At 58.2% G+C, this 57,671-nt stretch carries 41 protein-coding genes and 3 pseudogenes (2 of these 44 running past the window's edge); 21 read left to right on the forward strand and 23 right to left on the reverse strand.

Annotated features, from left to right (window positions below; genetic code table 11):
* The 7 genes from TU86_RS14460 to TU86_RS14490 all read right to left on the reverse strand — a co-directional run.
* A protein-coding gene (locus TU86_RS14460) for a dermonecrotic toxin domain-containing protein (RefSeq protein WP_048364992.1) crosses the window boundary here: on the reverse strand, window positions 1–4,639 show its 5' portion. Its footprint begins 65 nt before the window's first position; 4,639 of the gene's 4,704 nt are visible here — the first part of the coding sequence; the start codon lies at window positions 4,637–4,639; its stop codon lies beyond the left edge, outside the window.
* A gap of 189 nt (window positions 4,640–4,828) precedes the next feature.
* Window positions 4,829–7,486, reverse strand: coding sequence for an aminopeptidase N (pepN, locus tag TU86_RS14465; protein ID WP_048364993.1), 2,658 nt, complete (start codon window positions 7,484–7,486; stop codon window positions 4,829–4,831).
* Window positions 7,487–7,498: 12 nt separating this feature from the next.
* Window positions 7,499–8,329, reverse strand: a complete 831-nt coding sequence (locus tag TU86_RS14470) for a DUF2797 domain-containing protein (RefSeq protein ID WP_048364994.1) — start codon at window positions 8,327–8,329, stop codon at window positions 7,499–7,501.
* Complete coding sequence (locus tag TU86_RS14475; protein WP_048365111.1) at window positions 8,326–8,586, reverse strand: YeaC family protein; 261 nt, start codon at window positions 8,584–8,586, stop codon at window positions 8,326–8,328. The genes TU86_RS14470 and TU86_RS14475 overlap by 4 nt, the downstream gene beginning before the upstream one ends.
* 126 nt (window positions 8,587–8,712) lie before the next feature.
* Window positions 8,713–9,591, reverse strand: coding sequence for a rhomboid family intramembrane serine protease (locus TU86_RS14480; RefSeq protein WP_048364995.1), 879 nt, complete (start codon window positions 9,589–9,591; stop codon window positions 8,713–8,715).
* Window positions 9,588–10,559, reverse strand: a complete 972-nt coding sequence (locus TU86_RS14485; RefSeq protein WP_048364996.1) for a metallophosphoesterase — start codon at window positions 10,557–10,559, stop codon at window positions 9,588–9,590. Before TU86_RS14485 ends, TU86_RS14480 begins: the two co-directional genes overlap by 4 nt.
* The gene (locus TU86_RS14490) at window positions 10,559–11,449 is read right to left on the reverse strand and encodes an NAD(+) kinase (protein ID WP_048364997.1); all 891 of its coding nucleotides are present in this window, start codon (window positions 11,447–11,449) and stop codon (window positions 10,559–10,561) included. The genes TU86_RS14485 and TU86_RS14490 overlap by 1 nt, the downstream gene beginning before the upstream one ends.
* Before the next feature lie 101 nt (window positions 11,450–11,550).
* Between TU86_RS14490 and TU86_RS14495 the strand changes: the two genes are divergently transcribed.
* Together TU86_RS14495 and TU86_RS14500 are read left to right on the forward strand one after the other, a co-directional pair.
* Complete coding sequence (locus tag TU86_RS14495) at window positions 11,551–12,534, forward strand: DUF1853 family protein (RefSeq protein WP_048364998.1); 984 nt, start codon at window positions 11,551–11,553, stop codon at window positions 12,532–12,534.
* A 55-nt stretch (window positions 12,535–12,589) separates the two neighbouring features.
* Window positions 12,590–13,138: a cytochrome b gene (locus tag TU86_RS14500; RefSeq protein ID WP_048364999.1), complete on the forward strand. Its 549-nt coding sequence runs from the start codon at window positions 12,590–12,592 to the stop codon at window positions 13,136–13,138.
* Here the strand turns inward: TU86_RS14500 and TU86_RS14505 are convergent.
* Window positions 13,135–14,055, reverse strand: a complete 921-nt coding sequence (locus tag TU86_RS14505; RefSeq protein ID WP_048365000.1) for a 1-aminocyclopropane-1-carboxylate deaminase/D-cysteine desulfhydrase — start codon at window positions 14,053–14,055, stop codon at window positions 13,135–13,137. The two genes, TU86_RS14500 and TU86_RS14505, sit on opposite strands and share 4 nt — an antisense overlap.
* A gap of 47 nt (window positions 14,056–14,102) precedes the next feature.
* The gene (locus TU86_RS14510) at window positions 14,103–16,139 is read right to left on the reverse strand and encodes an NADPH-dependent 2,4-dienoyl-CoA reductase (RefSeq protein ID WP_048365001.1); all 2,037 of its coding nucleotides are present in this window, start codon (window positions 16,137–16,139) and stop codon (window positions 14,103–14,105) included.
* Window positions 16,140–16,351: 212 nt separating this feature from the next.
* Here TU86_RS14510 and TU86_RS14515 point away from each other — a divergent pair, with 212 nt between their 5' ends.
* Together TU86_RS14515 and TU86_RS14520 are read left to right on the forward strand one after the other, a co-directional pair.
* The gene (locus TU86_RS14515; RefSeq protein ID WP_048365002.1) at window positions 16,352–17,482 is read left to right on the forward strand and encodes a carbon-nitrogen hydrolase family protein; all 1,131 of its coding nucleotides are present in this window, start codon (window positions 16,352–16,354) and stop codon (window positions 17,480–17,482) included.
* A gap of 3 nt (window positions 17,483–17,485) precedes the next feature.
* Entirely contained in the window at window positions 17,486–18,526 is a 1,041-nt protein-coding gene (locus TU86_RS14520; RefSeq protein WP_048365003.1) for an AraC family transcriptional regulator, read from the forward strand.
* A gap of 16 nt (window positions 18,527–18,542) precedes the next feature.
* Here the strand turns inward: TU86_RS14520 and TU86_RS23505 are convergent, their stop codons facing one another.
* The 8 genes from TU86_RS23505 to TU86_RS14555 all read right to left on the reverse strand — a co-directional run bounded on the left by TU86_RS23505 (window position 18,543) and on the right by TU86_RS14555 (window position 30,569).
* The gene (locus TU86_RS23505; RefSeq protein WP_275296435.1) at window positions 18,543–18,671 is read right to left on the reverse strand and encodes a hypothetical protein; all 129 of its coding nucleotides are present in this window, start codon (window positions 18,669–18,671) and stop codon (window positions 18,543–18,545) included.
* A gap of 92 nt (window positions 18,672–18,763) precedes the next feature.
* On the reverse strand, window positions 18,764–19,663 hold the full coding sequence (locus tag TU86_RS14525; RefSeq protein WP_048365004.1) for a DUF2242 domain-containing protein: 900 nt from the start codon (window positions 19,661–19,663) through the stop codon (window positions 18,764–18,766).
* 125 nt (window positions 19,664–19,788) lie between these two features.
* Window positions 19,789–21,294, reverse strand: coding sequence for an efflux transporter outer membrane subunit (locus tag TU86_RS14530; RefSeq protein WP_048365005.1), 1,506 nt, complete (start codon window positions 21,292–21,294; stop codon window positions 19,789–19,791).
* On the reverse strand, window positions 21,291–24,398 hold the full coding sequence (locus TU86_RS14535) for an efflux RND transporter permease subunit (RefSeq protein ID WP_048365006.1): 3,108 nt from the start codon (window positions 24,396–24,398) through the stop codon (window positions 21,291–21,293). The genes TU86_RS14530 and TU86_RS14535 overlap by 4 nt, the downstream gene beginning before the upstream one ends.
* The gene (locus TU86_RS14540) at window positions 24,395–27,496 is read right to left on the reverse strand and encodes an MdtB/MuxB family multidrug efflux RND transporter permease subunit (protein ID WP_048365007.1); all 3,102 of its coding nucleotides are present in this window, start codon (window positions 27,494–27,496) and stop codon (window positions 24,395–24,397) included. The genes TU86_RS14535 and TU86_RS14540 overlap by 4 nt, the downstream gene beginning before the upstream one ends.
* On the reverse strand, window positions 27,493–28,809 hold the full coding sequence (locus TU86_RS14545; protein WP_048365008.1) for an MdtA/MuxA family multidrug efflux RND transporter periplasmic adaptor subunit: 1,317 nt from the start codon (window positions 28,807–28,809) through the stop codon (window positions 27,493–27,495). The genes TU86_RS14540 and TU86_RS14545 overlap by 4 nt, the downstream gene beginning before the upstream one ends.
* Window positions 28,810–29,131: 322 nt before the next feature.
* Window positions 29,132–29,632 (reverse strand): thiol peroxidase, encoded by a 501-nt coding sequence (gene tpx, locus TU86_RS14550; protein ID WP_048365009.1) that lies wholly within the window; start codon window positions 29,630–29,632, stop codon window positions 29,132–29,134.
* 268 nt (window positions 29,633–29,900) lie between these two features.
* Window positions 29,901–30,569, reverse strand: a complete 669-nt coding sequence (locus tag TU86_RS14555; RefSeq protein ID WP_048365010.1) for a DUF3313 domain-containing protein — start codon at window positions 30,567–30,569, stop codon at window positions 29,901–29,903.
* Window positions 30,570–30,919: 350 nt separating this feature from the next.
* Here TU86_RS14555 and ccoN point away from each other — a divergent pair, with 350 nt between their 5' ends.
* The 3 genes from ccoN (at window position 30,920) to tal (ending at window position 33,719) form a co-directional block, all read left to right on the forward strand.
* The gene (ccoN, locus tag TU86_RS14560; protein ID WP_048365112.1) at window positions 30,920–32,347 is read left to right on the forward strand and encodes a cytochrome-c oxidase, cbb3-type subunit I; all 1,428 of its coding nucleotides are present in this window, start codon (window positions 30,920–30,922) and stop codon (window positions 32,345–32,347) included.
* Between the two features lie 56 nt (window positions 32,348–32,403).
* Complete coding sequence (locus TU86_RS14565; RefSeq protein WP_048365011.1) at window positions 32,404–32,634, forward strand: hypothetical protein; 231 nt, start codon at window positions 32,404–32,406, stop codon at window positions 32,632–32,634.
* 161 nt (window positions 32,635–32,795) lie between these two features.
* The gene (gene tal / locus TU86_RS14570) at window positions 32,796–33,719 is read left to right on the forward strand and encodes a transaldolase (RefSeq protein ID WP_048365012.1); all 924 of its coding nucleotides are present in this window, start codon (window positions 32,796–32,798) and stop codon (window positions 33,717–33,719) included.
* Between the two features lie 183 nt (window positions 33,720–33,902).
* Here tal and rfaD read toward each other — a convergent pair whose 3' ends face one another.
* On the reverse strand, window positions 33,903–34,889 hold the full coding sequence (gene rfaD / locus TU86_RS14575) for an ADP-glyceromanno-heptose 6-epimerase (RefSeq protein WP_048365013.1): 987 nt from the start codon (window positions 34,887–34,889) through the stop codon (window positions 33,903–33,905).
* Window positions 34,890–35,109: 220 nt separating this feature from the next.
* Window positions 35,110–36,387 carry a serine/threonine transporter gene (locus tag TU86_RS14580; protein ID WP_048365014.1) on the reverse strand — a complete coding sequence of 426 codons (1,278 nt, stop codon included), beginning with the start codon at window positions 36,385–36,387 and terminating at the stop codon, window positions 35,110–35,112.
* A 226-nt stretch (window positions 36,388–36,613) separates the two neighbouring features.
* Here TU86_RS14580 and TU86_RS14585 point away from each other — a divergent pair, with 226 nt between their 5' ends.
* Window positions 36,614–37,144, forward strand: a complete 531-nt coding sequence (locus tag TU86_RS14585) for a DUF4946 domain-containing protein (protein WP_048365015.1) — start codon at window positions 36,614–36,616, stop codon at window positions 37,142–37,144.
* A 109-nt stretch (window positions 37,145–37,253) separates the two neighbouring features.
* On the opposite strand, the pseudogene TU86_RS14590 reads toward TU86_RS14585, so the two are convergent.
* A pseudogene (locus TU86_RS14590) lies at window positions 37,254–37,517 on the reverse strand (transposase); the annotation flags it as partial.
* Window positions 37,518–37,888: 371 nt separating this feature from the next.
* Here TU86_RS14590 and TU86_RS14595 point away from each other — a divergent pair.
* From TU86_RS14595 to TU86_RS22190, 3 genes are all read left to right on the forward strand, one after another.
* Entirely contained in the window at window positions 37,889–38,614 is a 726-nt protein-coding gene (locus tag TU86_RS14595) for a hypothetical protein (protein ID WP_157395909.1), read from the forward strand.
* A gap of 72 nt (window positions 38,615–38,686) precedes the next feature.
* The gene (locus TU86_RS22185) at window positions 38,687–40,000 is read left to right on the forward strand and encodes a glycosyltransferase (RefSeq protein WP_053076033.1); all 1,314 of its coding nucleotides are present in this window, start codon (window positions 38,687–38,689) and stop codon (window positions 39,998–40,000) included.
* Between the two features lie 19 nt (window positions 40,001–40,019).
* Window positions 40,020–40,553 carry a hypothetical protein gene (locus tag TU86_RS22190; RefSeq protein WP_053076034.1) on the forward strand — a complete coding sequence of 178 codons (534 nt, stop codon included), beginning with the start codon at window positions 40,020–40,022 and terminating at the stop codon, window positions 40,551–40,553.
* A gap of 108 nt (window positions 40,554–40,661) precedes the next feature.
* On the opposite strand, the pseudogene TU86_RS22530 reads toward TU86_RS22190, so the two are convergent.
* Window positions 40,662–41,515, reverse strand: a pseudogene (locus tag TU86_RS22530) (IS5 family transposase).
* A 291-nt stretch (window positions 41,516–41,806) separates the two neighbouring features.
* Here TU86_RS22530 and TU86_RS14615 point away from each other — a divergent pair.
* The 10 genes from TU86_RS14615 (at window position 41,807) to TU86_RS14660 (ending at window position 53,272) form a co-directional block, all read left to right on the forward strand.
* A complete protein-coding gene (locus TU86_RS14615) occupies window positions 41,807–42,253 on the forward strand; it encodes a DUF411 domain-containing protein (RefSeq protein WP_048365019.1) in 447 nt (148 codons plus the stop codon).
* A 523-nt stretch (window positions 42,254–42,776) separates the two neighbouring features.
* Window positions 42,777–44,354: a glycogen synthase GlgA gene (gene glgA / locus TU86_RS14620; protein WP_048365020.1), complete on the forward strand. Its 1,578-nt coding sequence runs from the start codon at window positions 42,777–42,779 to the stop codon at window positions 44,352–44,354.
* A gap of 167 nt (window positions 44,355–44,521) precedes the next feature.
* Window positions 44,522–46,612 (forward strand): 4-alpha-glucanotransferase, encoded by a 2,091-nt coding sequence (malQ, locus tag TU86_RS14625; protein WP_048365021.1) that lies wholly within the window; start codon window positions 44,522–44,524, stop codon window positions 46,610–46,612.
* Between the two features lie 220 nt (window positions 46,613–46,832).
* Complete coding sequence (locus TU86_RS14630; protein ID WP_048365022.1) at window positions 46,833–47,081, forward strand: DUF2934 domain-containing protein; 249 nt, start codon at window positions 46,833–46,835, stop codon at window positions 47,079–47,081.
* A gap of 129 nt (window positions 47,082–47,210) precedes the next feature.
* Window positions 47,211–49,382 carry a glycogen debranching protein GlgX gene (gene glgX, locus TU86_RS14635; protein WP_048365023.1) on the forward strand — a complete coding sequence of 724 codons (2,172 nt, stop codon included), beginning with the start codon at window positions 47,211–47,213 and terminating at the stop codon, window positions 49,380–49,382.
* Window positions 49,379–50,380, forward strand: a complete 1,002-nt coding sequence (locus tag TU86_RS14640; protein WP_048365024.1) for an acyl-CoA dehydrogenase family protein — start codon at window positions 49,379–49,381, stop codon at window positions 50,378–50,380. The genes glgX and TU86_RS14640 overlap by 4 nt, the downstream gene beginning before the upstream one ends.
* Entirely contained in the window at window positions 50,377–51,153 is a 777-nt protein-coding gene (locus TU86_RS14645; RefSeq protein WP_048365025.1) for a PIG-L deacetylase family protein, read from the forward strand. Before TU86_RS14640 ends, TU86_RS14645 begins: the two co-directional genes overlap by 4 nt.
* Window positions 51,150–51,749: a class I SAM-dependent DNA methyltransferase gene (locus TU86_RS14650; RefSeq protein WP_048365026.1), complete on the forward strand. Its 600-nt coding sequence runs from the start codon at window positions 51,150–51,152 to the stop codon at window positions 51,747–51,749. Before TU86_RS14645 ends, TU86_RS14650 begins: the two co-directional genes overlap by 4 nt.
* Complete coding sequence (locus TU86_RS14655) at window positions 51,746–52,447, forward strand: glycosyltransferase family 2 protein (protein WP_048365027.1); 702 nt, start codon at window positions 51,746–51,748, stop codon at window positions 52,445–52,447. The genes TU86_RS14650 and TU86_RS14655 overlap by 4 nt, the downstream gene beginning before the upstream one ends.
* A gap of 24 nt (window positions 52,448–52,471) precedes the next feature.
* Complete coding sequence (locus tag TU86_RS14660; protein ID WP_048365028.1) at window positions 52,472–53,272, forward strand: endonuclease/exonuclease/phosphatase family protein; 801 nt, start codon at window positions 52,472–52,474, stop codon at window positions 53,270–53,272.
* A gap of 175 nt (window positions 53,273–53,447) precedes the next feature.
* On the opposite strand, the gene glgB is transcribed toward TU86_RS14660, so the two are convergent.
* Both glgB and treS read right to left on the reverse strand, forming a co-directional pair.
* Window positions 53,448–55,673 carry a 1,4-alpha-glucan branching protein GlgB gene (gene glgB, locus TU86_RS14665; RefSeq protein ID WP_048365029.1) on the reverse strand — a complete coding sequence of 742 codons (2,226 nt, stop codon included), beginning with the start codon at window positions 55,671–55,673 and terminating at the stop codon, window positions 53,448–53,450.
* Between the two features lie 318 nt (window positions 55,674–55,991).
* A pseudogene (treS, locus tag TU86_RS14670) lies at window positions 55,992–57,671 on the reverse strand (maltose alpha-D-glucosyltransferase); its annotated part runs 4 nt beyond the window's last position; the annotation flags it as partial.

Below are 57,671 nucleotides of genomic sequence, written 5' to 3' on the forward strand. Positions count from 1 at the left end.
TTTCACCGGGTTTAGCTTTGGCTTCAAGGCTTTGCTTGCTGGCTTTACGTTGATCCTTGAGTTTGAAATGCGCCGACGTCGGCGTGTTATCCGGCGCCTCCAAGGTTGCATAGTGCAAGTGGGCATACCACACCACCTGGTTTTTCTTGTTGAGTACCTGATACTCCTGCACGAAGTCGTTTCGAGGCCCAAACATCTTGATCCGACCGCCTTCTTTGTGCAGATGCACATCGCCCTTGTGCAGTAAGAAATCAACGGTGGCCTCAGTCGGCGGCAGTGACTTGAGGATCCACAACGCCTGTTCACGCAGCTTCTGCGCACCCTCGCGCAAGCGTTTGAGCAATGACTGCGGGGTGCCGGACTTGGGCTTGTCTTGCACCGGCTCATCAGGAAATCCACGCTCTAGTTCGCCAATCAGCGCATCAAGCTTGAGCGCTTCACGCTCTAGAATCTCTTCAAGCTCCAGAGGAAATTTGGAGTTTTTTGCGTAAACCTTGACCCGGTTGATCTTAGGGTCAACGTTGCTCAACAGCTCATTGCATTGGGTGCGGATAGCACCAAGCGCTCTGACCGGGGCCGGGGCAGCTTTGGGTTCTATGGCCTCCCAGTAATTGGGGGATGATTCACGAAAGTCCATCTTGGGCAATGTCGCGCCAGGACTCATCGGTCTATCGGCGGGCTCGCTTAGACGTGATTCCCCGACCTTAACGACCAACGGCTCCTGATCTGACGTGCGTGGCTGCACAACACCGATCAATACACCGTTTTTACGGGTCTTGATAATTCTGGAGAGCAGCCGCACGTGTCGTGAAGGATTAGGCTGCGAAGGCAGCCATTCTGTTTCTCGGCGATTCTCGTCGGCCAACTGCTGTTCAACTTTAAGGCTGAATTCTTCGATGAGTTCGGTTAGCCGGTTGTAGTCGGTCAGGTTGAACTTGTCTCCCACTTCAAGGTGCAAAATAGCCAACGAATCCTGAGCCCTGGCATAGCGCTCATGCAGGTCGGTCAAGATTTCTACACGTTCGTGATGTGTAAATAGGCTGGTATCGGACAATTGCGCATGGGTTTGCAGGGAAAACGTCAAAGGCCAGATGATTTCTCTCAGCGCTTGCCACTCTGGACCAAATATCTCTTTGGGGACAATATCGGTCAATATCCCCATATAAATGGACATGAAATCCAGCTCCGTGGCTTGTTGCAAGGTGCCATCTGGACGCGCCACGCGCGCCATGCACCGAGTTCGGGTCTCGGCTTTCGCATAACCCACGCGGGGTGACTCACGTAACACGTCAAGAAGCCGTACTTGTTCGCGAAAATCGTTCAAGTGCTGTTGCTGAGCCTTGAATAACTCGCGTCGAAAGTTGGCATATCGAGCCCCCTCATTTCTGGCCATGATTTCTTCGGCCCTGCCCGCAAATTCGGGATACAGCGCAATGAGATGGATGAGGTAAAGATGCTGGGCATACACGATATCTGTCGCAAAATCGAAAAAAGCTTCGTTGAAATTACCTTCGTGTATATGGTCCTTAACGTCGCTCATTAACGCGTGTCGCTCCTTGAAATTCGCGTATTGCACCGCAAACTCCGCTCGACCTTTCTCTGCCAGTGATCGCAGGTTTTTGACGCGCAAGGTTTTTTCAAGATAGGTCAAGCCCTTACTTAAATCGTTGTCTTGCGTTTCTATTGCCTTTTTGCGCGCTTCATCGAGTTCATCATGGATCTGCTGTTCCTTGGTATAGAACGCATACTCTTGGTTGTTCAACTCATTGATACGCTTGTTGCGCAGTGCTTGCTGCGCAGCCAGTTCGCGACGGGTCTTCGGGCCGCCGCCACGCAAGCGCATGCCCGTGTCAAAGTCCCACTTACCGGTGGCGTCTTGCCGAATCCATGGTCCGGTTTGAGTAGGGTCTCGCGGGTTGATCAAGACCACCCCTTCATCGGCCAGGTACACCTCATAACTGTGCCCCCTGATCACGGCATGCCATCTGCCATCAATGACATACAACCCCTTGTACTGACCCTGCGCGACAGGTGCACGTCCCCCCGGGTCGCGCCCGCGGTTACTGTCCAGCCAAGTCAACTGCGTTTCATTAAAGTGGATACGCGGATTATTGAACCAGGAAAAATCCAGCGTACTGTGCTGATTGCCCACCGCGACGCTAGAGAAATAAACCGGTCCCTGTTCAACCTTGACTGAATCAGGTTCGAAGGCAGCTTCAGCCGGCCGTGGCTGTGGTCCGATAAACTGCGCCGCAAGGGACTCCTCCTCACTCACGGGCACAACCTTGGGCGGCACTGATTGAGTGACATGCAGTAAGACCAGCCCAATATTGAAAAGCAGGTCAATAATCGCCGGTGCCTTGCTGCCTTCCTGGTCATTGCCCAGCGCCTTGATATCGTTCTGTAGCGCTGAGAAGGTCAACACTATCCAACTGAATACAGCTACCGGGCCTCTTAAAAACGGCAACACTGTATTAAACAGTAACCAGCCTCCTTCTTTTAGAGTCGCCCATCGACTCTCTGTGTTGGATACGGATTGGCGGTCAGCCAGCTCAATCAGCGCCCGTGTGTTTTCCATGTACAAATCATGCAAAAACTGACTTCTTAAAGGCCGTAGATAAAACGTCTCGGTTGCGTTTATACCCACGTTAACCAGGCTCAATACGCCGGACTCCATCGTTGCGCGCGACGTCTCAGACATCCAGTCAAGGACGCTGCTGCGCAAGGGTCCCGTTTCGCGTATCGCCTCTAGCAGGGCTTGCGCACTCGTGAATTCGAGTAACACGGCCTTGTACAAGGGCCTATACAAGACGCAACGCCCACCGGGATTATCGGTCAGGCCGATCACAAACATATTGCGCACATAATCAGGCACCGCCTTGGGCCTGCTCAACCATGCCAATGGACTGATGCAAACGCCCTTGCCATCAAGCACTCTGGACATGGCGTCTTCCTGCATCAATGCGCCAATACAGCGATACCCCCAAACAGTCAGCCCTGCGGCCCCTTTCAGCACACTTTCCAAGGCCAGCATCGGCAGTGTCACCCGCAACTGATCAACAAACAGTACTTCTCGACGCACAGACTCATCAGCCTCATCAAGCAGCAAACGCTTGATCAATGCCGGGTATCTGGCCCCCACATCCACTCGCTGAATCAGTGACCGCACGTAAGCCGGTGTCATCCACCAGTCCTGAATCAGTTGATTGTGCCGATGACGAATCGTCATATGCCCGCTGGGTATCGCAGCCAAATTTTGCAACGCCAACTCGGTCAGCGTGAACGTCACCGTTCGCACGCTGCCCGCCGTACCAAACGCACCGCTAGCCACGAGGAAATCGAGCTCGATATCATCCGAGTAATAACCTGGCGCCAAGGGTTGGTCCTTGAGCATTTGTTCACGAAGGACTTTGGACGCGTACGTGTGCAGGTCCTCGATACCGTCGTTAAACGCACGTCCCTTGGCGTTACGCAGGACATTGGCCAGGTCAATAACGTGAGAGCGATATGCAAAGCGATCAGCGGCGCTTGCCTGTTGTAACCATTGAGGCAGAGCCGTAAACACACGCCCCAACGCCGCAGCGTCATACACGGAGTCGGATTCACTTTCTTCATTGAACACCGCGCTCAGGTCAGTGATGTCAGCGAGTTGACGCTCAAGCAGTTCAACTGTGCATTGATTCGCCCCTGAAGGCGGTTTGATCGCTGCCACCTCTTCAAGTTGATTGTTGAGCAAAATCATCGTTTGCGTGTGAAGGCAATCCCCACTGGGTTCGTAGCGCTTCCAAGTCAGCGAATCAATCAGGTAACTGCTGCCCAGCACCCTGCCCATAACGCGGCCATAAGCACTCCACGTTGCAAAAGGCTCGATAGCTCCAGAAGGCTTGCATTGCATCACCTGCTCACGACCGTCGACCTGATGCGCAATCAGAAGATCGGGGGATAACTGCGTGTACGCTGCCCCCGCTTGGGATACTTGAAACTGAGCGAAATACACCGTGGGCCTCTCACTGGCGTTAAAGACCCGCAAACGGTCCTCAATCACCGGGTACTTGAGTACCTGGCGCACCACCGCAATCTGCTCATCACTGAGCCATCCACGGGTATTGACCGAAGACAGCAACCTGCCACTCAGCAACGTCACCAACCAATGCTGACGGCTGCGAAAGATTCCCGTCGGCTGGTTCCAATAGTCAACCAGTGCCGCTTGAAAGGCTCTTCTCCACTCGCGCAAAACGCCGCGTATGACCTGCTCTACCGTTGTCATCGGCAACAAGGGTGCAGCGCCCACTGACACAACCCCGCCAACGGGCACCTGTGCCAGAAAACATTGCTGAGGTTCGTAATACGTGTAGTAAAGGGGCGTTGCGCAGGCGATATGTCCAAGCACCGCCTCAAGTAGCACGTGTTGACGCGGTACGCTCAGGACGTGTTCTCGCTGATCAACGGTCCAGACAACATTCAGTTGATCAAGCGGCGGCAAGGTTCCCCAGGGGCCCAGTTTGCTTTTCAGGCTCTTCTCAAGCAACTCACTGACAACACTGCGTAATGTCGGCCGTGCGCTAAATTGATGAGCAATGGCCCGTTGCAGTACATCAGCAGGGTTCAGGGCTAGCGGCGTATCGGTGGGGATTGTCATAGGGTATTGGCTTCCAGAAGGTTCACATTGGCGGGTCACCCACCATTGACGGTCATCTAAAAACAAAAAAGCCCTGCGACTGCGGTACACCTTTATGACGCGATGAGACACCTTGATGTTGCGTTCAGCGATCCATGAAAAAAGGCGCTCACCGATCACTCGGTAAGCGCCTTTGTTTACCCCTGTGGTTTACGCCAGGCTTTTGCTCACCACCTCAAACACATCGCTGGACAGCTCACCCGAATGACGGATGCGCTCCAGTTCAGCCTTCATCAGCGCCTGACGGGCGCTGTCGTATTTGCGCCAGCGCGTCAACGGCGCCAACTGGCGCGAAGCGATCTGTGGGTTTAAGCCGTTGAGCTGGATGACTATATCCGCAAGGAAGCGGTAGCCCGAACCGTCCGCCGCATGGAAGTTGATCAGGTTTTGGCCAGCGAACGCACCCATCAACGCGCGTACCTTGTTCGGGTTCTTGATGTTGAAGGCCGGGTGTTCCATCAACTCGCGTACCCGCTGCAAGCCGCCAGGCAAAGTGCTACCCGCCTGCACGCTGAACCACTGATCCATGACCAACGGATTGTCCTTGAAGTGCTCGGCAAAACTGGCCAGTGCCTGGGCTTTTTCAGCCTCGAACGGCGAATTGACCAACACCGCCAGCGCTGTCAGGCGCTCAGTCATGTTGTCGCTGTGCTCGAATTGCTCAAGGGCTGCTGCCAACACTTCGGGTTTGCCTGTGAGCATCAGGTACGACAACGCGATGTTTTGCAGCGCACGGCGCGCAAAGTGCGAAGCTTGGGGCACATACGGCGTGGTTTTGGACACTTCACGGTTGGCCTGATAACGCGCCCACAAGGCATCGTAAAGGCTGTCAGCGAGCTGTTTGCGAGCGAATTCGCGGGCGGCATGAATCGCCTCCACATCCGCAACGTCACTGATTTCAGTCAGGTAGGCTTCACCCGGCAGCGACAACATTTCTGCCACCATCGCCTGATCCAGTTGCTCATTGCCCAGCACACTGCGCAGGGCTTGAACCAGGCGTTGATCCATGACCAGCGCCTCGCCGCGCTGATGCTGCCCGATCAAGTCCTGCAACACCTGCACCGCTAACTGCTGACCTGCTTCCCAACGGTTGAAGCCATCGCTGTCGTGTTGCATGAGGAACATCAATTGGTCACGGCTGTACGCAAAGTGCAGTTTGACCGGGGCCGAGAAACCACGCAGCAACGACGGCAGCGGCTGTTCAGTGAGACCGGTAAAAGTGAACGTCTGCTGGCTTTCAGTCACCGACAACACTCGGCTGGTGCCCGCAGGCGACGATTCATCCGCCAATTGCAGTGGCAGTTCTTTGCCCCTGGCGTCCAGCAGGCCCAGTGCCACCGGGATCACAAACGGCAGTTTTTCAGTCTGCCCCGGTGTGGCCGGGCAGCTTTGGGTGAACGTCAGGCTGTAGGTCTGGCTCGCGCCATCGTAGTGCTCGCTGACGCTCAGGCGCGGCGTCCCGGCCTGGCTGTACCAGCGCTTGAACTGGGTCAAGTCCACGCCGTTGGCGTCTTCCATGGCACTGATGAAATCGTCGCAGGTCACGGCCTGGCCGTCGTGGCGATCAAAGTACACGTCGCTGCCTTTGCGGAAACCTTCGGCACCGAGCAAGGTGTAAAGCATGCCCACCACTTCCGAGCCTTTCTCGTACACCGTCAGGGTGTAGAAGTTGGAGATTTCGATGAAGCTGTCCGGGCGTACCGCGTGAGCCATCGGGCCTGCGTCTTCAGCAAACTGATGAGTGCGCAGGTAGGCCACGTCCTGGATACGCTTGACCGTCGCCGAGTTCATGTCTGCCGAGAAACCTGCATCGCGAAACACGGTGAAGCCTTCCTTGAGCGACAACTGGAACCAGTCGCGGCAAGTCACGCGGTTGCCCGACCAGTTGTGGAAGTATTCATGCGCAACGATGGCTTCAACGCGCTGGTGGGCGGCGTCGGTCGCGGTCTCGGCACGCGCCAGCACGGCGCTGGAGTTGAAGATGTTAAGGCCCTTGTTCTCCATCGCGCCCATGTTGAAGTCGTTGACGGCCACGATCATGAAGATGTCCAGATCGTATTCACGGCCGTAGGTTTCTTCGTCCCAACGCATGGACTTTTTCAGGCTGTTCATGGCGTGCTGGCACTTGTCGATGTTTTCAGGTTCGACATAAATACGCAGCGCCACCTCGCGCTGGCTCATCGTGGTGAAGGTGTCTTCGACACACCACAGATCACCGGCCACCAGCGCAAACAGGTAAGCCGGTTTTTTGAACGGGTCTTCCCACGTCGCCCAGTGCCGACCTTCGTCCTGCGGGCCGCTGCCCACCGGGTTGCCGTTGGACAGCAGGATCGGGTAGCGATTTTTATCGCCGATCACCGTGGTGGTGAACGTGCTCATCACGTCAGGGCGGTCGAGGTAGTAGGTGATCTTGCGAAAGCCTTCAGCCTCGCACTGGGTGCAAAACATGCCGCCGGACTTGTACAGGCCCTCAAGCGCGGTGTTGGATTCAGGGTGGATCTTGACGCTGGTGTCCAGCACAAACTGTTCGGTTTGCGGGTGCAGGGTCAAGTGGCTGTCCGTGAGCTGATAGTGCTGCGCCGTCAGCTCCAGGTCATTGAGCTTGACCGACAGCAACTCCAACTGCTGGCCATCGAGCGCCAATGGCGGCAAGCCTGCACCCCGTGCCGGGTTGCGACGCATCACCAGCTGCGCATGAACCAGCGTGTGGTCCTCGAACAATTCAAAGGTCAGGTGCGTTTCGTCGATCAGATACTCGGGCGCCTGATAGTCCTTGAGGTAAATCATTTTCGGTTGTTCGGTGCGCATGCTGGAGTCCTTTTACTGATGCACGGCCAGCTCGTAGGCCGTGTATTTGCGAATGTTGATAACGCCGGTGTCAAAGATCAGGTACTGGCCCTTGATCCCCATCAGCGTGCCTTCGACGATCGGATCTTTGTCCAGATTGAAGCTGACGATCTTGCTCGGGTATTGCTCGACCGGGTAACGGATCTCGATGGGCGCAACGTCATGCAAAGGTTGGACCGCTTGCAGGCCAAAACGCTCCTGCAACTGTTGCAAGCCTTCGGCACAGCTCTCAAACAATTGCTCACGCACTGCAACGAGGTCCACCGGCGCGGCGTCGCCTTTGAGCAGTGCACGCCAGTTGGTGCGGTCCCCCACTTGTGAGCGAAACAGGTCTTCGACAAACCCCGATTGCTGTCGCGTGGCCACGCGCACAATCGGTATTGCCTGGCTGGCCCCCTGATCGAGCCAGCGCGTGGGCAACTGCGTGGCGCGGGTGATGCCGACTTTGATCCCTGACGAGTTGGCCAGGTACACCACGTGATCGGTCATGCAGAACTGCTCGCCCCACGACGGATCACGGCACGTGCCTGCGGCGTAGTGGCAACGCTCCGGGCTCATGATGCACACATCGCATTGGGCCAGTTTGGTCATGCAGGGGTAGCAATAACCTTGGCTGAAGCTTTTTTTGGTTTTGCGCCCGCAGTGGGTGCAGTTGATCGCCCCCAAAAACTCCAGGCGCAGTTTAGTGCCGATCAACGGGTTGACCGGCACCTCGGTGTCACCCAAACGAAACGCATATTGAACAGTCGGCGATTCAAGGCGTGCCGACATTTTGCTGATTGCACCACGACCAATTTCAATCAATGGATGGCATCCGATTTGAACAGGATGTTAGGCACCGAGATGGACTTGGAGCTGCACTCCTGCGGGCCCATGTAACCGGTGCGCTGGTCTTCCGGCAGGTTGTGCAGTTCCCAGGCAATCATGGCCTGCAACGACAGCTCGCGCTGTTCGGCGGTCAGCTTGTTACCGTCCGCCCATTTGCCGATTTCCACGGCCAGTTTCAGGCTCTGGTAGATCTCGGGGGTAATGTTTTGGATCATTTCGTTGAAAGAGGACATGGTTCTTTTTTCCACTAAACAGTAATTAATCGCGTCGTCGCTGCCGCAGTCTGCGATAAGGGCCGAAAAACCTTCGCTCATTTCAGGAAGGCTCGCCACGTATACATTGCAGCCTTGGGCATCGACTTACAGGGCATGAGTCTGCTTTCTGCGGGCCCACAGGCCGCCGAGCAAGCCGGTGAGGCAACCGATCAACAGCCCGCCCACGTGGGCGGCGTTGGCAATCTGTCCAAAACCGATCAGTGACACCAGGCCGGACAAGCACACGGCCAGCCACACCAACATCATCACCAAAACCCCGCGAGGCAGGCGATACAGCGGGTTTGGCGCCATCAACTGGTAAATCCACACATGCCCCAACAGGCCGTACAGCACGCCGGACAAGCCGCCAAACAGGCTCGGGCCGCCAAACAGGTACTGGGCAAAGTTGGACACCAGGCTGAACAACAGGCTCAACCCAATGAGATTGATGCTGCCCTGACGCATTTCAATGCGTCGCCCCAATTCCCAGTACCACAGGCCGTTCATGGCGATGTGCAAGAAACCGAAGTGAATCAGCATCGGGGTGAACAATCTCCACCATTGCCCGGCGGCCAGGCTATCCGACAAAGGTGTGAACTGGATGTACTGCCCGCGAATGCTGAAGTCGAGAAATGTCAGCCCGCTGAGGGTCGAGAGGTTTTCACCCAGTTGCGTCACCACCGCGACGATGATGCACAACAGCAAAATCGTGGCAGTGGCCGGACTGTCGCGCAGTTGCTGGACAAAGCCGGGGCGCGCCATCGCTGGCGGGCGCTCAACAACCGGTAATTGATGCTCGGGATCACCCTGAGGGAAACGCTGATACAGGCTGCGCACATCGTCAGCGATGCCGTCAGGCGCCCACACCACTTGCTCGCCCGCCTCTTCACTGACGCGATGCGGCACTTGCAAGCGCTTGAGCAAGCTGACAAAGCCACTTAAATCAGTCGACAGCGGCAAACGTAATACAGCAACAGCACTCATTGAATAGCCTCCGGGCGCTCAACATCCACCCATACAAATTTGTGCGGATCGAGACGTGTTTCCTGATCCAGACGATAGGCCACCAACTTGCCGTACAACACGGCACTGTAATCCAGGCAGGCCAGGTTTGGCCGGATCGGTGCAGGCTTGCCACTGCGCCAGTAGTGACCGACAAACAACATTGGCTCTTCAATGCCGTAGCGCAGCAAGGCGCCTTTTTCAGTAGGCGATAGGGGCTTTTGTGCCACGCCTGCGGGCAGTGCATCCGGCTGAAACACAATATCGCCGTAGGTCTTGGGGTCGTCTTCCCAGAATTTGGTGCGAAAAAACGCTCGCGTCAGACCGTCGCCACCGGTCAACGTCATGCCGTTCGGCAAGCGCATGTCGGTGCCGCGCAGCAGGCGATTGAAGCTCATAGTGGCAAAGCTTTCAGGCTGCGCCGCCGCTTGCAGGAACGGTTCGTCGATGCAGCCATCGGGGTATTGCGCGCGCAGGGTGGCAATCACATCCGCATCCCAGCAGGCATGCACCACCCGAAAGCGACCGGCATCGACAAACAGCGGCATGTCGTAAAACCACTGCACAAAGTCGCGCCACTCGCCGGGGTACTGGGCAAATTGCTCCAAGGTTTCGTGGATCAGCCGGGTGTGGCGCGGGGTGTGCTCACGCACATACTGCTTGCCACTGCCCGCAGGCGCCGGTGTGCACCAACCCAGCGCGTTGAACTCATGGTTACCCATCAGGCACAGCGCGTGCTGCGCCACAACCATGTCGCGCACGATATGCAGCGCCTCGCGGATCCGCGGACCGCGGTCGATGATGTCACCCAGAAACACCGCCATGCGTTGCGAGTGTTGCCACACACCGCCACGTTTGCGATAGCCCAGACGCTCCAACAGATGCTCAAGGGTATGAGCACAGCCATGCACGTCACCGATCAGATCGTAACTGCGCGCGGGATCGAGCATCAGTCGCTCCTACCGCCCAGTCGGCTACCCCAACCGAGCTTGGTCCGACACACTTCATAGTAGTTGTGGTCCAACGGGTGAATCAGGCGCAGCTTTTGCGCTTTTTTGCTGACGGTGATGGTGTCGCCGGGCGCGCAGGTGAAATGGTTCTGACCGTCGCACGACACTTGTGGGTAGATCTGCATGTCCTTGGCCACCACGATTTTCAGCTCGCTGTTGCCATCCACCACAATCGGCCGGCTGCTGAGGGTGTGCGGGTACATGGGCACAATGACGATGGCATCCAGCTTGGGGTGCATGATCGGGCCGCCGGCCGACATGGCGTAGGCCGTGGAGCCCGTCGGCGTGGCCACGATCAGGCCGTCGGCTTTCTGGCTGCACACGAACTGACCGTCGATGTGCAATTCGAATTCAATCATGCGCGTGGATTTACCGGGGTGCAGCACCACGTCGTTCAGCGCGTCGCCCTGGCCAATGGCTTCGCCGTGACGGCGCACTTCGGCTTGCAACAGAAAGCGGTTTTCAACCAGGTAATGGCCGTCGAGCACCTCGGCCACTTTGACTTCGAGTTCATCCGGACGAATGTCGGTCAAAAACCCCAGGCTGCCCCGGTTGATGCCCAGCACCGGGACATTGTGCCGCGCCAGTGCGCGAGCGGCGCCCAGCAAGCTGCCATCGCCGCCGACCACAATCACCATGTCGCACACTTCACCGAGCATTTTGCGCGACGAGGTTTGCAAGCCATGACCGGGCAACACTTCGGCAATGGTGTCTTCGAGGATCACGTGCATGTGCCGCTCGAGCAGGAATTTTTTCAGTCGGCGAACCGTGTCGAGCACTTGCGAACTGCCCAAACGACCAATGATGCCGATATTACGAAATTGCTCCATGAGGCTCCTGCGGGATACGTGACGGGCGAAAACGACGATTATGGGCGAAAGCACACGATAGACAAAACCCTTTCAGCCCTTCAGCACGCTATGCTCGCAGCATGATCCTCTTCCCCGACTTGCTCAACCTGCCCCGCCAGCTACGTCACCCCCAGGTGCGGGATTTGGCGTGGGTGATCCTCGCGCCCCCTATGCTCAGCCAAACCCCGTGGCCACAACGTCACCCGCTGGCTGGCAGCGACTGGGTACAGGCCCCGGATGCGCTCGAGCACTGGCTGCGGGCACTGGATCAGCACAGCCAACCCCTGGAGGACTGGCTCGCGCAGGCCACCACGCGCAGGCTAGGCCGTTACTACGAGCGACTGTGGCAGTTTGCTATCCAGCGCGCACCCGGTGTGGCGTTGATTGCAGCCAACTTGCCCATTCGCGTGGGTGGCCACACGCTGGGCGAACTGGACATGCTGTTGCGTGATCGCGACGGCGTGCATCACCTCGAACTGGCGATCAAGCTCTATCTGGGGCCGCAACAGGGCGACGGCCGCGACCCCGCGCAATGGCTTGGCCCCGGCAGCAATGACCGACTGGACCGCAAACTCAACCACTTCGCCCAGCATCAGTTGCCGATGTCCAGCCGGGCGCAAAGCCGCGAGATTCTGGCCGGGCTGGATATCCAACAGTTCAGCGCGCACCTGTGGCTGGGCGGCTACCTCCTGTACCCGTGGCCCGGCCATGCGCTGCCGCCGGCGGGCGCTCACCCTCAACACTTGCGCGGGCGGTGGCTGCATCAGCGCGACTGGCCTGCGTTTGTCCGTCAGAGCGCCCAAGGCTGCTGGCAGCCGCTGCCACGCCATGCGTGGCTGGCGCCCGCCCACTACGGCCCGCAAGACTGCTGGAGTGCATCCCAGCTCAAGGGCTGGCTGAGCCAATTACATCCCCAGGCACCCGCGCAATTATTGGTGCGCCTGACTCAAAATAACGACGGTGACTGGGAGGAAGCCGAGCGTTTGTTTCTGGTGTCCGACGTGTGGCCAAACCTGCCGGGGAACAGCGAATCCATGCAATCGTGTGCAACCGTATTAAAGTGAACGCACTGCGTCAGAAAAGAACGCAGGCTTAAGACCTGAACCGTGAGGAAACACCATGTCCTGGAAAAGCTCGACTGACCGTTACAGTCGTATGTCCATCGCCCTGCACTGGCTGATGGTGCTGTTATTTGTATTGATCTACGCCGCCATTGAGTTTCGCGGGATCTTCCCCAAAGACAGCGACGGCCGCACGCTGATGAAAGATGCACATTTCATGCTCGGTTTAACCGTGTTTGCGCTGGTTTGGCTGCGCCTGCTGGCACGCACCCTTGGCGTGGCGCCCACCATCACGCCAACACCGCCCGCCTGGCAAACCGCACTCGCGACCCTCATGCACTGGGCGTTGTATGTGTTCATGATCGCCATGCCGGTCATGGGGTTTCTGGTGCTGAGCTACAACGACAAGTCGATATTTTTCTACGGCTTTGACCTGCCGCCGTTAACCCTCAAAGACATCGACACTGCCAAACAGATCAAGGGCTGGCACGAACTGGGCGGCACCCTTGGTTACTGGCTGATCGGTCTGCATGCACTGGCCGGCCTGGCGCATCACTACGTGATCAAAGACAACACCTTGCTGCGCATGCTGCCCAAGCGCAGCTAAACCGTTGAGGCAAATCCCCGGCGGCCCTGCAAGCCGCCGGTGTGCACAAATACCACTCGCCGACCGCGTGCAATATGCCCCGTTTGCACCGCCTCTTTGAGCGCCAACAAGGCCTTGGCGGTGTACAGCGGCTCCAGCGGCAACCCGCTCGACTGTTCGCTGGCGCGCATAAATTCAAGCAACTGATCATCGACCTTGGCAAACCCGCCACGGCAGGCCTCGATCAACTGATAGGGCCGCGAGGCCAGCCCGGCCTGTTGCAAGATGGCCTGCACATTAGGTGCCACCCCATGATCCTGCGGCACCGCCAGCGCGCCATACACCTCGCGCGGGTCTGCAAGCACCAAGCCTGCCAGCGTAGTCCCGGTGCCCGCCGCCAACCACCACGCGTCATAATCCGCCCAGCCGACAGCACCCAGTTGCTCGCGCACCTGCGTCACCAGCGGCGCGCACCCTAAAGCGCCCGCCAGCCCACCTCCGCCTTCGGGCACGGCGTGTAACTGCGGATACATCTCGTGCCAGGGCAGCCAGAAACCCGGCTCATGCCGGGCGCGATACCCGGCAAACCCCAGCCAATGCAGATGCATGCCAAAGTCTTGCAGGTCGCGGGTGGTCGGTGTTGCTTGAGGGTGCCCGCGCAGCAGGCCCACGGTGGTAAAGCCGAAGCGTTTACCCGCCGCGGCCAGCGCATGCAAATGATTGGAGTGTGCCCCGCCGAGGCTGATCAGGCCCTGCGCGCCAGCGGCCTGAGCGGCCCTTAAGTGATGATGCAGCTTGAACCATTTGTTACCACTGATCAGCGGGTCAATCAGGTCCAGGCGCAGCACCGCCACCTCTACCCCGGCGTTTGTCAGCCAGTCAACGTGCAAGCGCTGCAAAGGCGCATAAGGCTGCCAGTCAATCAAAGGCACGGTCACGGCAGACTCCGCTCAAAAATGAGCGGAGTTTAGCGCACCTCAATCGCTTATAGCTCGGCCGCCAGCCGCGACCCCTGATTGATCGCACGCTTGGCGTCCAACTCAGCGGCAACATCGGCGCCACCGATCAAATGCACGCGCTGCCCGGCGGCTTCCAGACCTTGTTGCAATTCACGCAGCGGGTCCTGGCCTGCGCAGATCACGATGTTGTCGACCGCCAGCAGTTGCGGCTCGCCCTCGCCGATGCGGATGTGCAGACCTTGATCGTCAATGCTCAGGTATTCGACGCTGTTGAGCATCTGCACGTGTTTGTTTTTCAAGCCGGTGCGGTGAATCCAGCCGGTGGTTTTACCTAAACCTTCACCCACTTTGGTTTTTTTGCGCTGCAACAGGAACACCTGACGCGCGGGCGATTCAACCTCAGGCTGGATACCTGCCACCCCGCCACGGGCTTCAAGCCGGGTGTCAATGCCCCACTCCTTCCAGAACGCGTCGCGGTCCTGACTGGTGGATGCGCCCTTGTGCACCAAAAACTCCGACACATCAAAACCGATACCGCCCGCGCCAATCACAGCCACCTTGGCGCCCACCGGCTTGCGTTGCAGGATCACATCCAGATAACTCAGCACTTTGGGGTGATCGATACCCGGGATCGCCGGGGTGCGCGGTGCAATGCCGGTGGCCAGAATGATTTCGTCGAAGTGGCCCGCCAGCAGGTGCTCAACGTCCACGCGGGTATTGAGACATACCTCGACCCCGGTGGTTTGCAGCTTGCGCTTGAAGTAACGCAGGGTCTCGAAGAATTCCTCTTTGCCCGGTACACGTTTGGCCACGTTGAACTGGCCGCCAATTTCACTGCCCGAATCAAACAACGTGACCTGATGCCCCCGTTCGGCCGCCACAGTGGCCGCCGAGAGGCCCGCTGGACCGGCACCGACCACGGCAATTTTTTTCACGTCGATGGTCGGCAAGTAGTTGAGTTCGGTTTCATGACAGGCGCGCGGGTTGACCAGGCAACTGGTGAGTTTGCCGCCAAAGGTGTGATCCAGGCACGCCTGATTACAGCCAATACAGGTGTTGATTTCATCGCTGCGCCCGGCAGCGGCCTTGTTGACGAATTCAGGGTCAGCCAAAAACGGCCGCGCCATCGACACCATGTCGGCATCGCCCTCAGCCAGAATCTGCTCGGCGATCTCAGGGGTGTTGATGCGGTTGGTGGTAATCAGCGGCACGCTGACCGAGCCGCGCAACTTGGCGGTGACTTTGCTGAATGCGCCACGCGGAACTTTGGTGGCAATGGTCGGAATACGCGCTTCATGCCAGCCAATACCGGTGTTAATCAGGGTTGCACCAGCCTGCTCGACCGCTTGGGCCAGTTGCACAATTTCATCCCAGACGCTGCCGCCCTCCACCAGATCAAGCATCGACAGGCGATAAATGATGATGAAGTTCGCACCCACCGCTTCACGCACGCGGCGCACGATCTCGACCGGCAGGCGCATGCGATTTTCATAGCTGCCGCCCCAACGGTCAGTGCGATGGTTGGTGTGAGCCGCCAGGAACTGGTTAATGAAGTAGCCTTCAGAGCCCATGATCTCGACGCCATCATAGCCAGCGCTTTGCGCCAGTTTGGCGCAGGTCACGAAATCGCTGATTTGCTTCTCGATACCCGCCTCGTCCAGTTCTTTGGGCTTGAACGGGTTAATCGGTGCCTGAATCGCACTCGGCGCCACTTGGCGAGGGCTGTAGGCATAACGCCCGGCGTGAAGGATCTGCAAACAGATTTTGCCCCCCGCTGCGTGCACCGCTTGCGTCACCACCACATGCTTCTCGGCTTCTTCAGCGGTACTGAGTTTGGCTGCACCGCTGTACACACCGCCTTCGTCGTTGGGCGCGATGCCACCTGTGACCATCAATCCCACGCCGCCTTGGGCGCGCTCGGCAAAGTAGACGGCCATGCGCTCGAAACCGCCGGGTTTTTCTTCAAGGCCGGTGTGCATCGAGCCCATCAAACTGCGGTTGCGCAGCGTGGTAAAACCCAGGTCCAGCGGGGCCATCAAATGCGGGTAGTGAGTGGCAGTCATCAGGTTGCTCCACAACAGGCTAATTCACGGAACGCGGGATGCTCTGCGGCTCCCGTCGTTGAAGGTAAGGCACAGTAATGGCATGCCCGACCCCGCTCAATGACCCAAAGTGACAAATTATTAACCCAATTGCGCAGCGCCCCTTGGCAAGTGTGCATACGCCACCTACCCTAGACGCCGAATCCTGCAAATGGCTGCCTGCTCTATTTCCCATGCGTACTTTAATTGGCTGCACCCTACTGATTGCTCTTGCCGCCGCGGGTGGCGGTTATGCGTACTGGACCGAGCAACGAGAGGTCGGCCACTACCTGTCTGACCTGCGGGTTGAACTGGCGATCAACGATGGCGTCGATAGCGGACGTGGCAACTTGTTAGGCATCGAAGCCCAACTGTCGCCGCGTGACTATCAAAGCCTGGCGCTGCTGCACCTCAAGCTGGCCGCCTATATGAGCAAAGCGCGTGATGCCGGTTTGCTCAACGACAAAACCATCGTCGTATTGCCCGAGCACATTGGCACCTGGCTAATGTTTCGCGGTGAAAAAAACGAACTGTACCAAGCCCGCGATTTGAACGAAGCCATGCACTGGCTGGCCATCAGCAACCCGTTGACGTTTACCCGTGCGTGGCTGGGCGCCGTCGGTGAAAGCCGTCTCAACGATGCGCATTTGCGCATGAAAGCCGCGAGCATGGCCGCTGATTACCAAACCTTGTTTGGCGGGCTGGCCAAGGAGTTCGGCGTGACGCTGGTGGCCGGGAGCATTGCGCTGCCCGACCCGCGCATCGAAAACGGCACGCTGCGGGCAGGCACGGGGCCGCTGTACAACAGCAGTGTGGTGTTTGACCGCAATGGCGCCGCGCAGGGCAAACCGCAGCGGCAATTGCTGCCCACCTATGAAGAACAAACCTACATCCAGCCCAGCCCCGACCACCAGCTGAATGTGATTGACACCCCGGCCGGGCGCCTGGGCATTTTGCTCGGCAGCGACAGCTGGTACCCCGAAAACTATCGCTCACTCAACGAGCAGCAGGCGCAGTTCATCGCGGTGCCTGCGTTTATCACGGGTAAAGACACCTGGCAAAAACCGTGGGGCGGCTATAAGAGCGTTTCGACACCCAGCGAAATCAGCCTCAAGCCCGGTGAAGTCAGCGAGGGCGCAGCCTGGCACCGTTTAACGCTCATCAGCAGCGTGCCCACCAGCACCGCCGAAGCCGGAATCACGGTGTTCTCACAAGGCAAGTTCTGGAACAAGCACAGTGGCGGGCAAAGCTTTATCAGCCGTAACGGTTTGACCAGCCATGACATGCCGGTGACCAGCGCACGCCTGCTCAATCTCTGGTTGTAAACCATGAAACCGTTGCCGATGCGCCTGGGGGACTTATCGGTCGGCTTCGTGCAGCAACTGGCCGATGCGGTTCGCAGTTATGGCCACGACCCGCAGCCCTTGCTCAACCAGTACGGGCTGGATGCCGCCCGCTTGAGCCAGCCGCTGGCGCGGTTGTCGATCCCGCGCTACATGCGCCTGGGGCATGCCGCCATTGCGCTGACCCAGCAACCGGCGCTGGGTTTGCGCATGGGCCAACTGAGCCGCCTGAGCCAGGCCGGGCTGGCCGGGGTGACAGCCGCCCAAGCGCCCACGGTGCGTGAAGCGGCACGCACATTGATTCGTTTCGAAGCGCTGTATGGCTCCAATTACCGCGGTCAGTCGAGCCTGCACGAAGATGCCCGGGGCGCCTGGCTGCGCTTTTATTCCATCAGCCCGTATAACGCCTATAACCGCTTTGTCGTGGACTCGATCATTTCCGGCTGGCTGCACCAGTTATCGTCGGTGGCGGGCACGACGCTGATCAGTGAACACATCGACATCGAGTTCAGTGAGCCCGATTACGCCGAGCAATACCGCCACCTCAGCCATCACCCGCTGCACTTTCGCGCCGACACCAATCAGTTGCGCTTGAACCATGACGCGCTGGACCTGCGCAATGCGCAGCATTGCCCCAGCACCTGGTCTTGTTTGCTGCTGATGTGTGAACGCGAACTGGAGCAACTGACCCGCACCCGCAGCCTGCGCGAACGCATCACTCAACTGCTGGGACCGTTGCTCAACGGCGGCCGTGAACCCGACCTGGAAGAAGTGGCTGCGCGCCTCAAGCTGCCGACCTGGACCCTGCGGCGCAAGCTCACCGAAGAAGGCACGCAGTTTCGCGCCATTCTCAACGACACGCGCCGCGACCTCGCCATGACCTACATCCGCGATACAGAGTTGGCGTTTGGTGAAATTGCGTATTTGTTGGGATTTGCCTCAGCCGAGGCGTTTCAACGCGCCTTCAAACGCTGGAACGCCGAAACCCCGGGAGAGTTTCGACGTCGCCAGCGCCAGTCGGCTTGACAGGGCAACGCTGCGATCACAACTCGGTGGCGTCGTCAGCGGGGTCCTGCGGGTCCAGTTCAGATGCCTGATATTCAAGCAGCTCTTCCTGATAGTCATCCATGTCGGCATCCTTGGGTGTCTGTGGTCGTGTTCGAGCCAGCATAAGGTGCCCGCATGAAGGAAAAATGACACCTTCGCGGGCAGACCCGGCGCTCAGCATTAAACGTAGCAGAACGTTTCGGATTTACCGCGCCTTTATTGCATCGGCATCGCTTCAAGGGTTGCGGGTGCCGTCACGGGCACAGGCGCTTGAGCCGGTTGGGACGTTTCAGGTGCCGGGGCATCAGGCGCCTGCGGTGCAGCAGGCACTGGCACTTGAGGTGTTACAGGCACCTCAATCGGGGTAATGGGTGCCGCTTCAGCTGGCGGCACCACCGGCTGTGAGCCGACCGGCTCGGCCACCAGCGGCTCAGCCAGCGGTGTTGCGGGCACAACCACAACCGGGGCGATAACGGCCGGCGCCACCGGTGCAAGCGCGCCCGGGACGTCATCCACCTTGGCAGGCACCGGGTCAGGCACCCCCAGGTCAGCCTTGGGTGTCTCTTCGATGTGCGCAGCGTGTTTCACATCTTTGGGCAAATACACTTCGACCAAGGAGAAGAAGCGATCATAAAACTGCGCCGACGACACGGTTTCGCTGGCGACTTTGACCATCGAGTCATCGGTCGAGCCAATCGGCATCGACACCGATCCCAACACGCCCACCCCCAGGCTGGCCGAATTATTCACCTTCTTCAGCGCATAGCGGTCCTGCAAGGCGTTGGCAAACATGGTGGAGTGATGGCTGGCTGCGCCGTCATCGGCACAGACCACGCTAAAGCTGATTTCCAGATGGCTTTCACCGGTTTGTTGAAAGCTTTTGTGGCCACTGATCATTTTTGGGTCGCGACTGCCGATGATGTAGCCCTGACTGAGCAAGGCACGGCGCGCCGCTTCGCACGCGGCTTTGTCGGCCACCGGGTAGTTGCGCGAGAACGTGCCGGAGTCATCGAAATTTTCATGCTCGTAAATCGCGGTTTTCTGCGTCGAGCAACCTGCGAGGCTTGTCAGCACAAAGGCGGCAAAAGCAGTACGCAGGGGGAATGACTTGAACATTGAACATCCTGAAGAGAACGGTGCGGGCGAATGCGCGCAGTTTGCTCGGATGAGTGACGCAGAACAAGTCGAAGATGAGGCGCCCGTGCGTGGCCTGCGCCAACGGCTACGCACCAGGCTCATGACTATTGAGCGGCCTTCTCGTTCGCGCTCAAGTCGGTGTTGCCATCCCAACCGCCGCCCAGCGCGGTAATCAGATTAACGCTGGCAATCAACCGGCTTTGTTGCAGGTTGAGCACGGTGCGCTCTGCACTCAACGCCGTGGCTTGCACCACGACCACGTCCAGATAGGCAATCAAGCCCGCCTTGTACTGGTTGCTGGTCAAGCGCAACGACTCACGCGCCGAGTCCAGCGCCTGCTGCTGCACCACAGCCTCGTCTTCGAGCACCTTCAACTGCACCAGGTAGTTTTCAACTTCGCGAAAACCATCGAGCACGGTCTGCCGGTATTTGGCGACGGTCTGGTCATACAGCGCTTCATTGCGATCCACTTCGGCCGAACGCTGACCACCATCAAACAGCGGCAAGGCGATTTTGGGCCCCACCGACCAAAAACGGTTCGGCACGCTGATCCAGTCTTCATAGGTACTGCTGCTGTAACCGCCGGACAGGCTCAAGCTCAAATCAGGGTAGTACGCCGCTTTGGCGACCCCTATATTGGCGTTTGCCGCAATGATTGAGCGTTCCGCCGAAGCGATATCCGGGCGCCGCTCCAGCAATTGCGACGGCAAGCTCACAGGAATTTGCGGCAAGGCAGGCACCGCCTGGGTTTCGGCCAGCGCGAAACCTGCGGGCGGTTGCCCGGTGAGCACGGCGATGGCGTTTTCAAACTGGGCGCGCTGCCAGATCAGGTCGATCAGGTTGGCCTGGGTGTTGCGCAGCTGGGTTTGTGCCTGAGCCACGGCATCTTTGCCGGAGATGCCCGCACGGTACTGGTTTTCGCTCATTTTCAGCGAACGCTCATAGGCCACGACGGTGTCTTGCAGCAGGCGTTTTTGTTGGTCGATCACGCGCAATTGCAGGTAGTTCTGCACCAGTTCCGACTGTTGACTCAAACGCATGGCTGCCAGATCGGCGAGACTGGCCTCGGCGCTGGCTTCATTGGCTTCCAGGCCCCGGCGCAACTTGCCCCACACATCGGCCTCCCAGCTCACGCCGACCTGCGCGTTCAGCGTGTCCCGAATGCCGCTGCTGGAACTGGTCAGACTGGAGTTGGAGCTGCCGGTGCCCTGGCTGGAGCGAGTTTTACCCACGCTCAAGTCGGCACTCGGAAAAAAAGCCCCACGCGCACTGCGCACCAGGGCCTGCGCCTGACGAAACTGGGCTTCGGCCTGCGCAACGGTCTGGTTGGAGCGGTTGAGGGTCTGGACCAAGTCATTGAGCTGCGCGTCGCCATACAGCTCCCACCACGCACCCCGCGCCAAAGCGTCGCTTGGGTTGGCTTGGCGCCAGCCCGCCGCTTCCTTGAACGCCACCGGCGTGGTGGTGTCAGGGCGCTGATAATCCGGGCCAATCGCGCAGGCGTTGAGCACCAGGGCGGACAGCACCAGTGCCAACAGGCGCGGGCCGCGGGCCAGCGCCCACGGTTGGGACGACAGAGCCGGTGCAAGGGTAAGCAAACGATGGGTCATAGCGCAGTTTCCAGAGCAGCATCAGTGCGCACGCCGCGCCATTTATTGAAACGATGGCGCGTGCGGTCGAGATAGAGGTAAACCACCGGGGTGGTGTAAAGGGTCAGGATCTGGCTGAAGATCAAACCGCCGATGATGGTCAGGCCCAGCGGTTGACGCATTTCGGCGCCCTCGGCGGTACTGAGCATCAGCGGCAGTGCGCCGAGAATGGCGGCCAGCGTGGTCATTAAAATCGGGCGCAAACGTTGCAAACAGGCGCTGCGGATCGACTCCAGCGGGTTCATGCCTGAGTGACGTTCGAGTTGCAGCGCCAGGTCGATCATCAGAATCGCGTTTTTCTTCACCACCCCGATCAGCAAGAACAAACCGAGCAGCGAGATCAGGCTGAACTCTCCGCCCGTGAGGTAGATGCTCAACAACGCCCCGACCCCCGCCGACGGTAAGGTCGAAAGGATGGTTAAGGGGTGAATGTAGCTTTCGTAGAGAATCCCCAGCACCAGGTACACCGCCACCAGCGCGCCAAGAATCATGAACGGCTGACTTTTTTGCGTGTCGGCAAAGGCGTCGCCCGTCCCGGCCATTTTTGCAATCACTTCTTCGGGCAGCCCAAGCTTGGCAATCGCGCGTTCAATGGCTGCGGTGCCCTGCTCCAGCGTGACGCCGGGCGCCATGTCAAACGCGATGGACTCTGACGCAAACTGACCTTCGTGCGAGACGCGATCGTTCTGCAAGCTGTTTTCATAGTGCGCAATCGCCGACAACGGGATGCGCTGGCCCTCGGCCGTAATCACCTGCACCTGATTCAAGGTTTCGGGGTCTTGGGCGTATTTGGGGTTGACCTCCATGACGACTTGATACTGGTTGAGGCTGTCGTAAATGGTAGAAATCTGGCGCTGACTGTAGGCGTTGTTGAGCACGGCAGTGACCATGTCCATGTCCACCCCCAGGCGCTTGGCCTGGTCGCGGTCGACCACCAGCGTGACTTGCTGCGCGCCACGGCCTTCGCGCGCATCAATGGCGGTCAACTCCGGCAGCGCCTTGAACGCGGCCACGACTTTGGGATACCAGGTGCGCAGTTCGGCGAGGTCGCCACTTTGCAGGATGTAGGCGTATTGCGAACTGGTTTGATCACGTCCGCCGCCAAATTGCAGGTCCTGATCGGCCATCAGCATCAGGCGCCCGCCCGGCACCTTGGGCATGTTTTCACGCAAGCGTTCGATGACTTTTTGCGCCGACACCTTGCGCTCAGACACCGGCTTGAGGCGCACGATCATGAACGCATTGTTGGTGCCGCCGTTACCGCCAATAAAGCCCGCCACGCTTTCTACCGCAGGGTCTGCCAACACCGCCTTGCGAAAGATTTCCATCTTGGGCTGCATCACGCTGAACGACAGGCCATCGTCACCGCGTACAAAACCGATCAACTGCCCGGTGTCCTGCTGCGGCATAAACGTTTTAGGCACCACCACATACAACGCCACGTTGACGCCAATGGTCAGCAGCAGGCTCAACAGCGTCAGGCGTTTGTGCCGCAACACCCAATCCAGGCTGCGCGCATAGCCGCTGACCATGCGCTCGTTGAGGCGTATGCTCCAGCGCTGCATGGCGTTTTCAGTGCCCGGCACGTGAGGCTTGAGCCAGCGTGCGCAGAGCATCGGGGTGAGGGTCAAGGAGACCACCAGCGACACCACAATCGAGGCCGCCAGAGTAATGGAGAACTCGCGGAACAGGCTTTCTACAATCCCGCCCATAAACAGAATCGACAGGAACACCGCCACCAGCGAGACGTTCATCGAGAGCAAGGTAAAACCGACTTCCTTGGCCCCCAGGTACGCGGCTTTCATCGGCGCGATCCCGGCGTCGATATGGCGCGAGATGTTCTCCAGCACCACAATCGCATCGTCGACCACCAGTCCGGTGGCCAGGATCAGCGCCATCAGCGACAGGTTGTTCAGCGAAAACCCGTACAGGTACATGATGGCAAAGGTGCCCACCAACGACACCGGCACCGCCAGCGTCGGGATCAGCGAGGCGCGAAAATTACCCAAAAACAGAAACACCACCAAAATCACCAGCGCCACAGCAATCAGCAAGGTCATTTCGGCTTCGTGCAAGGTGGCTTTGATCACCGGTGAGCGGTCCATCGCCACGTTCAGTTGCACACTGGCCGGCAACACCGCTTGCAGCGCTGGCAACTGCGCCTTGATCGCGTTCACGGTTTCAATGATGTTGGCCCCGGCCTGCCGGTTGACCACCAGCAACACCGCCGCATCGTTGTTGAAAAAACCACTGTTGTAGCGGTCCTCAACGCTGTCTTTGACCGTGGCCACATGGCTGAGGCGCAACGCGGCGCCATCTTGGTAGCGGATGATCAGCGGTTCGTAATCTTTGGCCTTTTCCAGTTGATCGTTGGCCTGGATCTGCCAGTTATGGTCATCGTCGGACACCGCCCCCTTGGGCCGGCGCACGTTTGCGTTGGCGATGGTGCGACGCACGTCATCCAGCGCGACGCCGTACTGGTTGAGCAGTTGCGGCTCTAACTCGATACGCACGGCAGGCAGCGAACTACCGCCAATCTGCACCTCTCCAACCCCCGGCACCTGCGACAAACTTTGCGACAGGATGGTCGAGGCCAAGTCGTACAACTGGCCCTTGGACAGCACTTGACTGGTCAGTGACAGCACCATGATGGGCGCTTGCGAGGGGTTGATTTTCTTGTAGGTTGGCATGCTTTTCATGCCACTGGGCAGCAGGTTGCGCGAGGCGTTGATGGCCGCCTGCACTTCGCGCGCGGCGCCGTTGATGTCGCGGTCCTGATCGAACTGCAAAATCACCCGGGTTGAACCCTGGCTTGAGTTGCTGCTCATGGTGTTGACCCCGGCAATCGCACCGAAGGCCCGCTCCAGCGGCGTGGCCACGGTCGACGCCATGACCTCGGGGCTGGCACCCGGCAAGTTGGCCGACACCACAATCACCGGAAAATCCATCTGCGGCAACGGCGACACCGGCAACAGACCAAAACTCACCCCGCCCAGCAACATGATTGCCAGGCTCAGCAGCATCGTGGCGACCGGCCGCCGAATAAAAGGCCCGGACAGGTTCATACCGACGCCTGCTCAGGCTGGGCCACATCACCCCGCCAGCGGCGGCCGAGTCGGTCGAAATACAGGTAAATCACCGGGGTAGTGAACAGGGTCAGCACTTGGCTGACCAACAGACCGCCGACCATCACCAGGCCCAAAGGCTGACGCAGTTCGGCCCCGGAACCGGTGGCCAGCATCAGCGGCACGGCACCAAACAGGGCCGCCAGCGTGGTCATCAGAATCGGTCGGAAGCGCAGCAGCGCGGCCTGGTAAATCGCCTGCTCGGGGGCCATGCCCTGATTGCGCTCAGCATCGAGGGCGAAGTCGATCATCATGATCGCGTTCTTTTTCACGATACCGATCAGCAGGATGATGCCGATGATGGCGATCATGCCCAGATCGTTGCCACTGAGGATCAATGCCAACAAAGCCCCGACGGCCGCGGACGGTAAGGTCGAGAGGATGGTAATCGGGTGAATGTAGCTCTCGTACAACACGCCCAGCACGATGTACATGGTCACCACCGCTGCCAGAATCAGCAACAAGGTGCTCGACAGCGAGGCCTGAAACGCTTGCGCCGCACCCTGGAACTGGGTCTGCACACCGACCGGCATGCCGATGTCTTTGCGCACCTGATCGATCAATTCAACGGCCTGCCCCAGGGCCACGCCGGGCGCCAGATTGAACGAGACCATCACCGAGGGGAATTGGCCGATGTGCGACACGGCCAGTTGCGCCTGGCGCTCTTCAATCCTGGCCAGGTTCGACAAGCGAACCTGTCCGCCGTCGGTGGTTTTGACGTGGATCTGGTCCAGCGCCTGCGGGCCGATTTTCTCGCCGTCCTGCGCCTGCAACACCACACGGTATTGGCTGGCCTGCGTGTAGATGGTCGAAATCTGCCGCTGCCCGAACGCGTCATACAGCGCATCCGTGATATTGGCCACCGAAACGCCCAGGCGGGACGCAGCATCGCGATCAATCACCAGGTACACCTGCAAACCTTTGTCTTGCAGGTCGCTGGCGACATCTTTGAGTTCAGGCTGATTGGCCAATGCACTGACCAGCTTCTGGCTCCAGGTGCTGAGCAGCTCGGCATCCGGGGACGACAGGCTGAACTGGTATTGAGTGCGGCTCACACGGTCTTCGATGGTCAAGTCCTGTACCGGCTGCATGAACAAGCGAATACCCACCAATTTGTCGAGCTGCGGTTGCAACCGCGCAATCACCTCGGTCGCGGTTTCACTGCGCTCGCTGTGCGGCTTGAGGTTGATCAGCATGCGCCCACTGTTAAGCGTCGCGTTGTCGCCATCGATGCCGATGTAGGACGACAGGCTCTCAACGTCCGGGTCTTGCAGAATGATTTTGCCCAACGCTTGCTGACGCTGGCTCATGGCACTGAACGAGATGGACTGCGGCGCTTCAGAAATACCTTGGATCACCCCGGTGTCCTGCACCGGAAAGAAGCCCTTGGGCACCACCAGGTACAGGAACACCGTGAGGGCCAAGGTGGCGATGGCGACCAGCAGGGTTAAAGGCTGATGCTTGAGTACCCAGCGCAACATGCGCCCGTATTCGGCAATCATCCAGTCAATACAGGCACCGCTGGCGCGGTAGAACCGACCCTGCTCGGCTTCTTTGGGCTCAGGCTTGAGCAGACGCGCGCACATCATCGGCGTCAGGGTCAGCGAGACCACCAGCGAGATCAGAATCGCCACCGCCAGGGTGATGGCGAACTCGCGGAACAAACGCCCGACCACGTCCGCCATAAACAGCAGCGGGATCAGCACAGCAATCAGTGACAGCGTCAACGAAATCAGGGTGAAGCCAATTTGTTTGGCGCCCTTGAGCGCTGCCTGCATCGGGCTGTCGCCTTCCTCGATATAGCGCGAGATGTTTTCCAGCATGACGATGGCGTCATCCACCACGAAGCCGGTGGCAATGGTGAGCGCCATCAAGGTCAGGTTGTTGATCGAGAAACCGGCCAGGTACATCACGCCAAACGTACCGACCAATGACAGCGGCACGGCAATCGAGGGAATGATCGTGGCACTGGCGCGCCGCAGGAACAGGAACGTCACCATCACCACCAGCGCAATGGCAATCAGCAGTTCATGCTGCACATCGCGCACCGAGGCGCGGATGGTTTGCGTGCGGTCGGTCAGCACGGTCACATCGATACCGGCGGGCAGGTTGTCGGTGATGCTCGGCAGCAGCGCTTTAATGCGGTCCACCACCTCAATCACGTTGGCGCCCGGCTGGCGCTGAATATTGAGCAACACCGCCTGGTTCTCATTGGCCCACGCAGCGAGACGTTCGTTCTCGGCACCGTCGACTATTTCGGCCACATCCTTGAGGCGCAATGGCGCGCCATTGTTGTAGGCGAGAATCAGCTCGGCGTATTCCTGCGGGGTTTTGAGCTGATCGTTGGCATCGAGCATCGAGACCCGGGTCGGACCGTCAAAGTTACCCTTGGGCTGGTTGACGTTAGAGGCGCCGATCAAGGTGCGCACATCGGCCAGGTTCAAACCATTGGCCGCCAGCGCCTGCGGGTTGACCTTGATCCGCACCGCCTGGCGTTGCCCGCCCGCAATGCTGACCATGCCGACGCCGCTGATCTGTGCGATTTTCTGCGCCATGCGCGTGTCAACCAGGTCGTTGAGCTTGGGCAACGGCATGGTTTTGGAACTGATGGCCAAGGTCAGTACCGGCGTGTCCGCCGGGTTGACCTTGTTGTACACCGGCGGTGCTGGCAGATCGCTCGGCAGCAAGTTGCTGGCAGCGTTGATCGCGGCCTGCACCTGTTGCTCGGCGACATCCATGTTGATGTCCAGGTTGAAGCGCAAGGTCAACACCGACGCGCCGCCGGAACTGGTGGAGGCCATTTGCGTCAGCCCCGGCATTTGCCCGAACTGACGCTCCAATGGCGCCGTTACGGCGCTGGTCATGACGTCCGGGCTGGCACCGGGGTACAGCGTCATCACGCGGATAGTCGGGTAGTCCACCTGAGGCAGAGCCGATACCGGCAACAAGCGATAGGCGATGATCCCGGACAGCACGATGGCCAGCATGCACAGCGTGGTAGCGACCGGACGCAGGATAAACAGCCGCGACAGATTCATTCGTGGGCCTTGGTCTTGGCAGTGTCTGTGGCCTGCGCAGTACCTGCATCGGCATCGGCATCGGCCCCGCCTTGCAGGTGCGAAGCAGGCGTGGCAGGCACTTGAGCGCTGTCATTGACCACTTCGACCGCCCCGCCATCACGCAGACGGTCGGTGCCTTCGAGCACCACGCGATCACCGGCCGCCAGGCCCTCTTCAATGACGCTCACGTCACCGTCAGTGGCCCCCACTTTAATGTGGCGAATCTTGACTTTGTCGTCGCCCTCCAGCGCGTACACAAACGAGCCATCCGTGCCGAACTGAATGGCCGCCGACGGGGCCAGCACTACATCCTTCAAGGTGTCGGCCAGCAAGCGCACGCTGACAAACTGATTGGGGAACAGGACTTGATCACGGTTCTCGAACAGCGCCTTGAATTTCAGGGTGCCGGTGGTGATATCAATCTGGTTATCGATGCTGCTCAACACCCCGACCGCCAGCTCTTTGCGATCGCCTCGATCCCACGCCTGCACCGGCAGTTTTGCGCCTGAGCGATAGCGGGCAAGCACCCGTGCCAGATCGGTTTCGGGCAAGGTAAAACTCACCACGATAGGCTCGGTCTGGGTGATGACCACCAAGGCTGTGGTGTCATTGGCCGCGACCAGGTTGCCGACATCCAGTTGGCGCAGACCCACACGACCACTGATCGGGGCGCGAATCTTGGTGAATTCAAGGTTGAGCTTGGCGTCGTTGACCGCTGCCTGATTGGTTTTGACCGTGCCCTGATATTGGCTGACCAACGCTTCGGCGGTGTCCAGGGTTTGCTTGGCGATGCTGTCTTCGGCGTACAGGCCGCGGTAGCGCTGCACATCGACCTGAGCGTTTTTCAATTGGGCCTGGTTCTGCAACAGCGTGCCTTCTGCTTGCAGCAATGCGTTCTGATAGCTGCGCGGGTCGATTTCAGCCAGCAGCTCCCCCGCTTTGACCATCTGCCCTTCTTTGAAGTACACCTTGACCAACTCTCCCCCCACCCGACTGCGCACATTGATCGTGTTCAGCGCCGTCACGGTGCCCAGTGCCTTGTAGAACACCGGGAAGTCCCCTCGCTTCACGTCAGAGACCCTGACCGGCACGGCCTGCGTGGAGCCGCCAAAACCTGGGCGCATCATCCCCGACTTACCGGTATGCCCGGCAGGCTGGGCCGCCTGCTGGTTTTTCGAGGCTGAAGGCCACAGCCACCAGCACAGGCCAATGACAATCAACAGGAGCAAAAGGCCAACCAGCCAGCGACGGGGTTTGTGTGAAACAGAGGATTGCATGGAGTGATCAACCATTAGGCACGAGGGCTTGAATTCGAGAAGGCTGAACGATAAGCAGTGTGGGCCGTTAAGAAAAGGCTCTTTACCGGGTATTTACGTTAACGGGGTGTCTGGAGCGGGTTTAAGGGCTAAATAAGCCCAAGACGTGTAGCCACTGTCGAGTGGCGAGGCTGCGATCGAGGGCTAAGCAGATGTAAATACTGAGAGCGTGATGGGTCTGAAACACCGGACACAAGGGTTTACGACGGCTGGGTTGTCTCGCGTCGCCGGTCAGCGCATGCGAAAAAAAAACGGCCCGGCAATCAATGCCGGGCCGTTTTAGGTAAAGCGCCGAGGCTTACTTCAAAACAGCCAATACGGCTTCGTAGTTCGGCTCTTCAGCGATCTCTTTAACCAGCTCGCTGTGCAGCACGTTGTCGTTTTCATCCAGCACCACAACAGCACGGGCTGTCAGGCCTTTCAACGGACCGTCAGCAATGGCCACGCCGTAGTTTTTGATGAACTCTGCACCACGCAGGGTGGACAGGTTTTTAACGTTTTCCAGACCTTCAGCGCCACAGAAACGCGCTTGAGCGAATGGCAGGTCGGCCGAGATGCACAGCACAACGGTATTGGCCAGGTTGCTGGCCTGCTCGTTGAACTTACGCACCGACGTCGCGCACGTCGGGGTATCAACGCTTGGAAAAATGTTCAGCACTTTGCGTTTACCGGCAAAGCTGGCCAGCGTTACATCGGACAAATCACCCGCAACCAACGAGAACGCAGGTGCCTTGGCGCCTACTGCTGGCAGGTCGCCGTTGACTTGAACAGGGTTGCCTTTAAGCGTCACTTGAGCCATGAACGATGTCCTTCTTAACAGTTTTTGAAGAGGCCGAAGTTAAACACGAAACATTCTGCTGACCTATGGCCTACCTACAAAATGTCATGCTGAACATCACATTAAGACGATTCTTAACATTATTCAGACAAATTCTTACAGGCACACACAGCCTCATTGACGCGTTATCTAGGGGCCATCGCGCAAAAAACGGCCAAAGGATTGCTACTGGCGTCATGGAAAGAGGCGAGCGCACCTCGCCCCTGTAAAGGGTGGATGGTGCAACGCTTTATTTCTTCAGTTTCAAATACGACTGATGCAGGTCGCAGGCCCAGCCATCGATCACATCCTTCACATCATCGGCCTTCATGACCTGGCTGTCGTTTTCCAGCGGCTTGCCCGTGCCTTTGCGCACCACTTGCGCCACCACATCCTGGGTTCTGCCGTCGATAAACACGGCCTCTGTTGCCAAGTCGGTTTCCTGATCACGAATACCCGACGCGGTGCTCACGGCGGCCGCCACCAACGCCACCGGGATCAACTCGTACGGCTTGAGACTTTCAGTCTTGCTGCTGACCGCCGTGATTGCCGGGCGAACCACTATCACGCCTGGCCCCGGTGCGCTGGTCAAGGGTAACGATTTGCTCAGCTCACGCTTGAGTGCCTGATCGTAGTAATGGGTGATGGCCGTGAGGGTGCTTTGCGGAATTTTTGCGGTGGGTTGTGGCGCTGGATAGAACTGGCTGGGTTCGATATAGACGCTGGTGAACTGGTTAACGTTGAGCTTGGGGTCAACCCAGCGCATGACATCAGCGCCAGAGGGTGATTTTGCTTCTTTGAGACGGCTGTAGTCCTTCAAAAAACCGGAGTATTCATCCGGTTGCGCAACATTGCTTGAACAACCGCCCAGCCCAAGCAAGGCGAGGCATAGCGCACCAATCATTAAGCCCAACTTCATGATGAAACTCCTGTAGAAAGCGCAACCGCATGCACACGGTATTTAAGGTATAGACAAGCCCTGAGCAGCCGTCGCTGATTCGCCGTGCACGTCGTAGCAGGTGTGATCCAGCGCCCATTTATCACGCGCACGCTCTGAGCCTGCGTCAATACGGCGCAGAGCATTCAAAAAATCAGTAAATATCCAAAAAGCAGATCAGATAGCGATTCAAAGCTTTAAAACAGCCTTTATATCTGATCCGTATAATTTAACTTTTTCTGGATCTGTTTTGTTATGCGCAGGGTTTCTAAAGTTCAACCTGCGCCAGACCACGAGGTCTGGCAGGACTTTGAACCGTGGAAGACTTGAGCATGAGCACAGCACTAAACGGGCAGGCCTATAACTATAAGGTCGTGCGCCAATTCACCATCATGACGGTGGTGTGGGGCGTTATCGGCATGGCCATGGGGGTGTGGATTGCCTCTCAACTGGCTTGGCCCGCCATGAACCTCGACCTGCCCTGGACCACATTCGGCCGCTTACGGCCGCTGCACACCAGCCTGGTGATTTTCGGTTTTGCCGGCAGCGCACAATTTGCCGCCAGCTACTACGCCGTGCAGCGCACCTGCCAGGTGCGGCTGTTCTCCGACAAACTGGCCGCGTTTACGTTTTGGGGCTGGCAATCGGTGATTGTGATCATGTTGGTCACCCTGCCACTGGGTTACACCACCACCAAGGAGTACGCCGAAATCGAGTTCACCGGCGCGGTGTGGTTAACCGTGGTGTGGGTGGCCTACGCCATCGTATTTTTTACCACCGTGGTCAAACGCAAGACCAAGCATATCTATGTCGGCAACTGGTTCTTCGGTGCCTTCATTCTGGTCATTGCCATGCTGCACGTGGTCAACCACTTGGCGATTCCAGTGGACTGGTTCAAGTCATACCCGGTGTACGCGGGCGCGACGGATGCCATGGTGCAGTGGTGGTACGGGCACAACGCCGTGGGCTTCTTCCTGACTACCGGCTTCCTGGGCATGATGTACTACTTCGTGCCCAAACAAGTCGGCCGCCCGATTTACTCCTATCGCTTGTCCATCGTGCATTTCTGGGCCTTGATTACCCTCTACATCTGGGCCGGTCCGCACCACCTGCACTACACCGCCCTGCCTGACTGGGCGCAATCGCTGGGCATGGCCATGTCGATCATCCTGCTGGCCCCCAGCTGGGGCGGCATGATCAACGGCATGATGACCTTGTCGGGCGCCTGGCATAAGTTGCGCACCGACCCGATCCTGCGCTTTCTGGTGCTGTCACTGGCGTTCTACGGCATGTCGACCTTTGAAGGCCCGATGATGGCCATCAAAACGGTGAATGCCTTGTCCCACTACACCGACTGGACCATCGGCCACGTGCATGCCGGGGCCTTGGGCTGGGTGGCGATGATCACCTTTGGCGCGGTGTATCACATGATCCCCAAACTGTATGGCCGCGAGCAGATGTACAGCGTGGCGCTGATTAACCTGCATTTCTGGCTGGCCACCATCGGCACCGTGCTGTACATCGCCTCGATGTGGGTCAACGGCATCACCCAGGGCCTGATGTGGCGCGCCATCAACGATGACGGCACGTTGACTTACTCGTTTGTGGAATCGTTGCAAGCCAGCCACCCGGGCTTCGTGGTGCGATTGGTGGGAGGCGTGTTCTTCCTCACCGGCATGCTGCTGATGTCCTACAACGTGTGGCGCACTGTGCGCGTTCCTGACTTCAAAAAAGCCGAGTTGTCAGCGCAAATCGCCTGACCCACACACCGCGCAAACCCTACGGCTTGCGCGGTGCTTAACAAGGAGTTTCAGAGATGATTGATATCGCCTTGAACATGGCGGCCGTGACCAGCCTCTATTTCGCGATCAGTTGGTGTTTGAAGCATCAAACCGAGCGCGACATCGACGAAGCCAGCCTGATCCCCTTCGCCGACGACCCGCAAGTGGCACGCCGGGTTGAAGAGGCCACGGGCAAAACCATCAATGCCGTACAGATGAGCGAAGAGCCTGTGCGCACATCGGGTCAGGGCACGCTGAAGTTCTAAAAAGCCTGTTCGAAAGGGATCTAATGGCGCGTGCGCGCACACACTGGTTGCATAACCCACGTCTTGAGCGGCATGCTGCCAGACCGGATGTTTAGCGAACTTTTGATCGACGACGCACTCAATCTTCACAGCCATTAATACTTTTCGGACAGAGCACGCTCATGACTTCCAAGCTGGAACAACTCAAGCAGTTCACCACCGTGGTCGCAGACACCGGCGACCTCGACGCGATTACCCGTCTTAAACCCGTAGACGCCACCACCAACCCTTCCCTGCTGCTCAAGGCTGCGGCCATGCCCGGCTATGCCGAGCTGCTGCAAAGTGCCATCAGCCACGCGAAGGGTGATGTCGGCCTGGCCTGCGACCACTTCGCGGTGTCTGTGGGTAGCGGTATCTTGAACGTGATTCCGGGCCGTATTTCGACAGAAGTCGATGCACGCCTGTCGTTTGATGAACCTGCCCTGCTGCAAAAAGCCAATCAACTGATCGAGCTGTACGACAAAGCCGGTGTAGGCCGCGATCGCGTGCTGATCAAACTGGCCTCGACCTGGGAAGGTATCCGCGCAGCTGAAAAGCTGGAAAAAGCCGGGATTCAAACCAACCTGACCCTGCTGTTCTCGTTTGCCCAAGCGGCCGCCTGCGCTGACGCCGGAGTGTTTTTGATCTCCCCCTTCGTAGGCCGTATTTACGACTGGTACAAAAAATCCACCGGGATTGACTACACCGGTTCCGATGATCCGGGCGTGCAGTCCGTGACCCGCATCTACAACTACTACAAAGCCAACGACTACAACACCGTGGTCATGGGCGCGAGCTTTCGCAACCTCAACCAGATCGAGCAGTTGGCCGGTTGCGACCGCCTGACCATCAGCCCGGACCTGATCGAAAAACTGGCGCAAGAGCCAGGCACGCTGGCGCGCAAACTGAGCCCCGGCAATGGCGGCGAGCCGCGCCTGATCCTCAACGAAGCGCAGTTCCGTTGGGCCTCCAACGAAGACGCGATGGCCACTGAAAAACTGGCAGAAGGCATCCGTCAGTTCGCCCGAGACCAAGAGAAGCTGGAAGCGCTGTTGTCGGGTAAATAACCCGCAACGCCCACAGGCTGCGGCTGCATGTTACGCAGCAGTTGCCCAAGGCGACGTTCGATTGCGAAGCGCTGGCAAACCCCAGACGCGGTGCCTCTGAGGCACCGTGTCAAGGAATTAGCGAGCGCTTCGCGTCAACGGCTACACGTTTTACATGCGCGATCGTTGGCCGGTACAGGGCTTCTACCGGTTTATCGTGCCGATATAGCGCTGCACCCCCTCCTCTAGCGTCAACATCGGCTCGCGATACCCCGCTTCACGCAGTTGAGTGAGATCGGCACAGGTGTACACCTGGTATTTGCCCTTCAAACTGTCGGGAAATTCGCAGTAGCGCAGCACCCCTTCGAGCAACGCAGTTTCCAGGGTCAAAGGTGGCCGATCCTCAGCCGCACGCAGGCTGTTAATCGTTGCCAAGGCCAGATCATTGAATGAGCGCGCGCGCCCTGTGCCCACATTGAAAATACCGCCGGTGTGCGGATGGTCCAGCCAGTGCAGATTGACCTTGACCACATCCTGCACCGACACAAAGTCGCGCAAATGCCCCCCCGCCGGGTAGTTGCCGTATTCGCCAAACAACTCAACAAACCCGCGCTCGCGATACTGGTTAACGCAGTGCCACACCATCGACGCCATGCGCCCTTTGTGCTGTTCGCGCGGGCCGTACACGTTGAAGTAGCGCACACCGACAATCTGACTGCGCGCCCTGGGCAGTAACTGGCGTACCTGTTGGTCAAACAGGCTCTTGGACCAACCGTACACATTGAGCGCGCGTTCACACTCACGCACTTCGCGAAAGTCCGTACCAGAGCCATACACCGCCGCCGACGAGGCATACACCAACGGGACGGACTGATCCTGACAGGCTTGCAACAGGTCACAGCTGTAACGGTAGTTGTTGTCCATCATCAAGCGACCGTCATGCTCAACCGTGCTGGAGCACGCGCCCTGATGCAGCACCGCGCGCACGTCTCCGAGCTGGCGATCGGCAAAGCGTTGCACAAAGTCACGTTTGTCGAAGTAGTGCGCGATGTCACAGTCCGCCAGGTTGCGGCACTTGTCGCCATCGGTCAGATCATCCACCGCAATGATGTCGCGCTCACCGCGCAGATTGAGGGCTTTTACCAGGTTGCTGCCGATAAACCCGGCCGCACCGGTCACGATGATGCTCATCCAGGATCTCCTGCTGCTGCATGGAAGGTTTAAGCCTATGCCTGTGTGGGGGCGCACTCTTGATGCGGATCAATGCTCTTTGACGCGGGCAAACGCTGAAGTGACGTACGGCACGTTGACCGCGCTGGCACAGCTCAAGGCCGGTACGGATGGCGAAGGGAGAGGATTGCGGGGGTTCACAGGCGGTCGCCGCACAGTCAGGCGACGACCGCTACAGGGATCAAGGAATCAGCGAGTAAACCAGCGACGAAATCGCGATTAGCCCCACCAGCGTCACGAAGACGTTGGAAATTTTGCCCGAATACTTGCGCATGGACGGGACCCGGCGGATGGCGTACATCGGCATCAGAAACAGGATGGCCGCAATCACCGGGCCGCCGAGGGTTTCGATCATCACCAGAATGCTTGGGTTCAGCGTCGCCACCGCCCAGCACACGATCAGCATGAACGCGGCGGTCATGCGGTCCAGGTTTTTGGCTGCCGGACGCTTGCCGGTTTTGAGTACCAAACCTTTAAGCCCTTCGCTGGCACCGATGTAATGACCCAGGAACGATTTGGCAATCGCGACAAAGGCAATCAGCGGCGCAGCAAACGCAATGGTCGGGTTACTGAAGTGGTTGGCCAGGTAGGACAGGATCGACAGGTTCTGAGCCTTGGCTTCGGCCAGCTGAGCAGGCGACAGGGTCAGCACGCAACTAAATACAAAGAACAACACCATCGCCACCATCAGCAGGTGGGCGCGGGACAGGATCTGTGAGCTGCGCTCGTCGGCATTTTCACCGTAGCGGCGCTTTTGATCGACAGCAAAGGCCGAGATGATCGGCGAATGGTTAAACGAAAACACCATCACCGGAATCGCCAGCCACAGCGTGTGCAGGAACGTCGAAGGCTCTGGCAGCGTGCTGGCCGTGCTCAGAATGCCGCCGTTCCAGTGCGGAATGAGAAACACCGCCAAAAACAGCAACGCCACGATAAACGGGTAGACCATCATGCTCATGGCCTTGACGATCACTTGCTCGCCGCAGCGCACCACAATCAACAGGCCGAGGATCAATACCAGCGACAAGAGTGCCCGTGGCGGGGGCGTGATCGACAGTTGGTTGAGCATGAAACTGCTCACCGTATTGGTCAGCGCCACGCTGTAAATGAGCAGGATGGGAAAGATGGCCAGAAAGTACAGCAGCGTAATGACTGCGCCAGCCTTGAGGCCGAAGTGTTCTTCTACCACGTCCGTGATGTCAGAACCCTCACGCCCGGAGAGCACGAAGCGGGTCAAGCCACGGTGCGCATAAAAGGTCATAGGGAACGCCAACAGCGCCAGAATCAATAGCGGCCAAAAGCCGCCAAGCCCGGCGTTGATCGGCAAAAACAAGGTACCTGCGCCAATGGCTGTGCCAAACAGGCCCAGCATCCAGGTGGTGTCTTGGCGGTTCCAGCGAGTGAGTGTCGCGGGTGTCTCGTCGAAACGTTCGTCGACGCTATTAGCCTGGTCATTCATCCGGTCGAATCTCCGCTAGCCGGTCGTTACCACGCGGCCGGGGCGGACAAAACACACCTTACAGACAACGCCCCAGCCATAAGAAGGGCGCGATTGTCCGGGATTAGACATAAGAAGCAAAGGCCTAGCTGAGCAAAGGTGAAAAACATCTGGCAGAGCAAAGCAATACATGGACACCTATTGATACAATCTGCCAGTCAAAAAACGCCCATAAGGCTCGCTCCCCATGACTGTTTTACAGCGCTGTAGTGCATTGATCGGACTCCTCTGTACGTTCGGGTTAACGCCGGCTTGGGCCGATTCGACCCAAATCACCTGGCCCGGGGGCTGGGAGGTACAAGCGGTACCGCCTGCACCAGACGACAATGGCCAGCGCCAGCGCGCGGTGAAAAATGACGCCAACGGCGACCCTTTGATGGTCATGGAGCTGACCCAGACCACCTTGGCACCCGAGCATCAGGTCAACATGAACGCTGTGTTGCTGCAAATGCGTAAAACCTTGCAGCAAAACTTCGCCAAAGGCGGCTATCAGAGCGCGTGCAATAAAATCCACGCCAGCACGCTGGGCGGTCTGGATGCGCTGGAGACCACCTGCAAAATCACGCAGAACGGCAATCATCTGATGACCCAGACCCTGGTAGCCGCCACCCGGGGCAGCCACGCTTATGCGCTGTCCTACGCAGGCCCGGCGGACGGTTACAAAGCCGTTAAGCCTGAAGTTCAGGGCATTCGAGCCAGTTTGCGTTTCGCGCCCTGACCCTCAGGGCACCCGCACCACTTGGCACTCACCCCTTGATTGACGTCGGCATAGCTGAGCAGCCCCTGGTCAAGGGCAACCGTTTTCAGCTGCTGAGGGACTGGCAGCCCTCGTTGAGCTTGATGTGAGGCCGCTTGGGCATCTGGTCAAACGCTCCGCGATTGCGCCAGTCACCAACGCGCTGATAAACCGTCGACATTGGGCCAAAGCGCTCAGGCATATCGCGCCAGGCGGCGCCAGAACAGAGCACCCAAAGGACGCCGTTGAGCATCAAGCGATCATCTGTTCGTGGGCGCCCGCTACGGCGTGATTCATAGCAGATGTCTGCAACCAAATCCCAGACTAGGTCGGGGAGTTCGTACCGTTTGGCCATCGTGGGCTCCTGCCTTTGATGGTCGCGGACTTTACTGAATCTCAACGCCCGTGGCATTCAAATGGGTTTCAGCTGATTTCGTACAGAGCCTAGTAACAGGAAAGGTGTGTTTTTTACCCCCCCCAGCGTTTTGAACCTTGACCAACGAGGGCATTGAAAAATCGCTGACTACTTCAGACGCTGCATTGGCGTGCACAATTTCTGTCATTTCTGTCAGTAGACGGAGGGAGGATTTGGCCATAGATTAAACTCAAAGTCACCCAAGCTGATTCTTATTAGTGCGGCGCTTCTATTTTATTGGTTTGTTGCAAAGCCGGAGTGGCTATTATCCAAACAGTTGCTCGGGTAACAACCTCATCAGAGGTACGATAATGACCCCATTATTTTTAGTTTCAAGTGCTTTGCATACCCGATTTGGTGTGTTCACCCTTGAACAGCGCATTAATCAAACCGTTGATACTTTGAATAGTATTAAGCATGCTTTTCCATCCGCCAGGATTGTGTTGAGCGAGAGCAGTGGTGGAGGTGAAATTACTAAGGAAGAAGTGGCTGGGTTACCTTATTTGGATGAGGTTATTGTTCACAGCAATAATCCAGAGATCGTTAAAATTTATAATGAGTTTGATCGTGAAGATATTGTGAAAAATAAGACTGAGCTGCTGGCAACAATTAAAGCGCTAGAGTTTTTAATGGGAGGGGGGTTGGTTCATGGGTGCGATAGGATTTTTAAGTTGAGCGGACGCTATGTTATCCGTAGTGATTTCCGTGAACTCAATGATTATGATGATGATCGACTTAGTAAGGCAATCGTTATTTCTCAAGCCAGAGCCAGTCAGCTTGATCCCTATCTTACAGATTCTCAAGCATTGCAGTATATGTGCCGCTGCTGGAGTTTTCCCAGCGTCATGATAGAAGAGATGCGCGGGATATATTTAAGTATGTATTCGAAATTTGTAGAAGTTAACAGGCAAGGTAAGTATCTGGATCTAGAGCATCTGCTTTATATATTTCTTAATGGTCGTACGGGTATTGTTGAGGTTCCTTTTTTAGGGGCTATGGGCGCTCTTGGATCTAGTGGGGAGCGTGTGATTGACTGAAGTATAGGCGTGCTCCGATGTTAATCGCTTTTACTGAGGTTTGGGGGTGTTATGGGGCTGCCGGAGAGTTTGATGTTTTCATTCCTGTTGGATGGTAGTGCAGCTTTTGCATCTGGTTTTGCGCTGAGTACTGCCCTTCTAACACTCCTGACAATGTCGGAGGCTTTTGAGGCACGCTGGGCTAATAGGCACGAAATAATTCAAATTCTGGCGACCGTAATTTTGGGCGTGATTCTGGCGATGCCTTTCGCGAATTTGGGTTGTTTGATACTCGTTGCACTAGTGGTGTTTTTCTCTTGCGTGGGTCTCAGAGCGGTGCTACAGGATTTTAGTGTGGCCGGAGTTTGCTATACGCTCCAGGCACCTTTAATCATCATTTCCGGAGTATGGTGGTACCTTGCTTGGATAACCACGGTTGGTTTTTCCGGCTGGTATTTCTTTGTATTTGCGCTACTGCCTGTATTAAATGCAACAGAAGCCATGCTTGATTATGTGCTCTATATGGGAACTTATAGTTTGTTGATTCGCAAAGTCTGGCGGGAGCCTTTTGGTCCAGCTATCTCATCTCGTAGGGTTTTGGACAGCATGCCTTTCGTTTCTGTGCATGTTCCCTGTCATGCTGAACCACCCTCTCTAGTGATCAGTACTATAGAAGCTCTTTCTCGTCTTGAGTATCAAAACTATGAAGTGCTTGTGTGCGATAACAATACAAACGACGCTAGTCTATGGCGGCCGGTGGAAGCGCGCTGCAATGAGCTTAATGCAGAGTCAGGAAAAGAGCTATTTAGGTTCTTTCATATCGAAGAACTCAAAGGGGCTAAAGCCGGAGCATTAAATTACTGTCTTGACATAACAGATCCTCGAGCAATATTTATCGCTATTGTTGATGCCGACTATATTGCAGATTCCAGTTTTCTCTGTAGGCTCGTCCCCCATTTTGACGACCCGAAATTGGATTTTATACAGACTTCGCATGATTATTATGACGGTAAGAAAAATCTTTTCAATCAACTCTGCTATTGGGAATACCTTCTGGGGACGAAGTTTTCAATGGCGGGTTTGAACGAACTTCATGCTGCTTTCACCATTGGAACCATGTGCATACTCAGGTTGAAAGCAGTAGAAGATGCAGGGCGATGGGCTGAATGGTGTCTAACTGAAGATTCCGAAATAGCCGTCAGGTTACGTGCCTGGGGGGGGGAAGGGACGTTACTTCAGGGATACATTTGGGCGCGGTACGACACCGGATACCTTCGTGGACTGGAAGCGGCAACGCTTTCGCTGGACCGCTGGGCCAGTTCAACAGCTACTTGCTCATTGGCGCCTTTTTTTACCTCAATGGTTGGGAGGCTCTTCGGGTTTATCAGGATGGTCCAAAGTATTTGAAACGGTGCGTAGTATCCAGATGTTATCGGGCATCATCACCTTGGCGGGTGTAATGATGGTAGCGACTGCTATGTTGTTATTACCTCCACAGATCCCCGCAGAAAGAGCAGGTTTGCTTCCTGCTTTGGGTTTTTTCATCGCGTTTGCTCTATCAACCACCTCGCTTGTTCTGACGGGTATAGGTTATTGGTTGGCCGGATGCAGGTCTTACTGGATGATGTCTGCCTCAATGTGGGCAGGGGCAGCCCTGACTTATACTCGTATGCTTGCAACAGCCGCTGCCTTACTGAAAATTCGATTGCTATGGAAACGGACGCCTAAGTTTTCAGCGAATTTCGGGCGAATGAGGGCTTTGGGAGGAACCTTGGTCGAGATACTGTTTGCTGCATTATTTTTGATATTGATTGTTATGGTTATTATGAAAGCCAATGAAATTGGCTGGCTTGCTGTACTCATAAGTGCGGGCGGATTGATTCGGTTCTTCCTGTCTTTTCTGGCGGCTCCCTTGATGGCTCTTATTTCTGCCAATAGTGAAGTTGAGACACTCAAATGAGTGATATAGCGTTTTGCTAAGTCCACCGCATGGGTGACGGCTACAAATACTTCTTAAAACTTGAGACGGTGATATAGACAGACACGCCTAGTAAAACCGCACACGGCCCTAGGCTCTGTACGAAAAGTATTGTCGCAAACACCGCATTGCACAGGCCAATGAAACCATCGCCGCAAAACTTGTTGCGAGCTTATCGAAGCGAGTCACGATGCGGCGATTCTCCTTCAACCACCCGAACATGCGCTCAATGATGCTGCGCTGGCGGTATTTGGGCCGGTCAAACAATCTGGGTAAGCCCGGCTTGGGTTTACGTTTCATGTCGCGCAACGGAATCACCGGTTGCATCCGATAACGATCACAGTAGCGGCGCAGAGCTTCAGCGTCATAACCCTTGTCGGCCAGCAACCATCGGCAGCGTTTGCGGGGACGACCGCGTAGGCTGGGAATGTAAGCCTCATCCAGCAGCGGTTGGGCATAAGCAATGTCGCTGGCTTGTCCGCCGGAAAGTAGGAAACGCAGCGGCACACCATTGGCATCGCACAGCATGTGAATCTTGGTCGTCAGGCCACCCCGGCTGCGCCCTAGCGCGTGGTCTTGCGGCTCTTCAGGCCCCCTTTTTTCCCGGCGCCTGATGAGGCTCGGGTGGCGCGAACGGCAGTGGAATCTATCATCCAGGTTTCCAGATCAATCAAGCCTTGCTCGTTCAATCGGATGTGCAGGCGCTTAAGCATCTGATCGAACGCGCCGCAATTGCGCCAGTCTCGAAACCGCTGATACACCGTCGACCAAGGGCCGAAGCGCTCCGGCATGTCACGCCAAGCTGCGCCGGAGCAAAGCACCCAAAGCACGCCGTTGAGCATCAGGCGATCATCGGCTCGCGGGCGTCCGCTGCGACGAGTTTCAGTGAAGATATCGGCAACCAAATCCCAGGCTGCATCGGGGAGTTCATACCGCTTTGCCATCGTGGCCTCCTGGCGTTAATGGCGGCGGATTCTACCGGAATCGATATTTCAAGGGATTTCGTACAGAGCCTAGGTAATACGCGGCCTCCAGACTGAAGGTTTCTAGAAAAATGGGCTTTTTAAGCGTTTCCTTAAGCCATCAACCACAGCGCTGTTGGGTCTTGATAACAAAACAACCACCCCAACCTGACAAAACTGTCATCCAGCCCTCAGTTGACTGACAGCCATCGTCAGCCAAACTGGCAATTTCCCAAGGCTGCATGTACGCCTTTTTACGGACAGAGGACCTCAATGAACACCCCATTACGTATTGCTGCACTCACCGCCTTGCTGCTCAGCGCCACGGCGCAAGCCGCCGAGCAATTGAGTATTGATGTTCACCGCGACGCCAACTGCGGGTGCTGCAAGGCCTGGATTTCACACCTGGAAACGAACGGTTTCAAGGTCAATGACCACGTAGAAACCGACATGAGCAGCGTTAAGCAGCGCCTTGGCGTCGAGCCTCGACTGGCTTCGTGCCATACCGGGGTGATCAATGGCAAGTTTGTAGAAGGTCACGTGCCTGCTGACCAAGTGGTGGCCCTGACTAAGCGCAACGATTTAAAAGGTATTGCCGTGCCGGGCATGCCGATGGGCTCACCGGGCATGGAGATGGGTGATCGCAAGGATGCCTATCAAGTGATTGGCCTGAGCAACGATGGCCACGATGTGGTGGTTGCTCAATACCCCGGTCATTGATCACCCCCCCTGCGTAGGGGCGAGTTAGCTCGCTCCTACAGTCCCGATTGGCGCGCGAACAACCAAACGTTCTGTATAAGTCCAAATCGTTCTAAGCCTTGCTTGGATCTCTCACCGATTCCTTGGTAGAACTCACGTCATCGCCCCGCGATAGGCCCTGCATCGCACCATTTCCTCTCTGACTGCACCTCGTTGGCGCATCCAAAACAATCAGAGAAAAAATTCCCACACATTTTGTCTGTTTAAACGCCGCTGAGTAGCTTCTCTCCTACACTCAAGCAGCTTGAAATCTGACTTCAAAGCCGAGTCATTTAAAACGAACCTTCTGCGTCTGCGTCGGGTCATCTTAAAAAGAGAGTCTGCGTTATCGGGTGCAATTCTTGCAGCGCCGTCCTCACCCACGACGTATGTGGGATGCCATCAAGTGCTTTACCCAGTTTAGGCATGTAGTGCCTGCCCACAGGATGTGAGTAATAGCCCGGCCACAGGTCGAGGCCGATCAATAAATACAAGGGGGAACATCATGATCAGTGCTGCTGCACCACACCCACACAATTGCCTCACTACGCTGGTTAATGAGGTGATCGCCGCTGCGGGCCAAACCCCGGCAGGTAAAGCAGCAGTGCCCATAGCGCCTGAAATCCCCAACAACCCCAACAAAAAGAAAGTCCTGTTTGTGACCTCCGAGCTGGCCGATCTGGTTAAAACCGGCGGCTTGGGCGATGTGTCCGCCGCCCTGCCGCGTGCCATGCGCCATTTGCATGATGTGCGGGTGCTGATTCCGGGCTACCCGCAGGTGATCAACAGCGATAACCCGATCCATATTATTGGTGAGCTGGGCGGGCATGCCGCACTGCCAGCGTGCAAGATCGGGCGCATGGACTTGAAAGACGGGCTGGTGATTTATGTACTGATCTGCCCCGAACTGTATGAGCGCGAAGGCACGCCGTATGGCGCCAATAACGGTCGCGACTGGCCCGACAATCACATCCGTTTTGCGCGACTGGGCCTGGCCGCCGCCGACATTGCCGCCAACCTGGCGCAAATCCATTGGCAGCCCGATCTGGTGCACGCCCACGACTGGCCAGCCGGGCTGGCCCCCGCCTACATGCATTGGCGTGGTCAACGCACCCCCACTCTGTTCACGATTCACAACCTCGCCTATCAGGGCGTGGTCAGCCTGGCCTGCTGCCCGGAGCTGGGCATCCCCTCCCACGCCCTGCAACAGGAAGGCATGGAGTTCTACGGCAAACTGTCGTTCCTCAAGGCAGGCATGGCGTATGCCAGCCACATCACCACCGTCAGCGCCACGTATGCGCAAGAAATCACCACCCCGGCCTTTGGCTGCGGACTGGATGGCTTTTTGCACAGCAAGACCCAGCAAGGCCTGCTCAGCGGCATCCCCAACGGGATAGACGAGACATGGGAGGCCGCGAGCGATCCGCATCTGGTGGCACCCTTTTCAATCGGTGAATGGCAAGGCAAAGCCATCAACGCCAATCATGTGCGCACGTTGTTCGGCCTCAAACCATCCAAAGGCCCGCTGTTCGCTGTGGTCTCGCGCCTGGTGTATCAAAAAGGCCTGGACCTGACGCAAGGTGTGGCCGCGTACATCGTGGCCAACGGCGGGCAAATCGCAATCATTGGCCGCGGCGAGCCAGAAGAAGAACAGGCCATGCGCGAACTGGCGTTGCGTTTTCCCGGCCAGATCGGCGTGCGCATCGGGTTTAATGAGACCGATGCACGGCGCATGTTTGCCGGCAGCGATTTCCTGTTGATGCCTTCACGCTACGAACCCTGCGGCCTGAGCCAAATGTACGCGCAGCGCTATGCCTCTTTGCCAGTCGCACGCAATACCGGCGGGCTGGCAGACACCATCGAAGACGGGATCACCGGGTTTCTGTTTAACGAATCCAGCGTGCAGAGCTACGAACAGGCCTTGGGCCGGGCGTTCAAAGTGTTCGCCTTTCCCGGCCTGCTGAACGCCATGCGTTGCCGCGCCATGTCTGCCCCGTTTAACTGGTGCCAGGCGGTAGAACCCTACGCGCAGCTCTATGAACAACTGGTGCTCAAATCGCTGACCCGCGTGGGCAAACCCTGACAAAAACATGACCTGCATTCAAACCGGCCAGTTAAGTGACAGGCATTAACGGCCGGTATCTGCTGTACCTGACCTGTGAACGGCTTGAGCACTGAATTAACGCCTTAGAGCGCCCTGCTCAGCCGGGTGCCGCCAAGCGAACCCCTCGCCCCTGATGGAGAACGCCTATGAGCGACGCGCAACTGGAAATACTGGCGAGCCGTGCCGGGCTGGCCGTGGACTGGGTGGATGCCAATGGCAACCCGCAACGGGTGTCCTCCTGCGTGCTCCGTGCCGTGCTTGCCGGGCTGGGTCTGCCGGCCGACAGCGACGAAGCCATCGAAACCAGTTTGTTGAACCTGCAACTGGAACAGCAAAACAAACGTCTACCGCCTTTGTTGACGGCAGACGTAGGCCGAAGCCTGGACCTGACCCGCTACTTTCAACCCCACAGCCAGTGCGTGATCCATCTGGAGACCGGCGGCTCGCTGGACATTGAACTGGACGCCGACGCCTACCTGCCCGGCATGGTGCCAGTGGGTTATCACCGGGCGCAGATCGGCGAGCAGCACTTCACCCTCGCGGTGGCGCCCGCCCGCTGCTACAGCATCAACGATGCCGAGCACAGCGATACCCCGCGCAGCTGGGGGCTGAGCACGCAGCTCTACAGCCTGTGGCGCCCCGGCGACGGTGGGCTGGGGAACACGCAGGCGCTTGAAACGTTTGCCAAGGCCGCCGGGGAACGAGGCGCCGACGCGCTGGCGATCAGCCCCATGCACGCCATGTTCAGCTGCGATCCAGAGCGTTACAGCCCCTACTCCCCCTCCAGCCGTTTATTCCTCAATTACCTCTACGCAGCCCCGGCTAGCGTATTGGGCGAAAGCGTGGTGCAACAGGCCATTGATGACTGTGGGTTACGCGAGGAGTGGCAACGCCTTGAACACCTGCCGCTGATCGACTGGCCCGCGGCAACCCTGGCCCGCCAAACGTTGCTGCGCAGGCTCTACGACGACTTCATAAGCACTGAACAGCCGCTGCACGACGATTTCTATGCCTTTCGCGACGCCGGGGGCGAAGCCCTTGAAAACCACTGCCGTTTCGAAGCGGTGCAAGTTCAACGGCGCAGCGAGCAACTGAGCCAGGACTGGCGCGACTGGCCCGAACAGTGGCGCGACCCCAACAGCCCTGCACTGTTACTGTTTGCCGAAGAACACCACCACGACATTGGCTATTACGCGTTTTGCCAATGGCTCATTGCCCGCTGCCTGGCCCAGGCACACAAGGCGGCCCGTGACAGCGGCATGGCGATTGGCCTGATCGCGGACCTGGCGGTGGGGGCTGACGGCGCTGGCAGTCAGGCATGGTGCCGTCAGGACGAATTACTCTCGCAACTCACCGTCGGCGCGCCACCTGACCTGCTTAACCGTCAGGGCCAGGGCTGGGGTATTTCGGCGTTTTCACCCGACGGTCTCAAACGCAACGGCTTTCGGGCCTTCATTGAAATGCTGCGCGCCAATTTTGCCCATGCCGGGGGTTTACGCATCGACCACGTCATGGGCCTGCAACGGCTGTGGGTGATTCCCTTGGGGGCCCCGCCCGGCGACGGCGCTTATTTGTATTACCCGGTCGAAGATTTGCTGCGCCTGCTGGCCCTCGAATCGTTACGTCATCGCGCCATTGTGTTGGGCGAAGACCTGGGCACGGTGCCGGATGGCCTGCGTGAAAAGCTCAGCGAACGCGCCATTCTGGGCATGCGCATTTTGCTGTTTGAACAGGATTATGGGGCGCGCTTTCGCCCGGTCCTCGAATGGCCCGACACCGCACTGGCCACCACCAGCACCCACGACTTGCCCACGCTCAATGGTTGGTGGCTGGAACGCGACATCGACTGGAACGCGCAATTGGGTCTGGTGAATGCCGAGACCGAAGACCATTGGCGCGACAACCGTGCCCATGAACGCAACGGTCTGCATCATGCGTTGAGCCAGGACCCGCAAAATTTTCAGGAGGAAGCCAGCGGCGCCGATCAGGTACTCAACGCCAGCGCACGGTTCTTGGGGCACACCCGGGCACCGCTGGTGCTGCTCCCCATCGAGGATGCGCTGGGCGTGGTGGAGCAAGCCAACTTGCCGGGTAACGTGGGCACTCATCCCAATTGGCGCCGCCGCTTACCCGTTGAATGCTCAGCCCTGCTTGACCGCCCGGAGGTTGCCAAACGTCTGGAACTGCTGGCCTGCGCACGCCTACAGGCACAAGAACGCGATGAGTGCAGACGATGATCGAGGGGCCTAAAGGAATCCATGTGGATGCCAATCAACCCTATAGGCATCCATATGAGTACATACCTGCATCAAATGACCGTTCGACGGAACATCACGCAAATTAAATGGATTTTTTACACCACCAGCAGTCATTAACAGTAAGACGATACGGGTCAGCGACGTACTAGGTTCTTTCCCTGTCAACCTCATACCCACCACCTAGTTCAGGAGCTTTGCGATGAATAATGATGACAAACGCATTCGTGAATTCGCTTACCAAATCTGGGAATCCGAAGGCAAACCTGATGGCCAGCAAGCCCGTCATTGGGACATGGCGCGCACGCTGGCCCAAGCCGAAGCGCTGGCACCAGGCAACGCTGAACCGCGCAAGGCCAAACCTAAAGCGCCCTCTGCCAGCAGCAAAGCCTCGGTGAAAGAACCGGCAGCGAAAAAACCCCGCGCTGCACGCAAACCACCCGCTTCCTGACGCTTGGCTTGTGAGTGCGCAGAACCCTGACGCACCGACGTTTCACGCCGATTTGAACAGGCCCGTAATGCCTGACGGGCACGTTTTGCCTGCCGTTTGTGAAGGCCTTTGATCCAGCCAGGAGTCAACATGACCAAGCGTAAGTCAGCCCCACCCGTGACACCGGACGTTGAACCCTCACGCCTCAGGGAGGGCCTGCCCTTCCCGTTGGGCGCTACCTGGGACGGGCTAGGTGTTAACTTCGCGATTTTTTCGGCCAATGCCACCAAGGTTGAACTGTGCCTGTTCGATGAAGCAGGCGAGGTGGAGCTTGAACGCATCGAACTGCCCGAGTACACCGACGAGACCTATCACGGCTACCTGCCTGATGCACATCCGGGGCAGATCTACGGTTACCGGGTATATGGCGCGTATGACCCGCAAAATGGCCATCGCTTCAATCACAACAAATTGCTGATCGACCCCTACGCCAAACAACTGGTCGGCGAGCTGAAATGGTCCGAGGCGTTGTTTGGCTACACCATTGGCCACCCGGATGGCGATTTAAGCTTCGATGAACGCGACAGCGCGCCTTTTGTGCCCAAGTGCAAAGTCATTGACCCGGCGCACACCTGGGGGCACGACCATCGCCTGATCGTGCCATGGGACAAGACCCTCTTTTATGAAACCCACGTGCGTGGCATCAGCATGCGCCACCCTGATGTGCCGCAAGCGGTACGCGGCACGTTTGCCGGGCTGATGGTGGATGAAGTCATCGAGCACATTCGCAAACTGGGCGTCACCAGTGTCGAGTTACTGCCGGTGCATGCGTTCGTCAACGATCAGCATCTGCTGCAAAAAGGCATGACCAATTACTGGGGCTATAACAGCATCGCTTTCTTCGCCCCGGACCCGCGCTACCTGGCCAGCGGCAAGATTGCCGAGTTCAAGGAAATGGTTGCGCACCTGCACGAGGCCGGGCTGGAGGTGATTCTGGACGTGGTCTACAACCACACCGCCGAAGGCAACGAGCAAGGCCCCACCCTGTCGATGCGCGGCATCGACAACGCCTCGTATTACCGTCTGATGCCTGATGACAAACGCTATTACATCAACGACTCGGGCACCGGCAATACCTTGGACCTGAGCCACCCCTGCGTGCTGCAAATGGTCACTGACTCGCTGCGCTATTGGGCGCACGAGATGCATGTGGATGGCTTCCGTTTCGACCTGGCCACCATTCTGGGGCGTTACCACGATGGCTTTAACGAACGGCACAGCTTTCTTGTCGCCTGCCGTCAGGACCCGCTGTTGCGCCAGGTAAAGATGATTGCCGAACCGTGGGACTGCGGCCCCGGTGGCTATCAGGTTGGCGGCTTCCCGCCGGGATGGGCCGAATGGAACGATCGCTTCCGTGACACCGTGCGTGGGTTCTGGAAAGGCGACGACGGCCAGCTGGCCGACTTTGCCGCACGCATGACCGCTTCGGGCGAGCTGTACAACCAGCGCGGCCGCCGCCCTTACACCTCGGTCAACTTCATTACCGCCCATGACGGCTTCACGTTGCACGATCTGGTGTCGTACAACGACAAGCACAACGAAGCCAACGACGAGAACAATCAGGACGGCAGCAACAACAACCTGTCCTGGAACCACGGCGTCGAAGGCCCGACCGACGACCCTGAAATCAATGCATTGCGCCTGCGCCAGATGCGCAATTTTTTCGCCACGCTGCTGCTCGCGCAGGGCACGCCGATGATAGTGGCCGGTGATGAATTTGCCCGCACCCAGCACGGCAACAACAACGCCTATTGTCAGGACAGTGAAATCGGCTGGATCAACTGGGACCTGGATGACGACGGCAAATCGTTGCTCAAGTTCGTCAAACGCCTGATCAAGCTGCGTAACAGCTACCCTATCCTGCGACGCGGGCGCTTTCTGGTCGGCCACTACAACGAAGAACTGGGCGTTAAAGACGTCACCTGGCTAGCGCCCGACGGTAACGAAATGTCCATCGAACAATGGCAGGACGCCCAAGGCCGCAGCTTCGCCATGTTGCTCGATGGCCGGGCGCAAGTGTCCGGGGTCCAGCGCGCCGGCGCCGACGCCACCTTGCTGATCACCTTCAATGCCCACCATGACGGGGTGGATTTCATCTTGCCGCAGGTGCCTGAAGGCTCCGCCTGGATCTGCAAGTTCGACACCTTCGACCCCGACTTCAAAAGCCCTGCCCCTTTGGCGTTTGGCAGCACTTACACGCTTAACGGCCGCTCGCTCGCGCTGTTTGAACTGGAGCATCAAAAGGAACCCAACGGCTCATGAACCTGCACGACTTCCTTGAGGACCACGCCTGGCCACTCGACACCCCGCAGGCGCTGGGTCAGTGCTTGCAGGGCATGGTGCACGCCGGACTGGATCAACTGCCGTTGCCGGGCAGCGGCTTGACCTTGCAACGCTGGCAACATTTGGCGTTAGTCGCGGGCCACGATTTGGGCTTGTGCAAACTGTTCGAAGGGCACACCGATGCACTGGCGACCCTGCGCGAGTTGGGCGCCCGCCCCGTGCCAGCGGGCAGCACATGGGGCATGTGGGCGGCCGAACCGCCCAATGCCCGCGTCCAAATGCGCGAAGTTCACGGTCAAACGCTGCTCATGGGCCGTAAAGCCTGGTGCTCGGGCGCAGGGGTGCTCAGCCACGGTTTGCTCACCGCTTGGGATGAGCACGGCGGCCAACAATTGGTGGCCGTGAACATGCAACAGTCGGGCATCAGCGTCACCGATGACGGCTGGGCCGCCGTGGGCATGGCCACCACTGCCAGCGTCGACATTGTGTTTGATCAGGTGCCCTGCACCCGCGTCGGCCAGCCGGGTGATTACCTGCGCCGCCCCGGTTTTTGGCAAGGCGCTATTGGCATCGCGGCGTGTTGGTTGGGTGCGGCGTACTCACTGGCGCATCATCTGCAACAGCCGTGTGCCAAACGCGCAGAGCCACACGCGCTGGCGCATTTGGGCGCGGTGCAGGCCGCGCTGTTCGGGGCGCGTAACACGCTGCACACCTGCGCCACGTATCTGGATCAAAACCCGGCCGCCGACAGTCAACTCCTGGCCCGGCAGGCGCGGGCACAGATTGAGGCCTGCGCCGAGCACGTCATCGCCCATGTCGGTCGGGCGCTGGGGGCCGGGCCTTTTTGTAAAGACCCGCAGTTTGCCCGCCTAAGCGCCGACTTGCCGGTTTTCCTGCGTCAAAGCCATGCCGAACGCGACCTCCAAGCGCTGGGTGAACTGGCCGCGCAGTCACCCGCAAGGCACTGGCCACTATGAAAGCCAACCTGATCGTGGGCAGCGGCACTGCGTTGGCACACTGGCGCCAATCTGAGCGCTTGGCCAACTTACCGTCGATTGAGCTTGCACACCTGTTACCCCACGGTTCGCGGGCGGTGATTGTGGCGCCGCACCCGGACGATGAAGTGCTGGGCAGCGGCGGTCTGCTGCAAATGGCCAATACGCTGGGGCGCTCGATACTGCTGATTTCCGTCACGGACGGCACTGCCAGCCATCCGGGTTCAAGCCGCTGGCCCACCCACGATCTGGCGCACCAGCGAGCCTCGGAGTCTGAACAGGCGCTGGGGCGCTTGGGGTTGGCATCGCCACGCTTGCAATGGGTCAGGGGCGGATTTGCCGACAGCCAGGTGCAGTCCCGCGAGGCGGCACTCGGCACCTTCATTCAGCAGTTCTTGCGCCCCACCGACGTGGTGTTCAGCACCTGGCGCGAGGACGGGCATTGCGACCACGATGCGGTGGGCCGCGCCAGCGCTCTGGCGGCTAAAAACGTCGGCGCACAGGTGCATGAGTTGCCGATCTGGACTTGGCATTGGGCGCACGATGATGACCCGCGTGTGCCGTGGCACCGCGCCCGCCGTATTGAACTCAGTGAGCAGCAGGTTGCGCGCAAACGTGACGCAGCCCAGGCCTTCACCAGCCAATTACACGCAGACCCGAGCACTGGGGCGCCAGCCGTGCTCAGCCCGCTGGCGCTCGAACGCTTGCTGCAACCTTTTGAACTGGTTTTTGTACAGGACAGGGAGAAGCCATGAGTGTCTCAACGGCTTTTTTTGATCAGTTGTATGCCGACAACAGCGATCCGTGGGCCTTTCGCGAGCGCTGGTACGAACAGCGCAAACGGGCCGTGACGCTGGCCAGCCTGCCCCGCCAGCACTACCCGGCCATTTTCGAAATAGGCTGCGCCAACGGCGAGTTAAGTGCCGGGCTGGCGCAACGCACCGGCGCGCTACTGGCCTGCGACGCAGCCGCCAGAGCTGTTGATCTGGCACGCCAGCGCTTGAGCCACTGCGCCCACGTTCAAGTGCGCCAGAGCCGTGTGCCAGAGCAATGGCCCGAACATCGATTCGATCTGATAGTGATCAGCGAAGTGGCGTATTACCTGGATGCCCAGGCACTCAAAGACGTGCTTGAGCGGGCGATCAACAGCCTCGCCCCCGACGGCCATCTGCTGGCCTGCCATTGGCGCCCGCCCATCGAGGGCTGCGTGCTGACGGGCGATGAGGTGCACGCCCTGGTACACGACACCTTGAAATGGCCGCGTTTAGTGCAACACCTGGAAGACGATTTCATCCTTGAAGTGTGGGGCCGCGACCCTATTTCAGTCGCCTGCCGGGAGGGTTTGCGATGATTGGTGTGTTGATACCTGCGCACAACGAGCAGGCCCTGCTCGCCCACTGCCTGCATGCGGTGCTATCAGCCAGCGCTCACCCACAGCTCAACGGCGAGCCGGTGCGCGTGCTGCTGGTGCTCGACAGCTGTGACGACCTGTCGGCTGACATCGCAGCGCAATACGACGTCAACGTGCTGGCGATCAATGCACGCAATGTCGGCGTAGCCCGCGCGACCGGTGCGCAATGGTTATTGGAACAAGGCGCGCGCTGGATTTCATGCACCGATGCCGACAGCCGCGTGGCTGAGGACTGGTTGGTGGCGCAATTGGCCTTGGGCAAGGACGCCGTGTGCGGCACCGTGACCGTCGATGACTGGGGCACTGAAATCGATGAACGCGCTCAGTCACGCTACCTGGCCGCCTATCAGGCCCGCGACGGGCATCGGCATATCCACGGCGCCAACCTTGGCGTCAGTGCCACAGCCTATCGGCGCGCTGGCGGTTTTCAGCCGCTGGCCTGCCATGAAGACGTGCACTTGGTGCAACAACTGGAGGCGTGCGGGGCTTCAATCGCCTGGAGCCACCGCCCGCAGGTCACCACCAGCGCGCGACTGGACTGCCGCGCGGCGGGCGGCTTTGGTGATTATCTGAAGTCGCTGCTGGGTGCGGCCGAACATGACCCCCATCAAGCGGGTCCAAGGGCCGACGCGCTATAAACGCCCTATCGCACAGGAGAAACTATGACCTTCGATATTGCCGGTAACAACCTTGAACCCCCTGCACCTGTCGCAACCCCTGCTGTACACCGGATGAAGGTGTTGACGGTTAATACCCACAAGGGGTTCACCGCTTTTAATCGACGCTTCATCTTGCCCGAGCTGCGCGAAGCGGTGCGTAGCACCGGCGCCGATCTGGTGTTTTTGCAGGAGGTGCTGGGCGAGCACGAAAAGCATGCCTCACGCTATGACCACTGGCCCGCCGTGTCGCAGTACGAGTTTTTGGCCGACAGCATGTGGAGTGACTTCGCCTATGGGCGCAACGCGGTGTATCCCGACGGGCATCATGGCAATGCGGTGCTGTCCAAATACCCGATCAAGTCGTATCGCAACCTGGATGTGTCGATCACCGGCCCCGAGCGGCGCGGGCTGTTGCATTGCGTGCTGGATGTGCCGGGGCATGAGCAAGTGCACGCGATTTGCGTCCATCTGAGCCTGCTCGAAAGCCATCGCCAGTTGCAAATCGTGCTGCTTAACCAACTGCTCAAATCATTGCCGCCCGACGATCCGGTGATCATTGCCGGGGACTTCAACGACTGGAAGCTGCAAGGCAACGCTGCCCTGTCGCAACGTGACGACTTGCACGAAGTGTTTGAGCGCCATCATGGGCAGTTGGCCAAAACCTACCCCGCGCGCTGGCCGTTGCTGCGGCTGGACCGCATCTACCTGCGCAACGCCAGCAGCCATAGCCCGACCATCCTGAGCAACAAACCCTGGACACATTTGTCGGACCACTTGCCGTTGGCGGTGGACGTTCATTTGTAGCCATTGCCGCAGGCGGTGCCCGGTTGCGCAACAATCGTCAACGTACGCACTGAGGCACCGCATTGAATGGCCTTGCAACCGCTACGCACCCGCGCGCAACCTCGCGTGACTCGTCAACGACTACAAGACGAATGGGCGCAGGTTACGTGCGGCCACGCACGCCGGGGTGCTCGCCTTACTGCGGTTCCAGGATCAACACCCCCAGCGGTGGCAGGTTCAAGGCCACACTGAACGATTGCCCGTGACTGGCATCGGTTTGGGTATGCACCCCGCCGCCATTCCCATAATTGGAACCGGCATACAGCGCCGCATCGCTGTTGAGCACTTCGCGCCAGGTGCCCGCAAACGGCACACCGATGCGATACGCCTCGCGCGGCACCGGGGTGAAGTTGGCAACCACCAACAGCGGCTTGCCGGCCTTGCTCCAGCGCAGCCAGGCATAGACGCTGTTGGTCGCATCGTCGCCAATCAACCACTCAAAGCCCTGAGCCACGTCATCCTGGTCGTGCAAGGCCGGTACGTCGCGGTACAGACGATTCAAGTCGCCGACTAACTGTTGCACGCCTTTGTGCTCGGGGTATTGCAGCAAATACCAGTCCAGTTGCTGATCGTGATTCCATTCGCGCCACTGCCCGAATTCACAGCCCATGAACAGCAGCTTTTTACCCGGATGCGCCCACATGAAGCTCAGATAAGCGCGCAAATTAGCAAACTTTTGCCAGCGGTCACCGGGCATTTTGTCGATCAGCGAATGCTTGCCGTGCACCACTTCGTCGTGGGAGATGGGCAGGATGAAACGCTCAGTCCACGCATACACCAGGCCAAAACTCAGTTCGTTGTGATGATGCGCGCGGTACACCGGGTCTTGCTGAATGTAGTGCAGCGAGTCATGCATCCAGCCCATGTTCCACTTGTACGAGAATCCCAGGCCGCCCTGTTCGGTGCTTTGACTCACACCTGGCCAGGCAGTGGACTCTTCGGCAATCATCAACGCACCAGGCGCCTCAAGCGCAACGACGTCGTTGAGGTGACGCAGAAAGTCGATGGCTTCCAGATTTTCACGCCCGCCATGGCGATTAGGAATCCATTCGCCCGGCTGACGCGAATAGTCGCGATACAACATCGACGCCACGGCATCGACCCGCAGCCCGTCGATGTGGAAGTGTTTGAGCCAATGCAGCGCTGAGGCCAGCATGAAACCGTGCACTTCAGTGCGGCCCAAGTTGTAGATCAGCGTGTTCCAGTCCTTGTGAAAGCCTTCCAGCGGGTTGGCGTATTCGTACAGTGCCGTGCCGTCGAATTGCGCCAGGCCATGCGTGTCATTGGGAAAGTGCGCGGGCACCCAATCCAGAATCACGCCGATACCCGCCACATGGCAGGCGTTGACGAATGCACCAAAGTCATCGGGCGAGCCAAAGCGTGCACTCGGGGCGAACTGCGACAGCGGTTGATAGCCCCACGAGCCACCAAACGGATGTTCCATGATCGGCATCAGTTCGATATGGGTGAAACCCATGTGCTGCACATACGGGATCAGGCGCTCAGCCAGCTCATGCCAGGTGTATTGGCGCGCGACTTCGCCCACTTCATCCACTTCACACTGCCATGAGCCCACGTGCAGCTCATAAATCGACAGCGGCGCGTCGGGACGCTGCAACTCGCCCCGGGCGTGCATCCAGTCCGCGTCTTGCCAGTCGACCGAGAGGGGCGAGGCCACTTTCGACGCGGTTTCGGGCGGCAATTGGGTGGCCAACGCCATAGGGTCGGCCTTAAGCGGCAAGATCCCCTCGGCCCCTAGAATTTCGTATTTATAGGCCTCCCCGGCCTCAAGCCGCGGAATGAACAACTCCCACACCCCACTGGGGTGGCGCAGGCGCATGGGATGACGGCGACCGTCCCAGATATTGAAATCGCCCACCACTGAGACCCGTCGCGCGTTTGGCGCCCAGACCGCAAAGCGCACGCCGGGCACCCCATCGACACTCATCACTTGCGCACCCAGGCACGTACTCAGGTCGCGGTGATTGCCTTCGGCAAACAGATACAAATCCATTTCGCCCAGCAACGGTCCAAAACTATACGGGTCTTCACTGGTTTGCTCGCCTGCGGCCCAGTTGATGCGCAAGGCATAGGGTTGCAGCTGCGTAAACTGGCCGACAAACAACCCCGGGACCTCGGTGATCGACAACGGGCCAAGCACCTGGCCGCACGCCCGGTCTATGACATTGACGCTCAACGCCTGAGGCAAAAACGCCCGTATAACCTGCCCACCCTGCCCATCGGCATGAGGACCCAAAATCGAAAAGGGATCGCGGTGCTCAGCCTTAATCAGCGCCTCGATGTCTTGACGATCGGGCAATAAAGCAACATATCCCTTACCCAGATCCTTGCCAGCATTCATCTTTTATCTCCGTTTGGTAAAGGCTTGGACATGCCTGGCAAATGGCTGAGCAATGCACTCAGCCCCTGCAATGGAACCCCAGACCAGGCAGGTCGGTTGGCCGCTTGGTACATCACTTCGTAGGCCGCCTTTTCCAGACTGAACAAGGCCAGTGCAGCCTCATGGCCACCTAACACCTGCCAGCCCTGAGCAAGACTAGCTGTTGCCTGCGAATACGCTTAAATCAATGCACTACGTGCCTCTATGAGATAACGCTCAACTCCTGTTGTGGCAGCCTATCCGCCTGGGGCGGGTGATCGGGCATGGCGTTTTCACTGACCAGCAAAAACCAATAGAAGCCATAGGGGGCCAGGGTCAGGCTGTAAGGCAATGGCCCAATCGGCGGGAAGGGATGGGTGCTCAGCATCTCGACCGGCACCCGGCCCGCCCACGTGGACAAGTCCAGCTCCACGGTCTGGGCACTGCGCGAGACGTTCGCCACACACACAATGGTTTGGGTGTTACCTAAAGCGTCGGTGAATTCACGCACATAGGCCAGAACCCGGCGGTTGCGGGGCGAGAGCATGTTCAGGCTGCCGCGACCAAAGGCCTTTTGCTGCTTGCGCACGGCCAACAAGCGCCGCGTCCAGTTGAGCAAGGAGTGCGGGTCCAGGGCTTGCGCCTCAACGTTTACGGCCTGATAGCCATACAGCGGGTCCGTGATCGGCGCCAGCACCAGGCTGGCCGGGTTCGCGCGCGAGAACCCGCCATTGAGGTCGATGGACCATTGCATGGGCGTGCGCACACCATCGCGGTCATTCAGGTCAATGTTGTCGCCCATGCCTATTTCGTCGCCGTAATACAAGGTCGGCGTGCCGCGCATCGACAGCAGCACACTGTTGAGTAACTCAATGCGCCGACGGTCGCCCTCCATCAGCGGGGCCAAACGCCGACGAATCCCCAGATTGATGCGCGCGCGCCGGTCTGGCGCGTAGTAATTCCACAGCGCCTCACGCTCCTTGTCGGTGACCATTTCCAGGGTCAACTCATCGTGGTTACGCAAAAAAATCGCCCACTGGCAATGGGCAGGTATAGGTGGCGTTCGCCGCAAAATGTCGGTGATCGGCAAGCGGTCTTCCTGCGCCAGCGCCAAGTACAGACGAGGCATCAAGGGGAAGTGAAAGGCCATGTGACATTCGTCGCCCTTGATACCGTCGCTGTCGCCAAAATATGGCCGGGTGTCTTCGGGCCATTGATTGGCTTCAGCGAGCAACATGCGATCGGGGTAGTTCGCGTCAATTTCGGCGCGGATCTGTTTCAGAATCTGGTGAGTTTCGGGCAAATTTTCATTGTTGGTGCCATCGCGCTCAATCAAATAGGGAACGGCATCCAGTCGCAGGCCATCAATGCCCATGTCCAGCCAGTAGCGCATGACCGACAGCACTTCTTTTATCACCTGCGGGTTGTCGAAGTTCAAGTCGGGCTGATGGGCGTAAAAACGGTGCCAAAAGTATTGCCCCGCCACCGGGTCCCACGTCCAGTTCGAGGTTTCGGTATCAAGGAAGATGATGCGCGTGCCTGCGTATTTCTGATCGCTGTCGGACCACACGTAATAGTCGCGCGCTGTTGAGCCTGCCTTGGCGTGGCGGGCCTTCTGAAACCAGGGGTGCTGGTCTGAGGTGTGGTTGATGACCAGTTCGGTGATCACCCGCAGGCCGCGCTGATGAGCTTCACTGATAAAGCGTTTGACGTCAGCCAGGGTCCCGTAATCGGGGTGCACACCGCGGTAATCAGCGATGTCATAACCGTCGTCACGGCGCGGCGAAGGGTAAAACGGCAATAGCCACACGGTGTTGGCACCCAAATCGGCAATGTAATCGAGTTTGCTGATCAGGCCGGGAAAGTCGCCAATACCGTCGTTGTTGGCATCGAAAAACGACTTGATGTGCACCTGGTAAATCACCGCATCCTTGTACCAGAGCGGGTCATTGATCAGGTTCGACGATGCACGTTTGTTTG

The organism is Pseudomonas weihenstephanensis, assembly GCF_001043055.1.
Classification (GTDB): Bacteria; Pseudomonadota; Gammaproteobacteria; order Pseudomonadales; family Pseudomonadaceae; genus Aquipseudomonas; species Aquipseudomonas weihenstephanensis.

What these genes read in the sequence shown, in the direction of transcription:
- pepN (WP_048364993.1), bottom strand. Translation starts at nt 7,486, where the DNA reads ATGCGCACCGAACAACCGAAAATGATTTACCTCAAGGACTATCAGGCG.
- TU86_RS14475 (WP_048365111.1), bottom strand. Translation starts at nt 8,586, where the DNA reads ATGTCCTCTTTCAACGAAATGATCCAAAACATTACCCCCGAGATCTAC.
- TU86_RS14480 (WP_048364995.1), bottom strand. Translation starts at nt 9,591, where the DNA reads ATGAGTGCTGTTGCTGTATTACGTTTGCCGCTGTCGACTGATTTAAGT.
- TU86_RS14485 (WP_048364996.1), bottom strand. Translation starts at nt 10,559, where the DNA reads ATGCTCGATCCCGCGCGCAGTTACGATCTGATCGGTGACGTGCATGGC.
- TU86_RS14490 (WP_048364997.1), bottom strand. Translation starts at nt 11,449, where the DNA reads ATGGAGCAATTTCGTAATATCGGCATCATTGGTCGTTTGGGCAGTTCG.
- TU86_RS14495 (WP_048364998.1), top strand. Translation starts at nt 11,551, where the DNA reads ATGATCCTCTTCCCCGACTTGCTCAACCTGCCCCGCCAGCTACGTCAC.
- TU86_RS14500 (WP_048364999.1), top strand. Translation starts at nt 12,590, where the DNA reads ATGTCCTGGAAAAGCTCGACTGACCGTTACAGTCGTATGTCCATCGCC.
- TU86_RS14510 (WP_048365001.1), bottom strand. Translation starts at nt 16,139, where the DNA reads ATGACTGCCACTCACTACCCGCATTTGATGGCCCCGCTGGACCTGGGT.
- TU86_RS14515 (WP_048365002.1), top strand. Translation starts at nt 16,352, where the DNA reads ATGCGTACTTTAATTGGCTGCACCCTACTGATTGCTCTTGCCGCCGCG.
- TU86_RS14520 (WP_048365003.1), top strand. Translation starts at nt 17,486, where the DNA reads ATGAAACCGTTGCCGATGCGCCTGGGGGACTTATCGGTCGGCTTCGTG.
- TU86_RS23505 (WP_275296435.1), bottom strand. Translation starts at nt 18,671, where the DNA reads ATGCTGGCTCGAACACGACCACAGACACCCAAGGATGCCGACATGGAT.
- TU86_RS14525 (WP_048365004.1), bottom strand. Translation starts at nt 19,663, where the DNA reads ATGTTCAAGTCATTCCCCCTGCGTACTGCTTTTGCCGCCTTTGTGCTG.
- TU86_RS14530 (WP_048365005.1), bottom strand. Translation starts at nt 21,294, where the DNA reads ATGACCCATCGTTTGCTTACCCTTGCACCGGCTCTGTCGTCCCAACCG.
- TU86_RS14535 (WP_048365006.1), bottom strand. Translation starts at nt 24,398, where the DNA reads ATGAACCTGTCCGGGCCTTTTATTCGGCGGCCGGTCGCCACGATGCTG.
- TU86_RS14540 (WP_048365007.1), bottom strand. Translation starts at nt 27,496, where the DNA reads ATGAATCTGTCGCGGCTGTTTATCCTGCGTCCGGTCGCTACCACGCTG.
- TU86_RS14545 (WP_048365008.1), bottom strand. Translation starts at nt 28,809, where the DNA reads ATGGTTGATCACTCCATGCAATCCTCTGTTTCACACAAACCCCGTCGC.
- tpx (WP_048365009.1), bottom strand. Translation starts at nt 29,632, where the DNA reads ATGGCTCAAGTGACGCTTAAAGGCAACCCTGTTCAAGTCAACGGCGAC.
- TU86_RS14555 (WP_048365010.1), bottom strand. Translation starts at nt 30,569, where the DNA reads ATGAAGTTGGGCTTAATGATTGGTGCGCTATGCCTCGCCTTGCTTGGG.
- ccoN (WP_048365112.1), top strand. Translation starts at nt 30,920, where the DNA reads ATGAGCACAGCACTAAACGGGCAGGCCTATAACTATAAGGTCGTGCGC.
- TU86_RS14565 (WP_048365011.1), top strand. Translation starts at nt 32,404, where the DNA reads ATGATTGATATCGCCTTGAACATGGCGGCCGTGACCAGCCTCTATTTC.
- tal (WP_048365012.1), top strand. Translation starts at nt 32,796, where the DNA reads ATGACTTCCAAGCTGGAACAACTCAAGCAGTTCACCACCGTGGTCGCA.
- rfaD (WP_048365013.1), bottom strand. Translation starts at nt 34,889, where the DNA reads ATGAGCATCATCGTGACCGGTGCGGCCGGGTTTATCGGCAGCAACCTG.
- TU86_RS14580 (WP_048365014.1), bottom strand. Translation starts at nt 36,387, where the DNA reads ATGAATGACCAGGCTAATAGCGTCGACGAACGTTTCGACGAGACACCC.
- TU86_RS14585 (WP_048365015.1), top strand. Translation starts at nt 36,614, where the DNA reads ATGACTGTTTTACAGCGCTGTAGTGCATTGATCGGACTCCTCTGTACG.
- TU86_RS14595 (WP_157395909.1), top strand. Translation starts at nt 37,889, where the DNA reads ATGACCCCATTATTTTTAGTTTCAAGTGCTTTGCATACCCGATTTGGT.
- TU86_RS22185 (WP_053076033.1), top strand. Translation starts at nt 38,687, where the DNA reads ATGTTTTCATTCCTGTTGGATGGTAGTGCAGCTTTTGCATCTGGTTTT.
- TU86_RS22190 (WP_053076034.1), top strand. Translation starts at nt 40,020, where the DNA reads ATGTTATCGGGCATCATCACCTTGGCGGGTGTAATGATGGTAGCGACT.
- TU86_RS14615 (WP_048365019.1), top strand. Translation starts at nt 41,807, where the DNA reads ATGAACACCCCATTACGTATTGCTGCACTCACCGCCTTGCTGCTCAGC.
- glgA (WP_048365020.1), top strand. Translation starts at nt 42,777, where the DNA reads ATGATCAGTGCTGCTGCACCACACCCACACAATTGCCTCACTACGCTG.
- malQ (WP_048365021.1), top strand. Translation starts at nt 44,522, where the DNA reads ATGAGCGACGCGCAACTGGAAATACTGGCGAGCCGTGCCGGGCTGGCC.
- TU86_RS14630 (WP_048365022.1), top strand. Translation starts at nt 46,833, where the DNA reads ATGAATAATGATGACAAACGCATTCGTGAATTCGCTTACCAAATCTGG.
- glgX (WP_048365023.1), top strand. Translation starts at nt 47,211, where the DNA reads ATGACCAAGCGTAAGTCAGCCCCACCCGTGACACCGGACGTTGAACCC.
- TU86_RS14640 (WP_048365024.1), top strand. Translation starts at nt 49,379, where the DNA reads ATGAACCTGCACGACTTCCTTGAGGACCACGCCTGGCCACTCGACACC.
- TU86_RS14645 (WP_048365025.1), top strand. Translation starts at nt 50,377, where the DNA reads ATGAAAGCCAACCTGATCGTGGGCAGCGGCACTGCGTTGGCACACTGG.
- TU86_RS14650 (WP_048365026.1), top strand. Translation starts at nt 51,150, where the DNA reads ATGAGTGTCTCAACGGCTTTTTTTGATCAGTTGTATGCCGACAACAGC.
- TU86_RS14655 (WP_048365027.1), top strand. Translation starts at nt 51,746, where the DNA reads ATGATTGGTGTGTTGATACCTGCGCACAACGAGCAGGCCCTGCTCGCC.
- TU86_RS14660 (WP_048365028.1), top strand. Translation starts at nt 52,472, where the DNA reads ATGACCTTCGATATTGCCGGTAACAACCTTGAACCCCCTGCACCTGTC.
- glgB (WP_048365029.1), bottom strand. Translation starts at nt 55,673, where the DNA reads ATGAATGCTGGCAAGGATCTGGGTAAGGGATATGTTGCTTTATTGCCC.